General features: G+C 56.1%; 46 protein-coding genes and 5 pseudogenes (1 of these 51 only partly in view). 29 read left to right on the plus strand and 22 right to left on the minus strand.

The annotated features are described in order from the left end of the window. From E8F11_RS11095 to E8F11_RS11120, 5 genes are all read right to left on the minus strand, one after another. A protein-coding gene (locus E8F11_RS11095) for a helicase-related protein (RefSeq protein ID WP_280288887.1) crosses the window boundary here: on the minus strand, window positions 1-2,391 show its 5' portion. The gene continues 741 nt to the left of window position 1, outside the view; the window shows 2,391 of its 3,132 coding nt (coding positions 1-2,391); the start codon lies at window positions 2,389-2,391; its stop codon lies off the left edge, out of view. Next, window positions 2,381-4,240, minus strand: coding sequence for a phospholipase D family protein (locus tag E8F11_RS11100; RefSeq protein WP_280288888.1), 1,860 nt, complete (start codon window positions 4,238-4,240; stop codon window positions 2,381-2,383). The genes E8F11_RS11095 and E8F11_RS11100 overlap by 11 nt, the downstream gene beginning before the upstream one ends. Next, window positions 4,230-5,408 (minus strand): DUF6361 family protein, encoded by a 1,179-nt coding sequence (locus E8F11_RS11105; RefSeq protein ID WP_280288889.1) that lies wholly within the window; start codon window positions 5,406-5,408, stop codon window positions 4,230-4,232. The genes E8F11_RS11100 and E8F11_RS11105 overlap by 11 nt, the downstream gene beginning before the upstream one ends. Window positions 5,409-5,609: 201 nt before the next feature. Further along, window positions 5,610-6,083 (minus strand): hypothetical protein, encoded by a 474-nt coding sequence (locus tag E8F11_RS11110; RefSeq protein ID WP_280288890.1) that lies wholly within the window; start codon window positions 6,081-6,083, stop codon window positions 5,610-5,612. 1,206 nt (window positions 6,084-7,289) lie between these two features. Further along, entirely contained in the window at window positions 7,290-7,796 is a 507-nt protein-coding gene (locus E8F11_RS11120; protein WP_280288891.1) for a hypothetical protein, read from the minus strand. A gap of 6 nt (window positions 7,797-7,802) precedes the next feature. On the opposite strand from E8F11_RS11120, the gene E8F11_RS30170 reads away from it, so the two are divergent. After that, on the plus strand, window positions 7,803-8,087 hold the full coding sequence (locus E8F11_RS30170; protein ID WP_348529764.1) for a hypothetical protein: 285 nt from the start codon (window positions 7,803-7,805) through the stop codon (window positions 8,085-8,087). A gap of 41 nt (window positions 8,088-8,128) precedes the next feature. Here the strand turns inward: E8F11_RS30170 and E8F11_RS11130 are convergent, their stop codons facing one another. From E8F11_RS11130 to E8F11_RS11145, 4 genes are all read right to left on the minus strand, one after another. Then, window positions 8,129-9,037 (minus strand): hydrolase or metal-binding protein, encoded by a 909-nt coding sequence (locus E8F11_RS11130; RefSeq protein ID WP_280288893.1) that lies wholly within the window; start codon window positions 9,035-9,037, stop codon window positions 8,129-8,131. 80 nt (window positions 9,038-9,117) lie between these two features. Continuing rightward, window positions 9,118-10,122 carry a lambda-exonuclease family protein gene (locus tag E8F11_RS11135; RefSeq protein ID WP_280288959.1) on the minus strand — a complete coding sequence of 335 codons (1,005 nt, stop codon included), beginning with the start codon at window positions 10,120-10,122 and terminating at the stop codon, window positions 9,118-9,120. 75 nt (window positions 10,123-10,197) lie between these two features. Further along, a complete protein-coding gene (locus tag E8F11_RS11140; protein ID WP_280288894.1) occupies window positions 10,198-11,166 on the minus strand; it encodes a DUF932 domain-containing protein in 969 nt (322 codons plus the stop codon). Window positions 11,167-11,259: 93 nt separating this feature from the next. After that, window positions 11,260-11,589 carry a hypothetical protein gene (locus tag E8F11_RS11145; RefSeq protein WP_280288895.1) on the minus strand — a complete coding sequence of 110 codons (330 nt, stop codon included), beginning with the start codon at window positions 11,587-11,589 and terminating at the stop codon, window positions 11,260-11,262. 186 nt (window positions 11,590-11,775) lie between these two features. Between E8F11_RS11145 and E8F11_RS11150 the strand changes: the two genes are divergently transcribed. The 7 genes from E8F11_RS11150 to E8F11_RS11180 all read left to right on the plus strand — a co-directional run bounded on the left by E8F11_RS11150 (window position 11,776) and on the right by E8F11_RS11180 (window position 18,569). After that, a complete protein-coding gene (locus E8F11_RS11150) occupies window positions 11,776-12,735 on the plus strand; it encodes a restriction endonuclease (protein ID WP_280288896.1) in 960 nt (319 codons plus the stop codon). A gap of 23 nt (window positions 12,736-12,758) precedes the next feature. After that, window positions 12,759-13,460, plus strand: a complete 702-nt coding sequence (locus E8F11_RS11155; RefSeq protein ID WP_280288897.1) for a TIR domain-containing protein — start codon at window positions 12,759-12,761, stop codon at window positions 13,458-13,460. 234 nt (window positions 13,461-13,694) lie between these two features. After that, the gene (locus E8F11_RS11160) at window positions 13,695-14,732 is read left to right on the plus strand and encodes an AAA family ATPase (RefSeq protein ID WP_280288898.1); all 1,038 of its coding nucleotides are present in this window, start codon (window positions 13,695-13,697) and stop codon (window positions 14,730-14,732) included. A gap of 1 nt (window position 14,733) precedes the next feature. Beyond that, window positions 14,734-15,255 carry a hypothetical protein gene (locus E8F11_RS11165; RefSeq protein ID WP_280288899.1) on the plus strand — a complete coding sequence of 174 codons (522 nt, stop codon included), beginning with the start codon at window positions 14,734-14,736 and terminating at the stop codon, window positions 15,253-15,255. A gap of 390 nt (window positions 15,256-15,645) precedes the next feature. After that, window positions 15,646-16,593 (plus strand): inovirus-type Gp2 protein, encoded by a 948-nt coding sequence (locus E8F11_RS11170; protein WP_280288900.1) that lies wholly within the window; start codon window positions 15,646-15,648, stop codon window positions 16,591-16,593. A gap of 315 nt (window positions 16,594-16,908) precedes the next feature. Further along, the gene (locus E8F11_RS11175) at window positions 16,909-17,142 is read left to right on the plus strand and encodes an AlpA family phage regulatory protein (protein WP_280288960.1); all 234 of its coding nucleotides are present in this window, start codon (window positions 16,909-16,911) and stop codon (window positions 17,140-17,142) included. Continuing rightward, a complete protein-coding gene (locus E8F11_RS11180) occupies window positions 17,139-18,569 on the plus strand; it encodes a DUF3987 domain-containing protein (RefSeq protein ID WP_280288901.1) in 1,431 nt (476 codons plus the stop codon). Before E8F11_RS11175 ends, E8F11_RS11180 begins: the two co-directional genes overlap by 4 nt. On the opposite strand, the gene E8F11_RS11185 is transcribed toward E8F11_RS11180, so the two are convergent. From E8F11_RS11185 to E8F11_RS11230, 9 genes and pseudogenes are all read right to left on the minus strand, one after another. Beyond that, window positions 18,564-19,247 carry a hypothetical protein gene (locus E8F11_RS11185; RefSeq protein ID WP_280288902.1) on the minus strand — a complete coding sequence of 228 codons (684 nt, stop codon included), beginning with the start codon at window positions 19,245-19,247 and terminating at the stop codon, window positions 18,564-18,566. The genes E8F11_RS11180 and E8F11_RS11185 overlap by 6 nt on opposite strands. A 143-nt stretch (window positions 19,248-19,390) precedes the next feature. Further along, window positions 19,391-20,779: a site-specific integrase gene (locus E8F11_RS11190; protein ID WP_280288961.1), complete on the minus strand. Its 1,389-nt coding sequence runs from the start codon at window positions 20,777-20,779 to the stop codon at window positions 19,391-19,393. Between the two features lie 308 nt (window positions 20,780-21,087). Continuing rightward, window positions 21,088-21,729: pseudogene (locus tag E8F11_RS11195) on the minus strand (site-specific integrase); the annotation flags it as partial. Between the two features lie 372 nt (window positions 21,730-22,101). Further along, complete coding sequence (locus E8F11_RS11205; RefSeq protein ID WP_280288903.1) at window positions 22,102-23,340, minus strand: type II toxin-antitoxin system HipA family toxin; 1,239 nt, start codon at window positions 23,338-23,340, stop codon at window positions 22,102-22,104. Next, window positions 23,337-23,633 carry a helix-turn-helix transcriptional regulator gene (locus E8F11_RS11210; protein ID WP_280288904.1) on the minus strand — a complete coding sequence of 99 codons (297 nt, stop codon included), beginning with the start codon at window positions 23,631-23,633 and terminating at the stop codon, window positions 23,337-23,339. The genes E8F11_RS11205 and E8F11_RS11210 overlap by 4 nt, the downstream gene beginning before the upstream one ends. 44 nt (window positions 23,634-23,677) lie before the next feature. Continuing rightward, window positions 23,678-23,944 (minus strand): hypothetical protein, encoded by a 267-nt coding sequence (locus E8F11_RS11215; RefSeq protein WP_280288964.1) that lies wholly within the window; start codon window positions 23,942-23,944, stop codon window positions 23,678-23,680. An 8-nt stretch (window positions 23,945-23,952) separates the two neighbouring features. Next, window positions 23,953-24,339 (minus strand): annotated as a pseudogene (locus E8F11_RS11220) (TrbG/VirB9 family P-type conjugative transfer protein); the annotation flags it as partial. Window positions 24,340-24,435: 96 nt separating this feature from the next. Beyond that, window positions 24,436-25,620, minus strand: coding sequence for a 4-hydroxybenzoate 3-monooxygenase (gene pobA, locus E8F11_RS11225; RefSeq protein WP_280288905.1), 1,185 nt, complete (start codon window positions 25,618-25,620; stop codon window positions 24,436-24,438). 133 nt (window positions 25,621-25,753) lie between these two features. Continuing rightward, window positions 25,754-26,680: a helix-turn-helix domain-containing protein gene (locus tag E8F11_RS11230; RefSeq protein WP_280288906.1), complete on the minus strand. Its 927-nt coding sequence runs from the start codon at window positions 26,678-26,680 to the stop codon at window positions 25,754-25,756. A 353-nt stretch (window positions 26,681-27,033) separates the two neighbouring features. Here E8F11_RS11230 and E8F11_RS11235 point away from each other — a divergent pair, with 353 nt between their 5' ends. The 4 genes from E8F11_RS11235 (at window position 27,034) to E8F11_RS11250 (ending at window position 31,581) form a co-directional block, all read left to right on the plus strand. Next, complete coding sequence (locus tag E8F11_RS11235; protein ID WP_280288907.1) at window positions 27,034-27,867, plus strand: SDR family oxidoreductase; 834 nt, start codon at window positions 27,034-27,036, stop codon at window positions 27,865-27,867. A gap of 84 nt (window positions 27,868-27,951) precedes the next feature. Beyond that, window positions 27,952-29,685: an FAD-dependent oxidoreductase gene (locus tag E8F11_RS11240; protein ID WP_280288908.1), complete on the plus strand. Its 1,734-nt coding sequence runs from the start codon at window positions 27,952-27,954 to the stop codon at window positions 29,683-29,685. A 1-nt stretch (window position 29,686) separates the two neighbouring features. Continuing rightward, complete coding sequence (locus E8F11_RS11245; RefSeq protein WP_280288909.1) at window positions 29,687-30,019, plus strand: NIPSNAP family protein; 333 nt, start codon at window positions 29,687-29,689, stop codon at window positions 30,017-30,019. Between the two features lie 203 nt (window positions 30,020-30,222). Continuing rightward, complete coding sequence (locus E8F11_RS11250; protein ID WP_280288910.1) at window positions 30,223-31,581, plus strand: aromatic acid/H+ symport family MFS transporter; 1,359 nt, start codon at window positions 30,223-30,225, stop codon at window positions 31,579-31,581. Between the two features lie 20 nt (window positions 31,582-31,601). Here E8F11_RS11250 and E8F11_RS11255 read toward each other — a convergent pair. Beyond that, window positions 31,602-31,865 (minus strand): annotated as a pseudogene (locus E8F11_RS11255) (branched-chain amino acid transport system II carrier protein); the annotation flags it as partial. 451 nt (window positions 31,866-32,316) lie between these two features. On the opposite strand from E8F11_RS11255, the gene E8F11_RS11260 reads away from it, so the two are divergent. Then, on the plus strand, window positions 32,317-33,603 hold the full coding sequence (locus E8F11_RS11260) for an OprD family porin (protein WP_280288911.1): 1,287 nt from the start codon (window positions 32,317-32,319) through the stop codon (window positions 33,601-33,603). Window positions 33,604-34,143: 540 nt separating this feature from the next. On the opposite strand, the gene E8F11_RS11265 is transcribed toward E8F11_RS11260, so the two are convergent. Both E8F11_RS11265 and E8F11_RS11270 read right to left on the minus strand, forming a co-directional pair. Further along, window positions 34,144-35,895 carry an ATP-binding protein gene (locus E8F11_RS11265; RefSeq protein ID WP_280288912.1) on the minus strand — a complete coding sequence of 584 codons (1,752 nt, stop codon included), beginning with the start codon at window positions 35,893-35,895 and terminating at the stop codon, window positions 34,144-34,146. Between the two features lie 453 nt (window positions 35,896-36,348). Continuing rightward, on the minus strand, window positions 36,349-36,849 hold the full coding sequence (locus E8F11_RS11270; protein ID WP_280288913.1) for a hypothetical protein: 501 nt from the start codon (window positions 36,847-36,849) through the stop codon (window positions 36,349-36,351). A gap of 675 nt (window positions 36,850-37,524) precedes the next feature. Here E8F11_RS11270 and E8F11_RS11275 point away from each other — a divergent pair. The 9 genes and pseudogenes from E8F11_RS11275 to E8F11_RS11315 all read left to right on the plus strand — a co-directional run. Beyond that, the gene (locus E8F11_RS11275) at window positions 37,525-37,731 is read left to right on the plus strand and encodes a hypothetical protein (protein WP_280288914.1); all 207 of its coding nucleotides are present in this window, start codon (window positions 37,525-37,527) and stop codon (window positions 37,729-37,731) included. Next, the gene (locus E8F11_RS11280; protein WP_280288915.1) at window positions 37,728-38,639 is read left to right on the plus strand and encodes a DUF4007 family protein; all 912 of its coding nucleotides are present in this window, start codon (window positions 37,728-37,730) and stop codon (window positions 38,637-38,639) included. Before E8F11_RS11275 ends, E8F11_RS11280 begins: the two co-directional genes overlap by 4 nt. Then, entirely contained in the window at window positions 38,632-42,093 is a 3,462-nt protein-coding gene (locus E8F11_RS11285) for a hypothetical protein (RefSeq protein ID WP_280288916.1), read from the plus strand. The genes E8F11_RS11280 and E8F11_RS11285 overlap by 8 nt, the downstream gene beginning before the upstream one ends. After that, window positions 42,071-42,898 carry a phosphoadenosine phosphosulfate reductase family protein gene (locus E8F11_RS11290; protein WP_280288917.1) on the plus strand — a complete coding sequence of 276 codons (828 nt, stop codon included), beginning with the start codon at window positions 42,071-42,073 and terminating at the stop codon, window positions 42,896-42,898. The genes E8F11_RS11285 and E8F11_RS11290 overlap by 23 nt, the downstream gene beginning before the upstream one ends. A gap of 15 nt (window positions 42,899-42,913) precedes the next feature. Further along, the gene (locus E8F11_RS11295; RefSeq protein WP_280288918.1) at window positions 42,914-45,280 is read left to right on the plus strand and encodes an ATP-binding protein; all 2,367 of its coding nucleotides are present in this window, start codon (window positions 42,914-42,916) and stop codon (window positions 45,278-45,280) included. After that, complete coding sequence (locus E8F11_RS11300; protein WP_280288919.1) at window positions 45,277-47,244, plus strand: hypothetical protein; 1,968 nt, start codon at window positions 45,277-45,279, stop codon at window positions 47,242-47,244. Before E8F11_RS11295 ends, E8F11_RS11300 begins: the two co-directional genes overlap by 4 nt. Before the next feature lie 374 nt (window positions 47,245-47,618). After that, window positions 47,619-48,566: a hypothetical protein gene (locus tag E8F11_RS11305; RefSeq protein WP_280288920.1), complete on the plus strand. Its 948-nt coding sequence runs from the start codon at window positions 47,619-47,621 to the stop codon at window positions 48,564-48,566. A 268-nt stretch (window positions 48,567-48,834) separates the two neighbouring features. Beyond that, the gene (locus E8F11_RS11310; protein WP_280288921.1) at window positions 48,835-49,776 is read left to right on the plus strand and encodes an SMEK domain-containing protein; all 942 of its coding nucleotides are present in this window, start codon (window positions 48,835-48,837) and stop codon (window positions 49,774-49,776) included. A gap of 490 nt (window positions 49,777-50,266) precedes the next feature. Further along, window positions 50,267-50,555 (plus strand): annotated as a pseudogene (locus E8F11_RS11315) (DUF736 domain-containing protein); the annotation flags it as partial. Window positions 50,556-50,614: 59 nt separating this feature from the next. Here the strand turns inward: E8F11_RS11315 and E8F11_RS11320 are convergent. Next, window positions 50,615-50,905, minus strand: coding sequence for a helix-turn-helix transcriptional regulator (locus E8F11_RS11320; protein ID WP_280288922.1), 291 nt, complete (start codon window positions 50,903-50,905; stop codon window positions 50,615-50,617). 253 nt (window positions 50,906-51,158) lie between these two features. On the opposite strand from E8F11_RS11320, the gene E8F11_RS11325 reads away from it, so the two are divergent. The 7 genes and pseudogenes from E8F11_RS11325 to E8F11_RS11355 form a co-directional block, all read left to right on the plus strand. After that, window positions 51,159-51,947, plus strand: coding sequence for a LuxR family transcriptional regulator (locus E8F11_RS11325; protein ID WP_280288923.1), 789 nt, complete (start codon window positions 51,159-51,161; stop codon window positions 51,945-51,947). A gap of 1,023 nt (window positions 51,948-52,970) precedes the next feature. Then, the gene (locus E8F11_RS11330; protein WP_280288924.1) at window positions 52,971-53,597 is read left to right on the plus strand and encodes a DUF2971 domain-containing protein; all 627 of its coding nucleotides are present in this window, start codon (window positions 52,971-52,973) and stop codon (window positions 53,595-53,597) included. A 39-nt stretch (window positions 53,598-53,636) separates the two neighbouring features. Then, the gene (locus tag E8F11_RS11335; RefSeq protein WP_280288925.1) at window positions 53,637-54,446 is read left to right on the plus strand and encodes a GIY-YIG nuclease family protein; all 810 of its coding nucleotides are present in this window, start codon (window positions 53,637-53,639) and stop codon (window positions 54,444-54,446) included. 33 nt (window positions 54,447-54,479) lie between these two features. Then, window positions 54,480-55,070 (plus strand): hypothetical protein, encoded by a 591-nt coding sequence (locus E8F11_RS11340; RefSeq protein WP_280288926.1) that lies wholly within the window; start codon window positions 54,480-54,482, stop codon window positions 55,068-55,070. Between the two features lie 69 nt (window positions 55,071-55,139). Then, a complete protein-coding gene (locus tag E8F11_RS11345) occupies window positions 55,140-55,541 on the plus strand; it encodes a hypothetical protein (protein ID WP_280288927.1) in 402 nt (133 codons plus the stop codon). 49 nt (window positions 55,542-55,590) lie between these two features. Next, a complete protein-coding gene (locus E8F11_RS11350) occupies window positions 55,591-56,133 on the plus strand; it encodes a HEPN domain-containing protein (protein WP_280288928.1) in 543 nt (180 codons plus the stop codon). 989 nt (window positions 56,134-57,122) lie between these two features. Then, window positions 57,123-57,266 (plus strand): annotated as a pseudogene (locus tag E8F11_RS11355) (LuxR C-terminal-related transcriptional regulator); the annotation flags it as partial. Window positions 57,267-57,671 lie beyond the last annotated feature (405 nt).

Consider the following 57,671-nt stretch of genomic DNA (forward strand, 5'->3'; position numbering starts at 1 on the left):
GCCCTGAGCATCTACGAGGTAGTGCGCATACTCGTCGAGAACCGCTTGGAGGTTCTGCTCTGCCGAGAAGGTGAGTACCCGGTGCCAATAGCGATCTTCCTCGCCGCGTCGCAACAAGGCGACTGCTTCATGCTGATTGAACAGGGTCCGGAAGCCCCAGGCGACGTTGGCCGCCGCGCTCAGGAGGCTCGGATCGTCCCATGCCAAATCGGGCGCTATGCGCCGCAGCGCGCGAAGCGCGCAGATCGCAGGGCTTCCCAAGGCCACATCAACCAGTAGGTCCAGTGCGTCGGTACTCACTGGGCCAAGATCGCCGACTGCTGCCACCTTCATGGCTGCGACGTGATCCTTAAAGGCGTCCTCGCTGGCCAAATTACCCATCCCGTCCGACGCGCCAATCCACCGCAGGGCACCATTCCCCGCCATGGCGTCGATGGCCGCCGGCAGCGCCCATTCGGCAAAACTACCTTCTGACCCGGCCGATCCGCGTGCGACCATATCGATCAATTTCCCCCTCAGCTGTTCGGCAACGTGCGATCGCATGTCGGCGTAGGACAGGCGCTCGGAATGGCCAGCGATCACCGCTAGGGGGTCGCCGAGTTCGGCCAAAACAGGTGACGGATAGATCAATAGCAGGGCACGCAGACCTGCCAGGCGGCCGTCCGCCAATCGGAACTGAAGGGGCCGTGGCCGCTTTGAGTCAAAATATCCACGGCCGGCTTGCCCAGCGCCCATACGCCGCTCGGCCTCGTAGGAAAGTATCGCGGCAATGGCGTCCGGTACCATTGTCCAAGACGAAAAAATCAGCGCCTTGGTCGGCCGGGTGTCTGGAGTCGTATTACCGTAGTAGGGGAGCGCCGGCGGGATCCAGAGGTTTTGCTCGAGGCCGTCCCTGAAGACGTCGTCCATCACCGCGCGCATCCGCCCGTTGGCCGGTTCTATCGGTGCGTAAGCGTTGAGCTGATCGTGGTCGAGGCAGGCGCTCTTGGCCGTCGCCAAGGCGTTGATCAGGGCAGCGGAAGGCTTGGTTCCCTCCTTTTCCTTCAAGATCCGCTTCAGCGCGTAGTCGCGCATGAAGTTGAGCAGGTAGGGCGCCGACTTCCAGTATTCGATGACGTCAGGTGCTTCGAGGGCGCGAGCTACGCTGGAGACCGCCATCGCTTGGCGCAGGTCGTCGACGTGGACGGTAAGGGCCATCCTCGGCTCACAGACCATGGAATCGCGGTCGATGGTGCTGGAGACTCGTTCGGTACGGCACATGACCTGCTTCAGAGAAGTTTCCACCTTGACCTTCTGGGCCAAGGCATTGCCCTTGGCGGCGGGAAGCCCATGAAGGGCGGTCCGGAAGGCGCGCATTTCTTGGTCCAATGCGCTCACCATTTCCCGACCTCGGGTCTGCCCAAAGAGGAAGGTCAATGTCTCCAGGAAGTCGCCATAATGGTCGCCGTCTTCGGTTTGGTCTCCTTGAAGAGTGAGCATTCGGTACGGCGTGGCCGAGAGCAGCAGGGTGCGCACGGCGTTGCCTTTATGATCTCGGTAGTTGAACAGCTCTCGCGCTAAATAGGCGGCGTCGCTTTCACCGTGCAGCAGATCCGGGAAACGCTGAAACTCGTCCATGATGATGAGGTCAGGCTGCAGCGCATCCACGCAGGAGTGGCTGAGTTTGCTCCGCAGGCGGGCGATCACCGCGTTCCGAGAGCCGGTCATGGCGGAGGGGTATCGAGCCCGCCGCCGACGGAAGAGCTCGATAGCTTTCTCCAAGTCGCCGGCCAGAGCCACGTCCTGGCTGACATCCTTTCGGAAGCGGTCGATCAGGGCAGTATCGACCCCTTTGAGCGAAACGTAGTGCTTGATCCAAGATTCCCAACGCTCGGCGCCGACGTCGCACTGCAACAGGTTCTGTAGCCCGCGCGGCGAACTGACCTCGGGGCGCAGCAAATGGAACAGCAGGGCGCGCTCCTCGGCTACGCCAGTCGACGATCGAAGGTCGAACGTCGTGCCTGGGGTCAGGCTGATGAAGTTGACCTTGTTGGCGCTGAGCGAACTTTCGCCCCGCATCTGCAGTGGGACCAGCGTCATACGGGTCGGCAGAGCTAGAGCTTGGTGGCCAAGGACGTTCAGCCGGTTGAGGTTCTGAGCGGCGATAGCCTGGTTCGAGCAGATGTAGAGGATGTCGATCCGGTCGGTTTTATCCCACAGATGCTCGATGGCACGGGCGATAACGCCGCGCGCGACCAGCGTCTTGCCAAGGCCCACCTCGTCGGCTACGAGGAATTGGAAGGCGGGATTTTCGGCGTTGTAGAAGCGGTCGAAGACGTAGTCGACCGTGCGACGCTGGAAGGCTTTCAATAACTGAAGTGCCGATCCAGCCTTGAACGGATCAGCGGACATGGCTTGCCTCCTCGGGCATCGCCAACCGGAAGGCCTCCCAAAGTGCGCGAAACTCCGTCGGGACCGGATCGGCAGTGGAGTCTCCGGTGGCCAGCCGTTTGATCAAGCGCTCGACTGCGGTTAGGCGGCCATCGCCGGCGCAGAGCGCACGTACTAGGTCTTCGAGTAGGGGCACTTCGTCTGCCCCCCCGCGACCCCATGCGCCTTCTCTGCCGCCCGACTGCGCGGCTAAGGCCGCGGCGAATGGGTCGCCAAGCTCAGAAAGCAGTAGCCGCAGATAGCGGAAGAAGGCGTCACGGTTGGTGATGATCGAGCGGAAGATCGCAGAATGGCGCTCAGCCGGAAGGCCGTCCATCGGTAAGCCAATACTGAACAGCAGGCGGGCGTCACTGCCTGAGTCAGCCAGTTGAAAGGCGATGAACCGGGTGAGGTCCGCCAGCGGCATGACGCCAAGATCGACGTCCTTCCCCGCGACCAGCGCAGCCAGGACATCGCGCTGATGCCCGCCGCCGCGGGTGATCGGCCAAACGAAGGCGCTGGCCAGACTGGTGAAGGCCAGCGGTTGCGAGCAGATCAGCCAGACCCGCCACCCAGCGGCGTCCTCACCTTCAGCAAGGGCGTGCTCGCAGCGCAGCGCCAAACCAGCCTTGCAGATTACACGACGTACTTCCTCCAGACGCCGTTCTGCCGCCTTATCCGCAGCGGCGTCCGCCGAGACATCGCCGCCAACGAAGGGGCACAGCAGCCGCCCGAAGCCCTGAGCGCCCAGGATGTTCTCAACGCTGCCTACTTTGGAGGCCTTGCCTGTGATGGTCGCAAACACTTCGACGTTGTTGGCCAACTTGCGGTTGGCAAGCGCCGCTTGGGTGGCGTTGCCAGAGCCAACTGTCAGGACGGTGTCCCAGCCGACCTCCTGTATAAATGCCTTAGCATGGAGGCCTTGCAGGCTTTCCGGCGCCGCCTCTTCACCGTCCTCGCTGGCGGCCATGTCATCGAGTACGCTGACGTGCTCGTAAAGAGCTAGGGTATCGGCCGAGCAAGAGGCCAGTTCGTCGCTCCGCCCCACCAGCACCGGCTTCTCGCGGCTTAGCCTCGCCAGTTGAATAAGGGTAGTGTCGTCACAGAACGGGGAAATGACGCCCATTCGAGTGCAAGCCGACGGTGACCAAACCTCTGACCCGATGCCGTTGACTGCCAGGCTCAGGGTATCAAAATGCTCGGGCAGCACCCACGCAGCTCGATTCAGATCGCCGGCGACATCGAGGGTCAGTGCCCTGATGTCCTCGGATACTGGCTGCACGGTAATCCGCGGCAGGCGTTTTAGAAGGTCGACGATCGGCTTATTGCCCGGCACCACTCGACGGGTAACGTCGCCATCCAGACAAAGGGAAATGTCCCACGAGCGGTCCTGGGTCAGATTCCGCGACAGCACCAAGAGTCGCATTTTTGCCATCCCGCTTCCCGACTGTGGTTTGAAGCGCAGGACCCAGATTTTCGGGTGGAACGCACCGCCCTGCGGAGCTGTGACTTCTATGATCATCTTCTCCAACAGACTGCAGAGCCGGGACTGCGGCTGGATCTGCGCTTGGATATGGCCTGCGTCGTAATAGACGGCGAGCCGATCGGTGATACGTTCAGCGCCCTCAAGCAGGGCCAAGGGCTGACTGAGAATCTCATCGCGATTCTCGGCGGCGAACAGCGCTAGGCTCACCGGTGCGGCCAGGGCCGTCTCGAAGTCGAGGGAGTAGGTAGTGGCGACCGCAGCGTCGAACACATAGCCGGACGGCGCAGACAGGCTTTCGCCGTAGAGGACGCGTGCTTCGGGATCCAGGCTGGCTCTATTGGGCATTTAGCAGATCCTCCAGATGAGACTGGGCCTGCCCCCATCGGAACGATAACTGGTATGCCCCAGAGGCCCCACCCCAGCGATCCAGAGCGGTGTGATTAGCGAAGCGCGACTGCGAAGTCTTCAGTCGCCGCTCCCTCTCGCGGACCAGTACTCTGGCCGCCTCGGAGTCCGGCAGGCCGGCGGCCCCCATTCTAGCTAACGCTACCCAGTCTTGGATGAAGCGAGTTAGCGCTGGACGGATGGTGTGGGTGGGGTGCGCAACCACACGCCAAAAGTCCTCTAGCGACCAGGCTGCAAAGCGTTGGTCGTCCAACCCGACCGCCCATTGGGCCAGTCGGCTGCGATAGAGTTCGATCCAGTCTTCGCGGGCCCGCAGCTCCGCAAGCTGAAGGTTGTAGAGCAGCGCCGCACCATGGATGACGCCGGAAAAGATCTCCGCATGCTGGACTAGACGTCGCGCCTCTGCCGGGAAGTCGCCGAGCGCGGGGTGTTGCCAGATGTAGGCGCATTGACCGTTGTGCGACTGGCCGGCGAGCCAGGTCAGGAGTGAGTTTCGCGCCGAGGCAACTAAGCGGTCGCGAATGAACTGGGCTTCGTCGCCAGTGAGCCTGAAAGAGGTGGTCTCAAGAAGATCAGCAGGGGCGGGCGGCAGGCCCGGATGCCAGTTGCTGCTCTGAAGATCTTCGGAGCCTTCTGCCTCGACGTCAGAACGCTGTCGGCGGCGACGGACTGTTGGTAGCGCCGCGTAATAAGTCTCGCGAGATCCGGGGAACTGGCGGATGCCCCAGGCACCTAGGCCTGCCCAATAGACTGAACTGGGAAGTCGCTGAAGTCGCGCTCCGGCGTCTCGACCTATGACACCGCTCGTCTCACCGCCGGCCTTCAGCGCGTTAGAGAGGCGGATCTCTATGTTTCGGCCCTCTGCGCTGAGTTGGCTGGCTGTGCCGTCGCGCCCTTCAAGCCGACTCAGGATCCAAGGAATGAACAGCATGTAGCGGAGCCGGGTTTGGATTGTGCTGGTGCCCGGGAACAGGTGATCGGCGATGGAATCGCGGATCGCGCCCAAGCCCAGTTCGTCACGGCTCTCGCGCTCCTGGAAAAGAGCCATGATGCGTTGCGCGCGTTGACGCTCCGCCTCATCAAAATCAATCCACGCCAAGGACGACATCAGCACTCCCAATGGCCAACGCGCAAATTTCTCACGCGCGGCGAAAAATTACCCCGAGGACCGCACCAACTCACCACGTGGAAATTGGGAAACCGTTTGCTACGGCGACGGAAATCCACGGATAGGCCTGGCTTTCGACTTTAGTCAGCCCGTAACCACCCGCAAGACTGGCGGCAAAACGCAAGGACGTAGTCCAAGGTTTCAGGTTGGCTCGGAAACCTTGTTGGTCTGATCTTGGGGCACGTTTGGATTGAGGGTCTTCAGGGCTTTCTTATCCAGTCGCGCCTGGCGTCTGCTTTCTGCGGTCATGTGACGCCACTGGCAATCATTTCTGGCAACCCAAGCACCTGCTATCGCGCGAACCGAGACGGCCATCAAGATCGAATACATGGTCAGATCATCTGAATCTTCAACAAGAAGACTAGGAATAAGCACTACAGAGGCCAAGCAGCCAATGAGTATCCAGAATGTCCTTTTGAAGCCGTAGCGGTACCAGCCGATAAAGAGGTATGCGTAGAAGAGATAAGCAAAAAGAGCCCCCCAAAGAAAGCTCAACGTGTTTTTCGTCTCATCGCTGGGCAGGTATGACGCCGTAGGCGTCACTAGCCACGCAAAGCAGTAAAGAATCAGGCTGGCAATTGAGATATAGGTGAAGAACTGAAAAACCTCGGCCATCTGTTTTCCTTAGCCTGCATAATTCCGAAGGGTGCTTACCCTAGCTTGAGCCACTGTAGGGTAAGGAGCCATAGGCTGACTGTCCATGTTCCAATTACACCAATGGACAGCTCCTGGAACAGAGCGCTTGCCAGGCACAGCGTGGAGAAAGGGGCACCAGTGGAATGATGCAGGATCGTAGCGAGGGCCTCACTGCAGCTACCTAGCTCACGATTGCAACGAACCTCTACCGCATTGGTGCCTGGAGTTGCTTTCTAAGTAATGTGCGCGTCACAAATAACTTTTCGGGCCAAACCCGACACGCCGTTCGCTCCGTCGGTTATGCTCGGCATTGGCATCAGTTCCTGCGTTCAGATTGGGCAATCTAACAATTGGCTCCAGTCGTTCGCTTTGCTCACTCGGGACGTCTAATAGCTGCGCTCTTGGTCGCCCCTTAGCCAAACGTTAGACCTCACGAAAGAGCATATGGGTAACCTAAGACAGAAAATCCGGAGGGAGCTTGAGCACAGGCGTCTAGCACAGTCGACGACCGCTCTCGCGGGTCTCACTGGGGCGGTGTCGGCGATCACTGGTACGGCTGCTGCGGCGGCGGCTCCAACCGGCTTGTCCGCCCTATCCGTTGCAATAGGCCTGTCGACTGCGCCCCTTGTAGTCACTGCTGCCCCAGTGGTTGCAGCTGTTGCGGTGGGTTTCGGCACAGCGGCTGGATTTGCCAAGTTCTACTCCTGGTGCAGGGACTATTCCAAGGACGGGGCCGCGGAGGATGGAGCTCCGGACGGTGAGCTCTAACTGAACAAGCCCAGGCATCATGGACAGGCCCGAGCGTCAGAAATGGGACGATTCTGTTGAAAAAGGCAGTTCTGCGGCAGCCACTCAGCCAGGTGCGCCTGCTTTCGAAGTGGCTGCAAGCCACTTCAAGTTGCCTTTCGGCGTTTCACTGAGCGTCCCGGCTCAGGTTTGAAGGTTAATTCGAGGGTTTCTGCTCGCCGCAGGCGTACCTATCCCGTGAGCGGTGGCCCTTGGGGCAAAAGCTTGGCCATGCGACGCAGGTTCTGCACCGTCGCTGCCAAAGTGAATTCGTCAGTGGCATGCGTAGTTTCCGACAAAAAATAAACCAAGTCAGGAGGCCGGGTGGCCTCCTATCTTCGCGTTCTATTTAGACGGGTTGCGTGACGTCCCGCATCAGATCGAAGGAACCGATCCCGGTCATTCGTTCTCCTCATCCCAGGCTTCACCACCGGGAGCCACCGGCGCACCACCTTTTTCCGAGGCCCAAGGATTGCCCACCGGGTCTTCATTGTATTTCGGACCACGACCGATGGCGTAAGCCACCACATTGCCGTTGTAGTCCTCGTCGAGGTAGAAGCGATAGGTCAGCATGTACTTACCCTTGTCACCGTTACCGGCGAAGAAGCCGCGCTGGTAGGTCGGAGAGCCGACCGAGGAACAGACACGCGAGTTGCTGCATTCGACCAGGAACTTACCTTCAACTTCTCGCACCATTTGGCTGCCGTTTTGGGCGGTGTAGACCTCGCTGTAGCTGAGTTTGGTGCCGGGGGTGGTGCAGTTGCGGTATTTGATCGGCGGGAAGATGATCTCGCTTAGCTTCTCTTCGCAGGGCTGGTAGTCAACGCCGAGCACGTACTCGGCCGCCATGGCCGGAAGAGCTGCAGCAGCGAGACTGGTCAGAATAGTCAGTTTGATGATTTTCAAGTTGGTATGCCTCTTGAGGATGAATCACTTCTTGAATTTGACGACGATCCTGTTATCGATCGGGTATTTCTCGATTTCGAAGTCCGGTTGAACGTCATGATGTTGTGGCGGGCAGTGTCGGTATTCGCATTACCAGCCGTCGTCGTGCGGGGCTATGGCGGAGCTCCGGTTTCCGGGCCTTCTCAGCACGCCGACGAAAAGTCCACACGCCAGCAGTACCGCGATCAGGACAAGCGGAAAGCGCAGCAGCAGCGCGCAGGCCAAGACGAACGCTCCCGCGGCGGCCATTGACCCAATGAAGACGAATACGCAGAGGATGAATCGAAGCAGTGTCATCGTGAGACTCCAGCCAAGGAGGCTTCGGTAGCCAGCGATTCCAGCTTGTCCGCTAGCGTAGGTTTGCTCGGTGTTGCGGAATCCGCCTCGGTTTTGTTCGGATCAGGGAGCGGGAAGAACTCTTCGACAAGGGCGCCACTGTCTTCCTCGTTATCCTCGAAGGCCCCTTTGCCAAGTCCCTGCCGCGCAGCATTATCCAAAGCGGCCTGATCGAAACCGGCCGCCCGGCGCACCTCATCCATTTCTTTGGCCGCCTGCAGTGCCGCGGTCATGTCCATCCCGCTGCGCACGGTGATGTCGACGTAGAAAATGGGCGTGCCATGGCTTTGTCGGGTCGACTTGCCGCGCAGGCGAAGTTCCAGCGACAAGCAGGCCAGTCGATTGCCGGAGATGGCCTGGAAGTACTGCAGGCGTGCAGCCAGGGTGCGGATGCTATTGAAGCCTGTCGTACGGAACACGAAGGTGCCCAGCGGATCCTCATCGCCAATGACCACGTTCAGCCGGCCATAGGGCTTGCAGGCACCCCCCTTGGCCAGCGGACAGGCATCCGGCGAAGGGCAGGGCAGGGACTGCATGCCATCCTGGGTGACACGCTTGCAGGTCTCGCCGTTGCCGACACAGAGAGGGCGTCCGGATTGCCGGTCGAAGAGGGTGTAGTCAGCGCGGAAATTCAGCTCCGGCTCGTTGAACAGCAGGCGAATCGGGAGGCTGCGCAGCTTGCCGTCCTGACCCTGGCGCAGCTCGTCGTTGAGCGGGTGCAGTAGCCAGCCATCCCGGCCCTGCACCTGGGAGGTGATGGTGAACTGATCATCCTTCTCCGGCAGACGCTTGCCGTTTTTCTCGACGACCTTGCCGATGGAAATGCGCCCGAGCACGGGTGGGGTAATCGCCAGGCCTTTTAGCATGGTGTTCTCCTGGAAATGAAAAAGGCCATCCGGGCAACAGGTGTCGCCGAGATGGCCAAGGGGGAAGTGATTGAGGGGGATCAGTTGATCAGGAAGCGCCGACTGCCTTCCTTGAGCTTGGCGTAACGCACTTGCAGGTAGGGCTTGTCTTTGAGCAGTCGTTCCACGTCGAGCACGCTGCTGGTCTTGGCTTTTTTCCAGCTGACGGATCCGTGGCTGAACGCCGCTCGGCTTGCTTCGCCCATGGCCTGCTGCAGAATCTGCTTAAGTTCGGCTTCGCGTTTTTCCTTGTCGGCAATCGACTGCCTCACCGCCTTGAGTTCGATGTAGACAGCGGTTAGCCCAGCATGGCTGCTGAAGTCGACAGTCTGGCCGTTGTCCTCCGGATAGAGGCAGCGCAGAGCCGACTCAGCGGAATCCGTACCATCCGCCGGCGGTGGCGTGTCGGTCTCCACGTAGTGCCAGAACTTGCGCTCCAGTTCGATCAGGCGGGCGATCATCTGCTCGTCTCGCTGGATGCGGTGGATCTCCAGCGTCTGACCACCGAGCAGCACTGCCACATCCGCCGCCTGCTTGCCGGTGACGGCGAGTTGGTGCATTACCTGCAACTGCACATACTCAGGCACGCCTTCTTTCCAGAGGCGTGCCCCGTTTATGCCAGCGGTCTTGCATTCGAGGATCTGCACTTCGTCCGCACCGATCACCTCGCGGTCGATATTGGCCAGCATCCAGGACAGCGCGGGATCCGGATGTTGCAGCACGGCATTTATGCGCCGCACCTTTTTGTGGGTACGCTTGCTGTAATGCCAGGCCACGATGGGCTCCAGCACATTGCCCCAATACAGCGGGCTTTCCTCATCCTGAGGGTCGGCCTTCGGTAGCCCGGTATCGCGGCCAGTCTTCTCCAGCCACAGCTCCAGCTGCGACTTGTATGGATTGAGGCCCACGGCGGCGGCCGCATCCGAGCTGCCGATGCCTTGCTTGCGGATCTGCAGCCAGTCCTCGCGCGGCAGCTCCTTGGTGCTGATCAGGCGTAGGGCAGGGCGCGCTTTACGAGTGCTGCCATTCAATGACGTTGCTTTCATGCGGTTCACCTTGCGGACAAAAAACGCCCGATCAGCACAAGGTTGACCGGGCGCGAGGGTGGTTGTAACTGAGGGTTAAGCGGCGAGACGCAGAGCGGCACCCAGGGCGCGCTGCTTGATCTGCGCACCCTGACCGAACCAGGCCGAGTCCATGCGGTATTCATTGCTGCGTGCGCGCCGTTCGTGATCGACGTACTCGGTCACGGCGTTGAGCAGGCCCCAGGCGGTACCGCGTGCCGAGTCCAGCTGGCTACCGCGACCACGGCCTTCATACAGCTCCTGCACCTTACGCAGGGCACGCTCGTTGGGCAGTTGCTCTGGCAGCGCGTCGGTCGGGCCGGTCTCGCACAGCACGTTCATGAAGAAGCCCAGCGCCTCATGCCACTGCACCTTGCGTTCGGCCAACGTGCGCATGCGGTACATGAAGTCGTCCCATTGCGAGACGGCGATGCCGAGCTGCTTCTTCACCGCCTTGGGATCGAAGCGCGTGTTGTGCGGCACCTTGATCGCCCGGCTGGTGCCGTCCAAGGCAATGGTCAGGGTGTTGTTGCACACCACGCGCACCGTAGTCGGCGTCGCCGTGGTGGCCAGGGTGCCGTCGCAGGAGGTGGCCAGTAGGAGATACCCATTCACTTGGTCGTTACCCTTCAGCGTGGAGCCTTGCCCCGTACGCGCCAGCGCCCAGAACTTACGACCGCCCTTGAGCACGCCGGCGGTTTCCAGCTCGTAGCCGGAAACCTCGGTCAGGTCGCGGTAGAACTCCAGCACTTCGCGGGGCTGCACGGTGTGGTAGCGCTGGGAGACCACCGACAACGGTGCCTTGGTGTCCGAGCGGTAAAGCACCTTCTGTTCGGGGAAGGAGTGGATAGCGCCCAGGTGGCCGACGGCATCCGACTTGAAGTGCACGGGGCTTTCGAGTATCTGCCAATCCATGCCGGCTTCGCGCTGCCAGACCTCGATGGGCTGTTTCTGAGTGAGCTGATTGCCCAGGCCATGCCAGGGGGTAGCGCCAGCGTAAGCCATGGTTTCTACGAAATGTGCCATCTGAAGACTCCTTTGGATGCAAGTCGGCATAAAGCGCTGCGCGAGGCGCAGCACCGACCGGATGAATGAAATGAGAGGAGAGGGAGGGCCAGATCAGGCCGGCAGATTGAAGCGATGCCCGCAGAGCAAGCACAGGTTGTGGGCCAGGACGTGGCGGTCCAGCGACTCACCCAACTGAGCGCCAAGTGCGCAGCCACCTACACCACCGGCCAGCCCGCCGAGGATGGCGCCCGACACGGATCCGAGGGTAATGCCGACAGGCCCGCCGATAGCGCCGAGCATCCCGCCAGCGTTTCCGCCAGCGAGAGCAGCGCTGACGCCGCGGACCACACCGCCCACGGTGCCGATGGCCGCGCCGACTTTCATGGCGTGATGGAAGGAAGCGACGTTGGGGGAGTGACAGCGAGGGCACTGCAATGACATGGGGCGAACCTCCTTGGTAGTGATGTCATTGCGGTTATGTAGGACTGAGTTTTTTTCGAATCGAATCAACCAATTGCCGGGGCAGTGATTTCGTTTCTACGGCAGTGACCTTAACTGCGGGGAAATCCCATACCTTGCAAGCGCTCCATAGATTAGACTCGGCCTTTAGCCACAGGGAACGAAAGCATGGCAAGTGAGTTTCATTATCCGCCTGAAGTGTTCAATCTGCTGGTGGATACGATCCCGCTGCTGTGCCGGAGTAAGCAAGACGTGGTTCTCTTCCTCCAAGGCGCAGGAATCTCTCAAGAGGATCTTGCAGAGGTCGCACACATCGTCCGGGCCAACCGTGGCGCCATCAACAAGTTTGAAATCGTTCGCAACGTACTCACCAAGTTGAATGCACGTGGTGATAGCGGCCTCCGTGCGCGCCGTGAAATCATTAAGCGAGTCACTGAATTCGACAACTTCGATACCTGCTGGGACAGTGACCGACTCAAGGCTAAGGGCCTGGTTTCCGAGCTGAGCAAGACAGTAAATGTCAAGGATTCCTTCACTCGCATGAAGCAAGAGCGCGATGCTGAGCGGGAGCAGGTGGTTGCTCGCCAGCGTAAAGAGCAAGCGGCCGCTGCCGAAAAACGCGCCAGGATCGATGACGTGAGCAAGCGACTTTTTGCTTTGTTCGGCATGGACGACAGGCCGCAGGAACGGGGCAAGCTACTCGAATCTGTATTGAACGACCTCTTCACGGCTTACGGCATCACTGTTCGAGAGGATTTCCGCCGAAAGGACCCGGACAGCGCGGTCGTACTTGAGCAGATTGATGGTGTGATCGAGCTGAATGGCTCAATTCACCTTGTTGAAATGAAGTGGCTAAAAGACCCTGTCGGAGTCGCAGAATTTGGCCCACACCTCGTACGCGTCTTTGGTAGGGCGAACGCGAGCGGAATTTTTATTTCAACAAGCGGCTTCACTGAGCCGGTCATCAAGCAGTGTGCGGAGTTCCTTAATCAACGCACCACTTTTCTCTGCTCGTTGCAAGAGATCGTGATGCTCCTGCAGCGTCAAGAAGACCTATTGGCACTGCTCAAGCGGAAGTCTCAGGCTGCGATTGTCGACAAGAACCCTTACCTCGAAATTATTGGCTAGAAATTTAACGGGAAGGACACCCCATGACACTTGATGAGATTAAGGCCTGCCTCCATGCGAGTGGTTTACATATCGCAGCTGAGTCTGGGCTAACAAATGGTACGGGCACGCAGCTTCGGTTGCAAAATGGTGCCATCGTCAACAGCTACCATACCGGCAATTTCAATGTTCAAGGTAAGAACCAAAACGCCGTCAAAGAGTGTCTTGGAGTTCAGCCAACTCTGCCCGTCGCGGCAGTGCCCCAGGGGGTGGCGGCAGCCAAGCCAGTTCTGAGTAAGGTGTTTGTCGTGTATGGACACGATGCGGCTGCGCGCAACGAGCTTGAGGCGATGCTTCGTCGTTGGAAGCTAGAGCCTTTGATTCTGGATCAACTGCCGTCAGAAGGACAGACCATAATCGAGAAGCTCGAAAAGTACACCGCTGAAGTGAGATTCGCTGTGGTGCTTGCGACTCCCGATGACGAGGGCTATCGGGCCAGGCATGAAGATGAGAAGGCATTTAGGGCGCGGCAGAACGTAGTTATGGAGCTCGGCATGATGCTGGCGCTGCTTGGCCGTAAGAATGTTGCCATCCTGATGAAGCAGCAAGACAACATGGAGCGCCCGTCAGATATTCAGGGGCTACTATACATCCCTTTCAAGGACAATCTTCAGAAGGATGCAGGCCTGCTGCTAGCCAAGGAAATGAAGACGCAGGGCTATCCGATTGCCTTGGAGAATGTCTGAGCGCGCGTCCCGGCACTGTGTACGTACTCAGTGCATGGCGGCTGTCCGACATGAAGTTGGATTGGTAAGTGTGACATACAAGGCCAAACAACAACGCTTAAGCGAGTAAATGGCTTATCGCGGATAGTATCGCCTGACCCCAGGTACGGGGAGGCCGTACTTGAAATTTTAATGCTTCTGTAGAAGGCTTCAGGTGCTGCGTCAGAGCTCCCTGGATATTTGAGGAATAGCACTATGTTGAAAAGCGCCAGCATCCAGAGCTTTGGCCCGCTTCCCAATGCGGAATTTCGTTTCGCGCCAGGCCTGAATGTGGTAGTGGGCGAGAATGGCTGTGGCAAGAGCCAACTACTCAAACTGCTCTACTCACTGCTGAAAGTGCAGGCTGATTCTAGGGAGCTGAGCAAAACGGCATTGCAGAAAAGTTGTGCCGATAAACTAGTGGGTGTCTTTCGTCCTGAGTCACTCGGACGCTTGGTGCAGCGGCTGCAGGGGCAGAGCAAATGCGAGATTGCATTGCGTATGGAGACCTCTGCTCACAACCTTTCCATTAGTTTTGCAACGCGCGCGACCACAGCGGTCCAAGTAGAAAAGTCACCTAAGATTGGCTTGGATAAATCTCCGGTATATCTGCCGACCCGCGAGTTGGTGACTCTATGTCCTTGGTTTGTCCCTCTCTACGATAATTATCACTTGGAATTTGAAGAAAGCTGGCGCGATACAGTTTCTTTGTTGGGAAACCCTACAATTAAGGGCAAACGAGAAGCGACTGTAGCTAGGCTCGTCAAGCCACTAGAAGAGGCCATGGGCGGCAAAGTTGTAGTCGACTCGGCGACTGGTCGCTTTTACTTACAGGTGCCGGGCGAGGGCAAGATGGAGATGCCGCTCGTGGCCGAAGGCCTGCGCAAGATGGCTATGCTAGCCCGCCTCATCAGCACTGGAACGTTGTTGGAGCAAGGTTATTTGTTCTGGGATGAGCCGGAGACCAATCTTAATCCCAAGCTGATAAAAATAATTGCTCTCAGCATTATGAGTCTATGTTCGCAAGGTATTCAGGTGTTCGTCGCTAGTCATTCGCTTTTCCTGCTGCGAGAGTTAGAGATTTTGGCGGAAAAACCCGAGTTCAAAGCGGTTAAGCAGCGCTACTTCTCATTGAAGGCAACGGCGCAAGGGATCGAGCTTGAGCAAGGTGATAGTCCAGATGAAATTCAAACTCTAGTTCTGCTAGATGAAGAGCTGAAGCAGTCCGACCGCTTTATTGGGTTGGAGGGCTAAAATGCCTGTGATTGAACAAGTGATTCAGGAAGGTCGATTGACTTTCCAGTTCCCAAATGGGGCTTTAGCCAGCAAATACGATGAGTGGGCGCATTATCGTAGGCAATTCAACAAAGCTTTCGGGGGTACCAAGGCAGTCGATATCCTTTACTCAGAGGGTAGGATGGCTTGGTTGATTGAGGTTAAGGATTACCGAGAGCATCGCCGTACAAAGACTATTGACTTGGCAGATGAGGTTGCGATCAAGGTGAGAGATACCTTGTCAGGTTTGGTTTCCGCCAAGATTAATGCTAATGATCCTGACGAGCTAAAAGTTGCTAAAGAAATTCTCAAAAGTACTCGGCTGCGTGTCGTTCTACACTTGGAGCAGCCCCAAAAACACTCTAAGTTACGGCCTCGTGCTATTGATCCGGCCGCGGTTTCGCAAAAACTTAGAGGCTTATTAAAGGCTATAGACCCACACCCTTCTGTGGTAGACCAAGACACCCTAAATGCTGAAATGACGTGGACCGTACAAGGGTAGACTGGCCAACTTGTCGTGGCGGGGCCGACCCTTCAGCTCTCCTTCAATCGGCTGAACATTCGCACGATGATGCTCCGCAGTTGGTGCTTAAACAAGCTGGAGGCAGTAGGTGCGCTCAGATAACTCTCTCAGAAGCTTGTTCGGCAATTCTCTCGGCAGACGTGGCAATGTTGCTCCCCATTGCCCTGTCTGGATGGGAGAGTTCGTCTAGGCATATGTTGGTTTTATTTATATAGCCAATAGACAGTATTCAACTATCAATCAATAACCATTCAGTAGGGACTTAACTAGTGCCTACACAGCCCAGGCTACCCAAGCCTGGGGATAGGTCATCGGTTAAAAAGTACACAACCCGTATCTGGTATGTCGTAAACAACCAGGTACACCACCATGACCAAGCGCAACACCTACGAGCACCTGTCCCAGTCCGATCGCGCCATCCAGATCGAACGACTTGTCCAATCCATCGAACGTCACGACACACCCGCATTCAGATTCAGGCAAACACGCTCGGGATTTGAGCGGATCGAGGAGACCAGGCTTTCTCGGTACTTCGACCACATCCTGCAGATGGTCGACCTATTCGATGACCGCTACGAATACCGCTACAGCGAACACCTGCAAGCCTTCTATGAAGCTTGTCAGGACATCGGGTTGGAGCGGAACACTGCCGGTCCTGTCTGTCTGAATGAAGAGAGCACGGCCTACCTTGATCACCATCGCAGCATGAACGTCCTGGTGGCTCGGATTCGGCAGTTGACCCGTGCACCATGGTATCGCCGCAAGAAGAATGATCGCCGTTATCAGGCTCGGCAGCAGGAGGGGAGGGTCACTGATTACGCTGACGCTGTGCTTGATCGTTACTCGCGTACCGTCGTGGTCAGGGTCAATCTTTACTACTACTCGGATGCTCAGGTCAGGCTGCGTGTCGAGCACGTATTCGACGATCTGGACAGGCTAATTGATGAGCGTGAGCGTAACCCGATCTTCGACCACGAGACCGGGTACATCTGCAGCGTCGAGCAGGGCGACGACAGGGGCTACCACATCCATGCCGCCTTCTTCTTCAATGGTGCTGAAGTGCGGGGTGACGTCTATAAGGCCATTCAAATTGGCGAATTGTGGGAGCGTATCACTCGGGGGCAGGGCCACTTCAACAGCTGCAATCACGACAAGGAAAAGTACAAGGATAGGCGGGGTATCGGTGTCATCCTGCGGAACGACCGAAAGATCCGCCCCTATGTTCACGAGGCGATGCGCTACCTGGTCAAGGATGCTCAACAGCTTCGGTTGAAGCCCGAGGGGGCTCGAGGCGTACGAATGGGGATGCTCCCGTAAGGGGCTGTAAGCGTCAGAAGGCAGTTTTACATAGTTGGTGACTGCTACTTCTGCTACTCGTAGCAGAAGTAGCAGCGATCAGCCGGTACCTACCGTGAGCAGATGTGGCTGTTAATTCTTTTGGTTCATGTTTTTAGTTGAAAGTCAATGGGTGTGCTTGGGGGCCTAAGCGTCACCCAAGCACAGCTCCTGCCAAGGGGGAGTCGGTTGCATAGCATTGAAACCGTCAATTGCGATGGATGCCATGCTATGAAAAAGATTGGTGCTGAGTGTACTGAAGGTTCTGTATCCACCTGCGCGGATGGCGAAAGGGTCATGCGCTTAAGGTCGCTGCTTAAGTGCTTAGGAGTGGGGCGGTCCACGGTATATGACCGAATTAACCCGAATTCACCGCGCTATGACGCTTCTTTCCCCAAGCCCATACGGTTGTCTGGTGCTGGCGGGAAAGGAGGCGCTGTCGGTTGGTTAGAGTCGGCTGTGTATCAATGGCTCGCAGCAAGGGTGAATGAAAAGGCTTCGCTCATTGATCGACAGAGGGCCGATCAATGAGCGAAAAATATCATTTTGGTCATCTGCCAAGGACAAATGCTTCGTATCCTCAGCGGATTCCAGGAGAGCTCTTGCGGCGAGCTGTCGATGAGGTGGAGAACAATATTCAGGCGCCAAAATCCCTGATTCTTTTTGGGGCCCTGACTGCTATTAGTGTGGCGACTCAGGGTGTTTTTGATGTGCAAAAGCCAAATGGACAGGTCGTTCCAGTTTCTCTGATGTTGTTGTCAATCGCCGACTCAGGTGAGCGCAAGTCTACAGTAGAGAACGTATTCTTAAATGCTATTCGAGAGTTTCAGTCGGCGCGAGATGCAGAATACCAGGAGGCCTGTGCGAAGTGGGTTGTCGATATGAAGTTGTGGTCGGCTACTGAGCGGAAATTGCTCAAGAGTATAGGGAGGGTCTCGCTAAGTGATTCAGAGCTGGATGGACTTCGTGCCTCTTTGCTAGATCATGAAAAATATAAGCCGGTAAAGCCGCGGCAAATGAAACTGATTTATGGAGATGCCACGCCTGAGTCACTTTTTTATGGTCTTTATAAGGACTTTCCGTCGGCCGGGCTGATTTCGGGGGAAGGGGGGAGTATTCTGAATGGCCCTGCCATGCGGGACATCTATAAGATGAACTCAATATGGGGTGGTGAGGCTATCGATGTTTCTCGAAAGTCTGTCGAGAGTTTTTCGCTTGAGGGGGCAAGACTAACAACCGCGATAATGGTTCAGGATGCTGTTTTTAGAAAATACCTTGATCGATCTGGGTGTGTTTCGAGAGGGTCGGGGTTGTGGGCTAGGTTTTTGGTTTGTCGGCCAAATACAACGCAGGGTAAGCGGTTCATTAAAAATGGGACCCTTTCATGGGTTCACCGAGAGAGCTTTAATGAGCGGTTAAGGCAGTTGCTGCTTCTAAATCTAGATGCGCTCCCCGAGCGTGGGTATGAGCGAAGTGTTATTGAATTCTCGCCAGAAGCTTGTGAACGGTGGCTCGGGGTATTTAATGCCATTGAGGAGGAAATTGCCGAGGGCGGACGCTTCTGTGAGATGCGGGATCACGCCTCTAAGTTGGCTGAAAATATCGCCAGGGTGGCTGCTCTGATTCATATTTTTGAAGGGGAGGGTGAGAAAATTTCGGTGAAAGCCTTGAATTTTGCCATTGATTTATGCCATTGGTGTTCAGATGAGTTTTATTTAATCTTTGTGCCTCCAAATCCGTTGCCAGAAGAGGTGCAGGACGCAATTGAGTTGGATAATTGGTTGGGGCGATTGCGTCGCGAGGGAGCAGAGTGGGTTCCGAAAAATTATATTAGAAAGTATGGGCCTAATAAGCTGCGCCAGAAAATTAGATTGGATCGTGCGCTGGAAGAGCTGTTTCTGGAGCGTAGGATCAGGTTTTTTGAAGTGAATAAAGAGACGCGTATTGAATTCCTATAGGGTCTTTTTGTGCTTGTGAAATGTCTCCTGCGGGATTCCTGATCTTTCGATTTCGTTGATAATGAACGCTGCGGCATCCTCTATTACCTTCCCAAATTCATTGGAGAAAATGAATTCTTCCAAAATAGGTGCGAGGATGCGTGCGGCGCTTGGAATGTCTTTCCATTCGCCGGGTGGAGGGGTTTCTAAAAGCATTGCCAAACGCGTACGAGCTTTTGTTCGGATTCCAGATTTTCCTTGTCCACCGGCTTTCCCTCTCGTCTTGTTCCTTTTCTTTTCTTCAATGGATTTTATGTGAATGTCTAGGGCGCCAATGTGATACGCAGCGTAAGTGGCGAAGTTTGCTGCTTTTTGCTCATCGCCGGAGTTAATTTTTACTAAGGCGTTGTGATAGTAGATTGAAGCGTATGCAAAGTGTATTTTTGTAATTTTTGAATCTCGGGTCTCTGATAGTTTTTGCTCGGTTGTTGGATTTTTCCAGCAGGGCGAAATGTCAGTCCACTTTATTGACTTTTTGCTGCTAAGCTTCTTGAGTTCTTGATTTAGTTTGTAGTTTAGTTCTTTGCTCCAGAGTTTATTTGCTTTTTCGCTAAGGTAATCTCTTATTTCGGTTACTAGCTCGCGGGTGCTGCGGGCTGCAATCTCAATAGGGAGGAGGTAGGGTATTTTTTTTGTCATAATTAGGGTTCTATGGGCTTCTGCTAATACAAGCGAAGGAAATTGGCCTGTTATGTCGTCAGCGGGTGTCGTTTATCTAAAAGGCGCGAACGTAAGTATGTGCCTCCATTGTGTTAATTGGGTGAGGTGATTAATTAAGGGGGCTAAAACCATGCAGGTTGCTGTATTGTTGTTAAGTTACTTGCGGTGCTGCTAGTTGTGAGTGATTGTAGGTAGTCCCCGAGATTATGCCATGCCCCCGCCATTTCCTTCACGTAGCTATGGCGCTGGTAGGTGCGTTTTACTTTATTCTCTTCTGTGTGATTTAGGCAGCGTTCTGCTACTTCGGGGAGCACTCCTAACGCCGTCATGACTGTTGCACCCGTGCGCCTCAGGTCGTGTGGAGTCCATTTTCCGCCAGCAAGGAGGAGGGCCTGTGCTTTGGCGCTACGGTTACTCATTACGTTTTGGCCAGGCAGGCGCTGCCTATCGCCGAGTTGCTTGGTCACGGTCTTCGAGCTGACAGGTCCATTCGCGTCGGTGTTGGGATAGCACCAAGCGGAGTGGCCATTCAGAGCCCTGACTTTTTCGAACTGGCGGATGGCAAACGAAGAAAGCGTCACACTGTGGGACTTTCCATTTTTGCTGTTCTCTGCCGGTATGAGCCAGATACCTTTGGTGAGATCAACGTGCTCCCAGCGAGCGTTGAGCAGTTCGCCTATACGGCAACAGGTAGAGAGGGCAATCCAAATCGCTGCTTCAGTGGACGGTAGCAGACCGGCATGCGGAGAGAGTTCCGCCAGGGAGCGGATCTCGTCATCGCTCAACACCCGGTCGCGCTCGACATCCTTCCCTCCGATCTTGGCTTTGCGGATACTGGCGGTTGGATCGTGCTCTATCAGGTCGCGATCCACTGCAAAGCGGAACATCTGCCGCATCAGGCTGAAGATAAGCTTGGCCATACGGTTGACGCCGCGGGCGAGGAGGGCATCGGTTACTTCAGTGATGTGGCCTTTCTTCACGTCGGCCACGGCCATCTTGCCCAAGAATGGTAGTACGTCCTTTTCAAACATTCGGCGCACCTCAGCGCCTCCATCCTTGCGGTTGATCAGGTCGACCTTGGCCCAGTGTTCGAACAGCTCGGAGACACTTTTCCTCGCGGCCTGCCGGGCTTGTTCTGCTTCTGCGGCGGCTTTTTCTGCGGCGAGGCGCGCTAGATCGGCATCCCGGGCGGCGATGCGTGCCGCCTCCTCAGCTTCAAAATGCTCCCGAATATCCCGAATCCCAGCCTTGTGCAGGCCCGCGAACTCCTTGGCCCGCTGTCCTGCCTCGGCGAGCGTCATGGTGCCTTCCAGGCCGTCGCGGCTGTATGTTCCGATGGGATAGGTGATACGTTCGCTGCTGCTGTTCGTATAGCGGAAATAGAAGAGACGTTCTCCGCTGGGGGTGATGCGGGCGACCAGGCTGCCATGCCCCCAGATGGCGACCTCGCTCAGCCATTTATCACTACTTCCCGGTTTGGCCGTCATTTGACGGTCGGTGATCTTGGCCATGTGGTCAGCTTTTCCGTTGCCAATTGGTTGCCAATTAAGATTCTCTGGTTGCCAATTCGTTGCCAATTGAGATTGGCTTTGTTCGAATCGCATTAGCCTATTTTGGACAGGGAAACGGCTTAAGGCCAGTAAAATCAAGGGGCTCATGCTTTCCGCTTGGAATCGTTTGGACGCAGTTGGATCGGTTCTTACCTGTATGGGGTGCAAGGGGTCGAGTGTTCGAATCACTCCGTCCCGACCATATTCAGAGAAAGGCCGGTTCAGAAATGAACCGGCCTTTTTCGTTTCAGGGACTTTTGCGGGACTCTTCATCCTGTCTTCCTCCTCAGTATTGTGAGCACCGGCCTGCGGGAGTCGGTAACCGATATCTTGTTGGCTTCATCGATCAGTTTTCCCAGCTCTGCCGCCGAGTAATGACTGGTGATGCTGCCGTTCTTTTGCCCCAGAAGAGCTCTCCGGTCTTCTTCCGTAACCCCAGCCACCCGAAGCCTACGGCCGAACTTGTGCTTCAAGTCGTGGATACGGATCGAAGCGAATCCGGCTGGAGCAGGGCGCAAAAACTGTTCCTGGAATTTCTTTGCCGCCCTCACCCTGGCTTTCTTCCAGGCCGAGCCAGGGACGCTTCTGCTTGTCACGCCATTTCCTGGCGCAGAGATTGAGGATGCGTATGACACGCTCCAGGGCGATGTTCACAGTTCGGTAAGAAACCCCGTGCTTCACCTTACCGTCGCTGGTCTTGCTGGTTTCAGACGATCCTTGATGTACGGGGCCAGCGTTTCATCATCGACGTGAGTGACAGGGGTGTCCCCGATATATGTGTCCAACTGCTCCAGATAGATGGCAGTGAGACCTATCGAGGGTTGGTCCTTGTACTCAATCAGATAACGAGTGGCTGCTTCCCGCCAGGTTCGGATCCTGCGTACGCCTTAGATCTTCTGCTCGCGCAGGCGTCCAGTTCCTCTCGATCAAAGCCGATGCCCTGCACCCCAATACGAAACTCCCGGACGTAGGGGCGCACAGTCTTGTTGAACTCGGTGCGGCACATGCCGAGGTAGGCTGGTGCTGCATTGGCTCGGAGTATCCGGGATATGCAAGAGGTCAAGCGGGCAGGGCGTTGCTCGGTTGTTGCGGACATTGCTGTCTTTCTCCTCGTTGCCCTGTTCCTCGTGCAGATGCTGGCTGCTGCCAATTGGACAATCAACGCAAGTGGAGAGGGCCGGGGATGCTCATGGCCTAATTAATACATATCAACTAGTGCAATGAATCGCTCCGGCTTTCCTAGCTCCCCTCCAAGCTATGTCAGCCGCAAATAATCCCCAGCGTTAGCCGAGGCGTTTGCGGATCTCGTCGAAGGCCCGCTGAATCACTTTCTGTTGCTCGGGGTCGATCTCAAGTTCACTGCATAAGGGGGGCCACCCGGAAAGGGCATCGAGGGTCTGCTCGATGTAGAGATCCGGGGTTAGGTAGCGGAAAGGAGCGCAAACCTGTTTCAGCTTCTTGCGAGTGGCCAAGCCGGAACCATTGAACGAGGTTGTGTGCTCATCTGCATATCCTCGAACAGAGGCATAGGTCAGGTCATAAGCTGGGGCCAGCACCCATCGCCCCTGATCGTGCAAGAACGCGAAGTTCTTAGCGTGGTCGTCATGGTTGTGGGTCAAGGCGTTGAACACCATGAGCTTCGCCATGCGCTCGACCTCTGCCGCATGGTTAGTGAAAGCGTTGGTCGCTTTCAATAGATCTGAATAATCCAGCGATGGAGCTTGGTAATCGGCATAGAGAATGCCGCTAGCAGTCATCATGTGGACTTTGCTATTTCCGATCCGATCGAAACGCTCGGCAGAAAAGAAACGCTCGATTCCGGTTGAGGACTTGACTGTGAGCAGATTGCTTGCGGCCATCTTCACCCCGGCACGTTCTGCCAACACCGAGTAGGCATACTCAATGGCTCCGGTGTCACGATGCTCGGTTGGTGCCCGGAATTTTACTAGCCAGTGCTGGTAGCCAGCCGGAAGCCGCTTGAAAGACGTACTGCACTGCGTTCCATCTAGTGATAGGGCAACGACGACCTTGGGGCGGGCACCGGCAGGGGAGCCACCAGCCAGGCGCAGAGCATCAAGGGTGGACGAGGTTTCTCCTTCGTAAACAGCCTGGGACTCCTGATAGAGCTGGACCAGGTCAATATCATCCTCGTCGGTGGTGCGCTCGAGGACTGGGCGATACTCCAATGCACCCATGCCCCTGTCGGCCATGTAAGCCAGCCGGTCGAGCGGGGAAATGTCTCTCCGGTCTTTTCCATGCTTGGCAAGGAAATAACGGTCCATGAGCAGCAAGCCCCAGCCGTCCGGGAGGGAGTCAGCAAACGCCCCTGGTAGGCCAGAGAAAAGGACTGGATCTGCTGCTTTCTGTGGTTGGGTAGTGAAGTCCATGTTTAGGGGCGACAGGTTGAAGCCTTGCGTCACCCACTGCGGGTGATAGGCAAAGTAGATGCCCTGTCGGCTAGCGACCAGCTCCCCGACAGGTATGCCCGCTAGCAGTACTTCTACGGTGTTGATCGATTTCATTGGCGTCCCCGGGTACGTCCTGCCTGCTTGATTTCTTCAAGCGATACGGGGCGCTCATGCTTGAACAGTTCAGCGAGTTGGCGTGTGGCGCCAAGTGCCGTGGCGATGAGCACCAGGGCATCGAGAGTGATCTGCCCATTCGATTCGAACCGCTTGATTGTCGACTCGGAAACACCCGCCATCTGTGCCAAGGACTTGCGGGAGAGGTTCTGTGCGAGTCGCGCGTCCCGGGCGTTGGCACCGATCTTCTGGGCTAGTTCGCCGGGGGCGAGCAGGGCATGGGTAAGGGCCAAGGTAAACCCTCTTATAACGGTTCATTTTTGAGCCATTGTACGCCTTAAAGCAGTATAGTGGTCCATATATGATCCGCTAAATCTATGGTGAGGATTTGAGCCACGCCAGGGTCAGAATAGTGCGAGCAGGCCTCGATAGGGGCTGATTTCGAGCCAGGTGGCGTGGCTGAGTCGTCCTGGAAAGCCCGTAGCGTCCAGACCACCCACAAGTCCTTTTCCAGCAGGTGAGCAGGGCGGCCCGTCTGGGCAGCGGCAAACTGAAGTGCTTCACGCTGATCCTGTTCCGATAACTCGAAGAACTGCTCAGGCATGCCGCCTCCTTCGCGGCCGTAGCACGGCGTTGCAGGGCGAGCATGCGATCCTTGGGGGAGTCCCAGGACACCGAGGCCATCCAGGCTTGCTCGGTGGAGGTGAGTTCGATCAGGTAGGTGCGCCGCGTGGTGGTGATGACCAGATTGGTCTTGAGGTCGACCCGTGTTGGCTAGATCAGCACGCTGACACGCAGTTCGTCTCCACTACCGCTGGAGGTGTCGCCCACAATCCAGCGCACGGTATCGCCGGCGGCCACCGTGACCAGCTCCTCGCCAGCCTGCAGGTTGATTGCCGTCACCCGCCCCGGGCTGGTGTACACCTGGTACAAGGCTCCGTCGGAGTAGGGCCACACCTGTATGGCATTGATGTAGCCCTGGCACGCGCTAATTGGCGCGAACGGCGAAGCGGGCATCGGGAAATTTTGGCATCGCGACGCGCGCCTCGCCCGACGATAGAACAGGGGTTCGCTCCACCGCAAATACCCGCTCGGTCAGTCGATCGCCTCGTAGGGCAGACCGACATAGTTCTCGGCAATCGTCTTGCGCCCGGCCAGCGAGCCGACGTAGTAGTCCAGCTCGGTGCGCTGCATGCGCTGGCTGAACGCATCGGTATCGGGGAAGCGGTGCAGCAGCGAGGTCATCCACCAGGAGAAGCGCTCGGCCTTCCAGATCCGCCGCAGGCAGATTTCCGAGTATTTCTCCAGCAGCTCGCTGCGGCCTTCGGCATAGACCTTGACCAGGATGCGGTACAGCGTGTTGACGTCGCTGGCCGCCAGGTTCAGGCCCTTGGCGCCGGTCGGCGGGACGATATGCGCGGCGTCGCCGACCAGAAACAGGCGGCCGTAATGCATCGGCTCGACCACGAAGCTGCGCAGCGGAGCGATGCTCTTTTCGATCGACGGGCCAGTGACCAGCTTGGCCGCGGTCTGCTCCGGCAGGCGGCTTTTCAGCTCGTTCCAGAAGCGCTCGTCGGACCAGTCCTCGACCTTTTCCTCGGCCGCCACCTGCACGTAGTAACGGGTGCGGGTCGGCGAGCGCATGCTGCACAGGGCGAAGCCGCGTTCGTGGTTGGCGTAGATCAGTTCGTCGCTCACCGGCGGCGTATCGGCTAGGATGCCAAGCCAACCGAACGGGTAGACCCGCTCATACTCCTTGAGCACCTCACGGGGAATGGATTGGCGCGACACGCCGTGGAAGCCGTCGCAGCCGGCGATGTAGTCGCAATCCAGGCGGAACTGCTCGCCGTCCTGCTCGAAAGTGACGTAGGGCGCATCGCCCTTCAGGTCGTGCGGCTGCACTTCGCCGGCCGCGTAGAAGGTCCGCGCGCCGCTGGCTTCACGGGCTGCCATCAGGTCGCGGGTGACCTCGGTCTGGCCGTAGATCATTACCGTCTTGCCGTCGGTGAGTTCCTTCAGGTCGATATATTCCTGGCGGCCGTCGAAGGCCAGCTCGAAGCCGTCATGCACCAGGCCTTCGCGGTCCATGCGCTCGCTGACGCCGGCCTCGCGCAGCAGTTCGACCATGCCCTGTTCGAGCACGCCGGCGCGGATCCGGCCGAGCACGTAGTCGGCGCTCTGGCGCTCGACGATGACGTTGTCGATTCCGGCCTTGTGCAGCAGCTGGCCGAGCAGCAGACCGGCAGGGCCGGCCCCGATAATGGCGACTTGGGTCTTCATTGTTGTTGTCCTCGTGCATCGGGCCTAGGGAAAGCTCAAGGCCCTGTGAGCCTGAATTCTCGGCCGGAACGGTGCACGGGATAAATGCAGAAAACCTTCAAAGCGTTGGACGATTTGCTCATCCAGGCCTTGTCTAACCTTCGCTCGCCACGTTTCCAACAGCCTGGCCGGCGGCAGGCTGTTCGCGCCGCGATGCCTCGCGAAACTCGCTCGGACTCAGCTCGCTGTTCTTGCGGAAGAAACGGCTGAAGTAGCCAACATCGGAGAAGCCGAGGTCATGGGCGACCTCCTTGATGCTCAGGCTCGAGTAGGCCAGTTCGCGCTTGGCTTCCAGCATCAGGCGGGCGTTGATTACCGCCATTGGCGTCATGCCCAACTGCTCCTGGCACAGGCGGCCGAGGGTGGCGACGGTGACGCCGAGGTCGCTGGCGTAGTCCTTGACCGGGCGGTGTTGGCGGTAGTCGCTGTCGACCAACTCGCGGAACGCCTTGACCTGCTGGCTGCGCCGGCTGATCGCGGCCACCGGCTGCTCGGCGTCCGGCCCGGCGAAGCGGAAGATGTGGATCAGCAATGCCATCAACAGTCCTATGCTGCAGGCCTGATGGTCGCGCTCGCGGCTGAAATACTCCTCGCGCAATTGCTGGCACAGCGGCAGCAACGGGTCGTCGGCGCCGCTCCAGCGCGGCAGAGGGATCACTTGGGGCCTCTGCAGTAACGGCAGCAGGTTCGGCGCTAGGGTGCGGGCGATGCTTTCCAGCGGCGGTTGCACGGCGGTGATCACCAGGCCCTCGACCCGCCCGGCCCAGTTGAAGCCATGCACGATCTGCGCGGGAATGACGATCGCGCAGGGCGCCTGCGCCTGCACCCGCGCGCTGTCCATCAGCACCTCGCCGGCGCCCTGTTGGACATAGAGGATCTGCAGCAGGCCGTCGTGGCGGTGCGCGGAAATCTCCCAGTTGTAGGCGCCGGAACGCGCCGAGATCGACTCGACGTGCAGCGCTTCGTGCCACACCGGCTGCGGGGTTTCGCCATAGAGATCGTAGTTGGGGATCTTGCTCATTATTGTGCTGGTCTGCAGGCGAGATGGTTTTTTACCATAGCGAAGATTTCCACCTCCCGGAAACCCGCCCGCCGGATGCATAAGTTGGGTTGCGCACAGCGCTACCCAACGACGCCGGAAGGCTGGGTATCGCTGCGCTCAAGCCATCCTCCAAAGCCTCGCGTTCACGCGCTCGTGCGAGCCTTTATCGGCTTGCGCAAGGGTTTGGACATTTTGTTGAAAATGTCTGGCTGCTTGCGGTTTTTGTCCATTCTGCGCCCGAGGCTACCGGCCATAAGCTGGATTCCAGGCGCGGGGCTGCCGAATCTCCCCGCCGCCACTCGCTTTTCGTGCCTGGCTTGCTGGAGATAACAATGACCAATTCCCAAGCGCAAAACCCCTGGCTCGGTCTCCACGACGCCGTGTGCGTCGTTACCGGCGCTGCTGGCGGCATCGGTGCCGAGATCGCCACTTCCCTGGTGCAGCAAGGGGCTCGCGTGGTGTTGCTGGACCGTGAGCTGGACAAATGCCGTGACCTGGCTGGCGTCCTTTCCCAACTGGCCGGCCACGAGGTGCCCGCCATCGGCTGTGATATCGCCGACCCGGTCAGCGTTCAGGACGCCGCCGCGCAGGTCGAGGCGCGGTATGGCCGCTGCGATGTGCTGGTGAACAATGCCAGCGTGCTGCGCCCTGCCGCCTTGGAGGAGGTCACCCTGGAGCAGTGGAATCAGGTGCTCTCGGTCAACCTCAACGGCTACCTGCTCTGCGCCCAGGCCTTCGGTCGCTCGATGCTGGCGCGTGGTGCCGGGCGCATCGTGCATGTCGCGTCCATCGCTGCCCACTATCCGCAGACCTGGAGCGGTGCCTACAGCGCGGCCAAGTCAGCGGTGAGCATGCTCTCGCGGCAGCTGGCGGCGGAGTGGGGCGCCCGGGGCGTGCGCAGCAATGCCATCTGCCCCGGCCTGATCCGCACGCCACTGTCGGCGGCCTTTTATGCCGATGCCCGTGTCGAGCAGGCGCGCAAGGCGATGACCGCCAACCGTCGCATCGGCGAGCCGGCGGACATCGCCAACGCCGTGCTCTTTCTCGCCAGCCCGCGCTCGGACTACGTCAACGGCGCCGAGATCACGGTCGATGGCGGCCTGGAGTCCATGCTGATGGCACTGATCCCGCGGCCCGGCTACGAATCGCCCGTCAGCCAGGGCTGATCCGCCCCCCATTCACCGCCCGAGAGCCTATGCCTGCCTGATGCCGGGCGGGCGGCTTTCGGCCCGAATTTCGAGAGTCAGCCCATGAACCAACAGACAGCCAACCGAATACAGTGCGATGTGCTGGTGATAGGCGCCGGCGCCGGCGGCCTGTCCACCGCTATCACGGCCAGGAAACAGGGCCTGGAAGTGGTGGTCATCGAGAAGGACACCGTCTTCGGCGGCACCACGGCCTTTTCCGGCGGCGTGCTGTGGATTCCCGGTAATCGCCACGCCCGTGCCAACGGCATTGCGGACAGTCGCGAAGCCGCGCGCGCCTACCTGGAGAACGAGACCGGCAGTTTCTTCGACGCCGAGGCGGTGGACGCCTTCCTCGACGCCGGCCCGGAGATGGTGGACTTCTTCGAGCGCGAGACCGAGGTGAAATTCGTTCCAACCCTCTACCCGGACTACCACCCGCATATCGCCGGGGGCGTCGACACCGGACGCTCCATCCTCGCCGCCCCTTTCGACATTCGCCGCCTGGGCAAGGACATGGCGCGCCTGCGCCCGCCGCTGAAGACCATCACCTTCATCGGCATGATGTTCAACTCGTCCAACGCCGACCTGAAACACTTCTTCAATGCAACCCGTTCGCTGAAGTCCTTCGTCTACGTGGCCCGGCGCCTGGCTACCCATCTGAAGGAGCTGCTGCTGTACCGTCGTGGCATTCAGGTCACCAGCGGCAACGCCCTGGCGGCCCGCCTGGCGAAATCGGCGCTGGACCTCGGCATCCCGATCCACACCGGCACCGGCGCCCGTGAGCTGCTGCTGGAGAACGGCCGGGTACGCGGGGCCATCGCCGCCGCTGCCGGCGAGGCGCTCCGCATCGAGGCGCGGCGGGGCGTGGTGCTGGCCTGCGGTGGCTTCTCCCATGACCTGAAGCGCATCCGCGAGGCCTATCCCCATCTGCGCCGTGGCGGCGAGCACTTCTCGCCGGTGCCGGCGGGCAATACCGGCGACGGCCTGCGCATGGCCGAGGCGGCGGGTGGCCAGGTGGATATCCGCTATCCCGAGGCAGCGGCCTGGATGCCGGTGTCCAGGGTGCCCATTGGCGGCGGCCACACCGCCTTCCCGCACCTGCTGGACCGCTATAAACCGGGAGTGATCGGCGTGTTGCGCAATGGCCGTCGCTTCACCAACGAGTCCAACTCCTACCACGATGTCGGCGCGGCCATGATCCAGGCCTGTGCGGGCGAGCAGGAAACCGCCATGTGGCTGATCTGTGACAGCCGCACCATCGCCAAGTACGGCCTGGGATATGCCAAGCCGGCGCCGATACCGCTGGCGCCCCTGGTACGCAACGGCTACCTCGTCAAAGGCCGGACTCTGGCGGAACTGGCGCAGCGCGCCGGCCTGGATGCCGCCGAACTGGAGCGCACCGTGCGCGAGTACAACCAGGGTGCGGGGCAGGGCGAGGATCGTCAGTTCGGTCGCGGCAGTACCTCATTCAACCGCTACCTGGCCGATCCGGAGCACCGCCCCAATCCCTGTGTGGCACCGGTCAGTGAAGGCCCCTTCTACGCCCTGAAGGTGGTGATGGGGGATCTCGGTACCTTCGACGGCATTCGCACCAGTGTCCAGGGCGAAGTGCTGGATGCCAGCGGCCAGGCCATTCCCGGCCTCTATTCGGTGGGCAACGACCGCGCCAGCGTGATGGGCGGCAATTACCCCGGCGCCGGCATCACCCTGGGGCCGATCATGACCTTCGGTTACCTCACCGGCCGCCACCTGGCCGGCGTCACCACCGCCAGGGCCAAGCGCCAGGAGGTGGCCTGAGATGAACCACAAGCCGATCGTCGACCATCGCATCTACACCATCAAGCCACGCGGCATGGCCGAGTTCCTCGAGGTGTTCGACCGCCTGGCGATGCCGCTGCTGCTCAAGCACCTGGGCGCGCCGCTGGCGTTCTACACCAGCAGCATCGGGCCGCTGAACCAGGTGGTGCATCTATGGGGCTACGACAGCCTGGATGACTTCGAGAAACGCAGCTCCGCGCGCGACAGCGACCCCGATTTCAACGAGTACCTGCAGGCCTCCAAGCACCTGATCGTTGCCCAGGAGACGCGGATCATCAAACCGGTGCGGTTCAGGGCGCTGGAGGGGCGCTGAGGCCTTCGTTATCCCCGCTCGTTCCTTGTTAAAGAGTGGGAGAGGGGACTGATCCGTGTGACAGCTCTTCGTACAAGGAGACATCACATTCCCCCGCCTGCCTTCGGGGAGGCATGTAAGGCAACACCTGGCCATCAGGCCATCGCTTCGAAAACAAGAAAGCGGCCGCCCACGTTGGCGACCCACATTGAGAGGTGACTGCTGTGAACAAAACGCAAATGCTGGACGTGCGTGAACTGATCGATAGCCGGCCGCTCGGCGGCTATCAGAAGTGGATCATCTTCCTCGGCTTCCTGATCATCGCCCTCGACGGTTTCGATGTGGCGATCATGGGCTTCATCGCCCCGCAGCTGAAGATGGACTGGGGCCTCAGCCCGCAGGCGCTGGGCCCGGTGCTGAGTGCCGCGCTGATCGGTTTGGCGGTCGGCGCATTGGTCGCCGGCCCCTTGGCCGACCGCTACGGGCGCAAGATAGTGCTGGTCTGCAGCGTGTTCTTCTTCGGCCTGTGGACGCTGGCCACGGCATTTTCCACCGATGTCAGCATGCTGGTCGCCTTGCGTTTCCTCACCGGCCTCGGCCTCGGTGCGGCGATGCCCAACGCCAGCACCCTGGTGTCGGAGTACGCGCCAGAGCGCAGCCGTTCGTTCCTGATCACCGTGGCCTTCTGCGGCTTCTCCCTGGGCGCCGCCGGCGGCGGCTTTCTCTCGGCGTGGATGATCCCCAACCTCGGCTGGCACAGCGTGCTGGTGCTCGGTGGCGTGCTGCCGCTGATCGTCGCGCCGATCCTGTTGTTCAAGTTGCCAGAGTCGGTGAGGTTCCTAGTGGCGAAGAACGCGCCGGCCGAACGGGTGTGGAGCATCATCGAGCGCCTGGCGCCCGGCAGCACCAACGCCAACACCACCTTCATGCTGCCCGAAGCGCCGGCGGTCAACCGCAGTCCCGCGCAGATCGTGCTGTCGCCGCGCTATCGCTTCGGCACCCTGATGCTGTGGACCGGCTATTTCCTCTCGCTGTTCCTGGTCTACCTGTTCAGCAGCTGGCTGCCGACCTTGGTCAAGGAGGGCGGCGGCTACAGCGTCGCCGACGCCGCCATCGTCACCTCGATGTTCCAGATCGGCGGGCCGGTCGGTGCGCTGAGCGTGGGCTGGGCGATGGACCGCTGGAGCCGCTATCGGGTGATCATGCTGACCTTCCTGCTCGGCGGCGCGGTGATCTTCGCCATCGGCCACGTCACCCACGAGTTCGTCCTGCTCTGCGCCGTCGCCTGGGCGGTGGGCTTCTGTCTCAACGGCTCCAGCGTCGGCATGAACGCGCTGGCCGCCTGCTTCTACCCGACCGAGGCGCGCGCCACCGGCGCCAGCTGGATGAGTGGAGTGGGCCGCTTCGGCGCCATCCTCAGCGCCTTCGCCGGTGCGCAGATGATGACGCTGGGCTGGTCGTTCGAGCAGATCTTCGCCGCCCTGGTGATCCCAGCCGGCCTGGCCGCGCTGGCGATCTACACCCAGGGTCGCCAGCACGCGCGCAGATCCCAACTGCAGGCGCTGCAGGTGTCGGCGCTCTGATTGACGTGGCGGCGTCTTTAAATGGCATTGAGCACTGGGACGGAGATCTGAACCTGCTGCGTAAGTCCGAGATTGGAGGACAGAAAAGAGAATCCGGCCAGTAGTACAACCAGCCCTTTGTAGCTAAAGGGTAGGAATTTGCTGAAGGACTCGGCACAGGAACAGGTGAGGTCAACGGCGGTTACTAAACAGGCCAACGTGATCAGGAAGGCGAGAAGCTGGTTACCTAATGCACCAAAAGCGTACTGAACGTAGGAGTAGAGGACTTCCGCCCCATTCGTAGCGTGCTCGCCATTGGCAATCGAGGCGACCCAGGCCGTGGTCAATTCGACTCTTCGTACGCCTGATCTCAGTAGTGCGGTCCTCTGGAAGCATCCGGCAATCCAACGCCTTTGGAAAAGCGAGGATGCGCGTGAGGGACTTGCTGCTTTTGCTGAGAAGCGGTCGCCCCGCTGGACTGGACGCTAAATCGAACTCCGCTACCCCATCTGTCGTTTTAGCGGCAGATGGGGCTGAGCCTGGCCGGTGAGTTGCCTCGCTCCGGAGAAAAAGCCCCAAAGACCAACCCAGGCCCGACGACGCGCTCAGGTTTGCACCGCTGACTAGCGATGCGCGGTGGCACGGGCTGGCGTTTGCTTGAACCTGGATTCATTCGCAGTTTCCCCAACGTCCGACGAACTTCAAATCATCGGAGGGGGACGCTTCACGCCTAAATTTGCTAGAGGGATAACAACAATGAAGCTCTCAAATCATTCAAATCGTCAGCCGGTATCCTCGGTTCGGTCGGCGATTGCGCTCTCCATCGTTTGTGTAGCCGGAGCCTCCTCTGTGGTAGCAGCCGCGCAAGAAAGCGGTTTCATCGAGGATGCGACGGGCACCCTGACTCTTCGGAACTACTATCTCAATCGCAATTTTGTGGACACCGCCACCCAGGGCAAGGCTGAAGAGTGGACACAGAGCTTCATACTCGATGCCAAGTCGGGCTTCACTCAGGGTACCGTGGGCTTCGGCGCCGACATGCTCGGCTTGCTTTCGGTCAAGCTTGACGGTGGCAAGGGCACCAAGGGCACCCAGCTACTGCCGGTCCATGGCGATGGTCGTCCCGCCGACGACTTCGGCCGTCTGGCCTTGGCAGGCAAGATGCGAGTTTCGAATACAGAACTGAAGGTCGGCGAGTGGATGCCGGTGTTGCCGATCCTACGCTCCGATGACGGTCGCTCGCTGCCGCAGACCTTCCAGGGTGGCCAGGTGACTTCCAAGGAAATCGAGGGCCTGACCCTTTATGGAGGCCAGTTCCGGGGCAACAGTCCGCGCAATGATGCGAGCATGGAAGACATGTTCATGAACGGCCGGCCCGACGCTACATCCGACCGCTTCAACTTTGTTGGCGGCGAGTACGCCTTCAATGAAAACCGCACGCTGGTTGGTCTGTGGAATGCCGAATTGAAGGACATCTACGAGCAGCAGTTCGTCCAGCTGGTGCACAGCCAACCCATCGGCGACTGGACGCTCGGCGCCACCCTCGGCTACTTCACCGGCAAAGAAGACGGTAGCGCCAAGGCTGGTAACCTGGACAACCACACCTGGTCCGGTCTGTTCTCCGCGAAGTATGGCGGCAATACCTTCTATGTCGGACTGCAGAAGGTTGGTGGTGACGATGCCTGGATGCGGGTCAACGGCACCGCTGGCGGCAGTCTCGCCAACGATAGCTTCAGCTCCAGTTATGACAATGCCAACGAAAGCTCTTGGCAGGTACGCCATGACTACAACTTCGCTGCAGTCGGAATACCCGGATTGACCCTGATGAATCGCTATATCAGTGGAGACGACATCCACGTTGGTGCCGATCGCGATGCCAAGGAGTGGGGGAGGGAAAGCGAGCTCGCCTACGTGGTCCAGTCCGGCACTTTCAAGGCTCTCGGGGTGAAATGGCGCAATTCGACCATGCGCCGGAGTTGGGGCAGCAACACCAGCTTCGACGAGAATCGCTTGATCGTCTCCTACCCGATTTCATTGTTCTGAGGATGAGTATCTGGCAGCAGGAGGCGTCGTGCTGGTCAGGGACTTTTGCGGGAAATCGTTGAAAACCGTCAGGTAGCGTAGGACATCGGTTGCAGCGAGCGCCCTAAATGATGCTAGAAAAATCTGTGAGTTATGAGGTCGACCACTGGCATGGGGTGCAAGGGGACGAGTGTTCGAATCACTCCGTCCCGACCATATCCAGAAAAAGGCCGGTTCAGAAATGAACCGGCCTTTTTCGTTTCTGGGACTTTTGCGGAATTTCTCCCCAGCGTCCTCTTCAATATTGTCAGCGTTGGTCCCCGCGAATTCGTTGCCGATACCTTGTTGGCTGCACACCAGCTAATTGCCCCGCTTCGTCAACCGAGTTGTGGCTGGTGATGTCGCTGCACTGGTGATTCGGCAGGGCCTTGGCGTAGTGCATATCTCCTTGGTTACTCCTCAGATGTCACTATCGGTGTCCAAAATTAGTAGTTCACTGAGAGAAGAGGAAAGGCTCGCGTGGGGAGTCTTACCTTTTGGGCGCGCTCACATGAAGAACCTCTAGATTACGCCCTTTACTTTCTTAAGCATCGTCGAAAGGAATTGACCCCAGTACTGCGTAAGGTCACTGTACTGATCGGTTGGGTTCTTATGCATTGACTCCGCCTTACCGTACGCGATCAAAAGAAGCGTCAGCGCTTCAATCGTGCGGCGCGCAGCCTTCACCGCTTCATCTCCCGAGACGGCCCCTGGATCTCGCTCCGAGATTTCTTTGAGGGGCTCCCACATTTCACGATAGAACGGGTGGCGGGTATTGAGGCGGATAATAACTTGGTTGGCCAAGTGTTGCGTGCTAATGAACATATTTCCAGGAAAGTCCACCGATTCGATCACGAATGGTAGTTCCCTGACCTTTTCGACGTAGGCATTTTTATCCTCTTCGGACTTGTGGCCAACATCACGTGCAAGCTCCTTAAGTACCCGATCAACCTCATTAGAATCGGATGGCCCCTCGGCGCGGCCCTTGGGCATTGTGACATCAACATCCTTTACCGCCGAGAGGACAGCAGAATGCTCACCTTCCTTGTCGTGGTCCTCTTTGGCTGCATTTCCCCAAATCTCATCGATTTCCTTGCGTGCCGTTGGGATGTGGCGCTCAAGGCAGCCCCGGATCTTGTCTCGTAGCTCGCCATGAGGCTCAACCCCGCGTTTCACATTGCGTATGCCGAAGTAATCATCCAGGTCTGGGCTGAAGGACACCTCAATCCCGATAAAACGATCAGGATCTTGGACTCCGGCCGGAAGGATACGAGGCACGTTTGTGTATGACACCTCGCGGCTCATCCGAATGAAGCTCATTGCGCCCAAATTGTCTGGCACGCGAAGCTCCTTCGCGAGTTTGTCGCCACCCAAATAACGTTTCCGAATCACTTCTTTGGGGTATAGGGTTACCTTCAGGCGTGCTTTTCCTCCAGAAACGCGAATTTCATCGTCGCCGATAACCTTTGCTGGGAAGTGATCGAGAGCACGATTAGTGCCACGAGCCCGTTTTTCACCTGCTGTCTCGCGTGTGAGAATGTGATCAGCCCAAGTGCCCTCCATGCTCATCAAGGGGTCATGCGCGATAAGTTCTTTATCATTGACCTTGATTTTTATTCCGCCATTGATGAAATAACGGAAAATCCTAGCAAGCTCTTGCTCTAGCTCCGCGCGGAGCTCGTCGAAGTTGGCTGCCATTCGGCCTTCCTCAAGTCGGTCGACTTCAGACCAGACGACCAAGGAGCCCGTACCGGAAGGCAAAAGATTTTCCAGATCGTCTGGAATTGGTTCCTGATTAGGAGCTTCGAGGCCGACCATTTCGCCTGCCTCTTCTTCTTTGAGTGCCTTATCGAGGTCGAAATAGGTGTGCAGCCACGGCGAGTGTGCATGGCCACGACTCCAGACGTTGATGCGGCGCCCAAAATTGAGTGCAGCGAGCTTTGCTCCAACCCCGTACTTACCAATCGTGTCGGTTCTCATGTAACGCGTCGAGAAACCAATGACCAAGTAGTGATGCAGCGTGTCTTGATCCATACCACTTCCATCATCTGCAATGGCAATCCGGTGGACATGCTTTTTGCCTTGCCGATTCTGCGCTTGGTCGAGCTGGATACGTATCTCGTTGGCCTTTGCTTCGATACTGTTATCGATCACCTCGCCCAGGGCCGTAGATAGGCTGTGGCCCGAATCTCGCAAGGATTCGAGGGCGTGCCCCGCCATGATCATGGGTATCCGTTCATTGACGGGCTTCTTTACTTCGCGATCAGCGTTCATACAGACCCTCCATCAAGTTTGCTTTCGAGCTCAAAGCCAAACTGGGCACCAGTTGTAGGCTGCTACCTCAAATGGGTAAGCGCGTACATAAGAGCTTCCACGTCTTTCTTGTTGCAAAAGGGGCATCCCTGGAGGTTTCCCATCGGGCGAGCAGGGTGAATTACGTTTTCGATGCGTCCGTCTGCCGACAGAATGTGAAACCACGCGGACTCGAGCCGAAATGCGTGTTCTGCGGATGCGCACGGCTCCCAAACAATGTGGCTGGTCTCGATTAATCGTTCGTGGCCGCAAAGTCGGTTCACGATGCAGCTGTCGGAGCGGCCGACGTAGAAAGGCATGTTGTTCCGCAGCAGCATGTACACGCCGACGGCGCCTGCTGGAATTACGGTTCTAAGCTGGTGCGGCACGGCGATATAGCCGAAGCGCCGCGGCGCACCTAGCAAAAGGACATGGTTAGTCACGGAGGCTCGCCTCGAACTTGGTGGTCGCAACACGAATCGCCCTGCGCAGTTGGGTTATACGGGCAGCAGAGATACCCGTTGCGCGGGCGGTCTCACCAAGTGTTTCTCCGGTGATCAGCCCCTCCATCACGCGTACTGCGTGGCTGCTGGACCTGCCGACCTCGACAGCGACCGCCTCGGCGAGCTGATTCGCTTCAAGCAATGCTTCTGGGTTCGTAGGGTCGCCAAAGCGTCCCTCCTCAAAGCAGCTCGACTCGCCTTCAGCGGGGAGGTCTACATAGCGACGAGCCGCGGACTGCCGAGACAAGACTCGCTTAGAGTCGCGGAGAAGATTGCGTAGGAGAAACCTGTCAATGGTCCGTGTTTCACTCAGCGCCAGGTCGAGCGCGTGCTCCGCCTGCTCAAAGCGCCGTGATCCTGGGGTGTACTTGGCCTGAATGGCCTGGATTCTTGCATAGGCGCAGAAACGCGCCTCAATTGAGGGGCTGGCCATGTTCGCTATCCTTTCTGTGCCTTACCGCCCCACTGGGTGCAGCAAAGCCTTACTAAGAAACGACGATTCGTTCTGTTTTTGCCTCCATGCCATATGGTGGTCATGGCTGCCTGAACGAGTTGACGTAAAGCATAGGCCCGACTGGCAATCAGCTCGATTTGCGGACCTACATCTCTAATGGGACCCGATCAGGCGAAAATGCGTATTCGCACCTTCGACAGTGTCAGGTTAACCACGCCCCGAGTGCAGATTAGTATCGGTGAGCGCTGGATATCGAGCGAGCAGCGCCGTGCTCCAAGCTACCTACTACTAAGCCCGGCGGGAGCGGCCCGCTAGACAATCGCAGGCCCTTGAGCAGGATGCCCAATAGGTCATCGGCGCCCAGCCAGGCGAATTCGGTTACCAACAATCCAAGCGCTATGCCAGTCGCGATGTCTATCCATTCAGTGGAGTCCCTAGAGAGATTACGTTTCCTGCTTGGTGGACCGGGCCCAGCCCCAAGCGATTTCGATCGCGGTCAAGGTTTCTCAGTCCGTGAGTGCTCGATTAGCTTAATCGATTGAATTTCCGAGAAAAAATTGACTGGGCTGAAGCCAGAAACGCTGCTAAATGGGAACTCAATCAAGTATTCTCCGAGTATTGGTAGAGCCTAAACCCAGGCTTGGAGAATGTCGGATGAAGGTCTTGTTTGATACTCGCAGAATTCAGAAGCTCGGGAGGGTGGCCCTCAGCGAGCAATTGCTAAGGAATGCAGGCCTTGGCGAGGGTGATCAGGTCGATATCTACTTCGATGCCGCAACAAAACGTATCATCATCGAGCCAGCTGTCCAGAGGGGGGATTCCTCTACCCCAGACAAGCTCGCATCAGGGAGGAGCGCATGATGGCGGGAGCACCGCGACGAGAGGAGCGTTATTCGGGACACGAGTCTTTCGTGTGCCGTTACGGTTGGCTACCCAAGCTGCACAATGCCATTTCCAGTGATCCGTTGGCGCTAAAGGATGAGGCTCAAGCAACCATCATCTTGGGCATCGGCCGTAACATGGTTAAGTCGGTGCAATTTTGGGGTGAGGCTTTCGGGATCGTCGAGGCTCGGGAGGCAGGAGGTGCTCAATCCGGTCCGTTGGGGCGGCTCCTGCTTTCCAACGACGATGGATGGGACCGCTTTCTTGAGCAGCCCGATTCGCTTTGGTTGCTGCATTGGTGGATCTCGACCCATGCTGACGTTGCCGTCTGGAATCTCGTCTTCGGTAACAGTGCTTACTCGCGCTTTGACCGTAAAGCTCTTATCGCAGGTTTGCTTGAGCGTTCCGTAAAGATCGGCAAAAAGCTCGCCGTCACGACGCTGGAACAACATGCCAGCATTTTTCTGCATTCCTATAAGCGTGAAGAGTCCGCTGCAGATGACACCTCCTGGTGCCCATTGCAAGACCTAGGGCTTTTTGAAGAAGCGACTGCTGACGATGGGAAGACCGTCTATCTCGTTGGTAGGAATGCTCCCTTGGGCCTATCGCCGCGGATTTTCCTGTTCGCAGTTGTGGATTTCTTTGCGCGTCGTCGCTCTGCCACCCTCGGCCTGACTGATCTCATCTACGGAGACTTCAGTCCAGGTGTCGTCTTCCGCCTCGATGAATTCCAGGTGCGCACCCTCCTCGAAGGAGTAGAGCACGAGTTTCCAAGCGTTTTGCGCTTTGTTGACACTGCTGATACTCAGCAAGTGATTCTTGAGCCTGCACTGGTGCCCGAGTGGGCTGCATGCTTGTGGGTAGCAGGGGAAGAATTGAATGTCTGAGCTTTTAATAAATCAAATCGAGTTGGACTCTAAGTTCCTTCGTTCCATATCCCTTACCCGAGACCTGCGCTCCCCGGAGTCCCTAGACAGCTATCTCATCACTCCGGCCGTGCTGACAGTGCTGCGGCAGATTGGTGGCGCATTAAAGGCAGGGAGCGCCCAGCGTGCCTGGAAGGTCATGGGTCCGTACGGCAGCGGTAAGTCGGCATTGGGCTTGCTGTTGGCTCGTTTGCTGGAGGGTAAGGACAGCTCGCGGGCAATCTATAAGCAACTCAAAGCGGCTTCCCTTGAAGCTGCAGGGCTGTTCCCACAAGAGCAGAATCGTTTCGCACTGGCCATTACCGGCTCACGTTCTTCGCTTGGCGACGCCCTGGCGCAATCGGTGATTGAGGCGCTGGAATATCTACCAAGCAGTCGACTCGCGAAAGATCTGAAGCGTCAACTGGATCTGAAAAGCCAGACCTACCGTGATCTCCCGCTCAATGCTGCAACAGGCAGCCTATTGAGTGACTTTATTGCTGTTACGAGATCTGCTGGCCACGGCGGTGTACTGCTGCTGATCGACGAACTCGGCAAGTTCGTCGAGCATGCAGCGCTTCACCCGGAGGCGGGGGATTTGATGTCGCTTCAGCAAATTGCAGAAGCCGCCTCACATCCCACGGATGATGGTCTGCTCGTCCTTACCATGCTGCATCAGCATTTCGATGCTTATGCAAAAGGCGTTGGTAGAAGTCTTTCTGACGAGTGGCATAAGGTATCGGCTCGCTTCGACGATGTACCGTTCGACGAGCCAGTTGAACGCTACGCACATTTTGCTATGCATGCGCTGGGGGCTGGTCCAACCATTACCCAGTCCATTGCTATTCAGCAAAAGGCGCGAGAGATTTATCAACTCAGCATTGGCTTTAAGTTTTTCCGTCAATCGGTAGAGAGTGATTTGTTCGCTCGCGCTGAGGCTCTTTATCCCCTACATCCGGCGGCGTTGGCCGCTCTAGCGGTCATCTCCAAGCGCTTTGGTCAGAGCGAGCGCTCCTTCCATGCATTTATGCGTGGGCATGAAACAGGTGCACTGCGTGATTACGCTGGGCGCTCGTGGGTTCATCCTGGTGCTTGGTATGGGCTTCAGGAGCTATTCGACTACCTCACTACAGGTATCGGATTACGCTTCCGGGATCTGGAGGCAGAACGCTGCTGGGAATATGCACGCTCAGTGATCGAGCGTAGTGATGCAGAACTGACGGACCTTCAGACCGCATTGCTCAAGTCGATTGCAGTAATCGAACTGGTTGCACCGTCTCTCCATGTCGCCGCATCGCCTGAATCGCTGGGTTTTGCGCTGATGAGGACTGGCGGTGAAATCGACCAGATAGCCGCCGCTCTGGCAGATCTTGAACGCAGAACAATTTTGCAAAGCAGGCAGGCCAGCGGGGACTATGTCTTCGCTGTGAGCCAAGCGGTCAACATCGAAGCGCTTTACCAAGAGACTCAGAAGCGCTCCGACGATGAGCTGATGTTCAACGGGATCGCATTCGCTTTGGCTGAGCGGAGTGTAATCGCAAGCCGCCATTACCAGCAGACAGGTACGCTCCGCTCGGTGAGAGTGATTGCTGGCACCCCAGATACGATCAAACAGGCCATCGGCAACTATGGTCAGCACGATGGCTGCATCGGGCTTATGTTTGTGGATTCAGCATCTTCTGAGCAGATTGCTTCGGCAACTACCGTTGCTGGTACTGCGAAGGATGCTTTAACACTTACCGCTATCGTGCAGGTTGGAGCTCAAGAGCGGAGTGCTCTTGTAAATTATTCGCGCTGGGTCATGGTGCATGACCAGGTGAAGAGCCGTTTTCTTGATCCATGGACTGAGCGTCATGTGGAAACTCAGTTAGCCAAATCGAGAGAAGAGGTTTCTCGTCTTGTACTTGCTCTGCTGAACCGCCAAGCGAAGGGGGCTTCGGCGTTGACCTACTGGTACCGAGGTAAAGAAGTCCAGGGGAGTGAGTCGATGAACCTCAGCCAAGCTGCGTCTTGGCTTTTCGATAGCGTGTTCAAGTCAGCTCCCACGATCCACAACGAGCTGATCAACAAGGACAAACCCTCGTCAGCGATCACGGCCGCCCGGCAGCGTCTATTCGAATTGCTTGAAAAGCATGGCGGCGAGGAGCTGCTTGGAATCACCGACTTCCCACCTGAGCGCCTGCTGTATGTCTCACTCTTGCAGTCGACAAGGTTGCATCGGAAGAACGGCTCTCGTTGGTCGCTAACTGCTCCGGACAATGATTCTGATGCTGGCGTTAGGAAGGTTTGGCTAGAGCTTGATGCTTTGCTCATGACCGACAAGCCGGTCAGCTTTGCTGACGTAACCCGCAAGCTTGCTCAGCCTCCCCTTGGTGTGCGGAATGGCCCTGCATCGATATGGTGTGTGGTTTATCTGCTCCTAAATAAAGAGTTCTGTGCGATTTTTGAACGTGGCAGCCTGGTTTTGGAGCTCACTTCAGACCATATGCAACGGATGTTCCGAAGCCCACAGATATTCACTTTCCGCCGCTTTGCTGCGGTTGAGCGCAAGGCACTGATTCAGGACTATGCAACAGCGTTAGGGGCTGTGGGTGTACAGGTCAGCTTGGATGCGTCGTACCTCGATGTAACGAGGGGGCTGATTCGCTGGTACATGCAAATACCACAGTATTCGCAGGAGACAATGCGTCTCTCGAATCAGACCAAGGCATTCAGAGATGTCGTTAAGCGGGCTACAGATCCTGTCGCTCTACTGGCCCAAGATATTCCGCGTGTGCTGACCGGAATGAAAGGCAAAGAGGGGGCGGATTTTGTCACCCTACTTACGGACTCGTTGACTGAGTTGGGCTTGGCATTCAGGCGTCTCCAAGATGAGGTTAGCCTTTCGATGGCCCAGGCATTTGCCATTACTGGGTCTTTCAAAACCCTGCGTACACAGTTGCAGGAAGAGTGCGCCGATGCGGCTCGCTCTCTGGTAGATGCCGATCTGAAATCCTTCATCATGCGCTGTGCTGATATCACGCTCACCGATGACAAGTGGCTGGATTCGATCGCGAGTGTGGTCGCGCACCGTCCATTGGATATCTGGACCGACGCACAGGCACCCCAGTTTGCGAGTAGGGTCCAGGATCTCTGTGGCCGCTACAAACGCTGGTTGCGTGTAGCAATGTCTCGTGGGGATTTCGAACGCCAGGCGCAGCGTTTTGTGGGGGTCACCCTGACGCTGCCTAGTGGCGAAGAGGCTGCGATGCTGCTGGCTTCTGATCAAGAAACCAAGCGTGTGGCTGATGATCTGCTCAATGACCTCACCAAACAGGTAGGCGGCGATCTGGACAGAGTTGCATCCGCCCTTGCCCAGGCACTGCTGCAATTGCAGCAAGGCTCTAATGCGATTAACGAGAAAGAGCTGACCAATGAGCAACGAACCGCAGGTTAGGCACATCCTTAGTCTCTCGGGGGGCAAGGATAGCGCTGCATTGGCCATTTACATGCGCGACCGCGTGCCTGAAATGGAGTACATCTTCAGCGACACGGGTAAAGAGTTGCCAGAAACCTATGACTACCTGCAGCGGCTGGAAAACTATCTAGGAAAGCCTTTGCATCGCCTCAACGCAGATCTGGGCTTTGATCATTGGTACACCATGTACGGCGGGATGATTCCATCGAACCACCGCCGCTGGTGTACCAAGATGCTGAAGCTGAAGCCATTTGAAGACTACTGCGGTGATACCCCAGTAGTTAACTATGTGGGGCTAAGGGCCGATGAAAATCGGTCGGGTTATATCAGCCACAAGACCAATATTAAGGCTGTCTACCCTTTCCAAGAGGATGGCCTGATTCTTCGAGACATCGAAGAAATTCTTCGGACATCCGGCGTCGGGATGCCCCCTTATACCAAGTGGGGGCGTACGCGTTCCGGCTGCTTCTTTTGCTTCTATCAGCAGAAGATCGAGTGGGTGCGTTTGAAAGAGACTCATCCGGATCTCTATGAGAAAGCCAAGGAGTACGAAGTACCGTTCGAGAAGACCGGTAACTTCTTTACATGGAGTCAGGGGGAAAGCCTGGCAGAGCTCGAACGCCCGGAGCGGATGGCGCAAATTAAACGCGATCATGCATTGCGAGTCGAGCGTTTGGCGCAAAGAAAAGATAACTCAACCTTGATAGCGGTTTTCTCGGAGCACGACTCTACCGAGATGCCAGATGATGACGATGATCAAGGATGCCTGGTCTGTCAGCTATGACGAAAGGGAGTTCAGATGTCATTTAGAATAACAGCCCGAACAATCTTACAGCTCGGAGCCGAGTTGATCTCATCCGATGCGGTGGCGCTCTATGAGTTAATCAAGAACTCGATCGATGCGAAGTCGACAACTGGAATTGATATAAGGTTCTCGATTGTCATGTTGTTATCCAAGTACGAAGAGTGCTTGGCCTACATCGATGACGATCACTCGTTGAGTGCTTGCCGGCGGCTCATTTTTGACAGCCTGCAAGCGGATGCCGAGCAGGACGACCTAGAGGAGTTCAGGGCGCTTATCAACGAGTCAGAAACCCGAACTGAGCTGCGCGACGCGCTGATCGACGCCTATCGTCGGATAAACCGGATCGAGGTCAGTGACACCGGACATGGGATGTCCAAGTACGATCTGGAGGAAATCTACCTGACCATTGGTACTTCCAGTCGGGCCAGGGAGATATCCAGGCAATTGAAGCAGGGTGCTAGCGATGGTGATTCTGTTTACTTAGGCGAAAAGGGTGTGGGCCGTTTATCGGTGATGCGGCTTGGACGGCGCGTTTGTGTAACTACGGCCCGTGCCGAAGACAGCCATTTCAACATTCTCGATATCGACTGGCGTGAGTTCGAGGAAGCTTACGACCAATCCCATGACTCGGTCGTGCTTAAGGTTAAGCGCGGCCGCAGCAAGCCCAAGGACATGTCTGGTACTACCATCGTCATCTCTGATCTTACCAGCGTATGGACGACCAGCGTGTTGGAGGAGAATATCCGCGGGCAGATCGCGCGATTGACGGACCCGTTCGTGGCCGGAAAAAAGCGGCGATTTCCGATTCGCTTCCAATACAACGGGAGCGACGTCACCTACGCCGCAAAGATCAACAAGCTCCTGTTGGACAGCGCACATGCTCGGTGTACGGGCACGTATCGCGTGATCGACGGTAAGGCGCAGCTCAAGGTTGAGATTGTCGAGAACCTGTATGGCGGCAATACGTATTCCGACATCTTCGACGAGTTGGACCTCAAAGCTATGACTGGGCTGGATGCGTTGGGATATCCACTTTCGACCTTGCGCAACATCGGTGATTTCGAGTTCCAGTTGTATTGGTATAACCGTCAGAGGATCAAAGCCATTCCGGATCTGGGAGCACGTGCCGATGTTCTCAAAATGATTGAGGCCTGGGTGGGGGTCATGCTGTTCCGCGATGGCTATCGGGTTCTTCCGTACGGTGACGAAGGGGACGACTGGCTCGGACTCAACCGCAAAGCGCTAGCGTCCAGCGGTTACAAGCTGAACACCAAACAGTTCATTGGCCGTGTTGCCATAGGGCGTCTCAGCAATCCACGACTTCTGGATCAAACCAACCGCCAAGGGCTGCAGGATTGCCCAGAAAAAATGCTGCTGGTCAGGTGCTTGCAGAGCGTCATTACTAACCGAATTGCCTGGGTGCTTGATGAAGGCAAGGCCAGCGAAAAAACCGAGCGCCTGGCCGGTTTCGATGTCACACGCACCAACAACGCGGTTAAAGATCTGGAGAAGCGAGCCAATCAGGCCGTGCGCAAGATTTCCCTAAGTTACAGCGGGCCGGAACAGGTGTTGCAGCAAGTCAGGGATTCATTTGCCGAACTCAAAGACGCCTACAGTCGGGCCGTGGACAAACTGGAGGTTGTGGAGAACGAGCGCGAGCGGATGACTCATCTGGCCGGTATTGGCTTGACGGTGGAGTTGGTAGCTCATGAACTGGCAAGGGTGACTGAATTTACCCAGAAGACACTCAAGGATGTGCCGAAAAAGCAAATTAGCCAAGAGCTGAAAAGCGTGTTCAACGTGCTCGAAACGCAACTGAAGAGCATCCAAAAGCGCTTAGCCATTCTCGAACCGCTAAGTGTTTCGGCCCGGCAGCGAAGATCAATGAGAAGCCTGGGTGATATTGTGGATTTTGTACTCACGGCCCACGATTCACAATTCAGGCGGCACGCCATCTCCGTGAAGCTCATCCAGGAGTTGGATGATGTTCAGGCCTTTGTCGTCGAAGGGCTGGTAGTTCAGATCATCGAGAACCTCATTTCGAATTCTGTGTATTGGCTGAAGGCCTATGCGCAGGAGCATGAGAGTTTCGCACCTGAGATTGAGGTCACTGTTTCGGACAATCCACCGAGCATTACCTATTTCGACAATGGTCCGGGCATACCGCTTGCCCGAAGAGAAGTAGTATTCGAACCATTTTTCTCAACGAAGGGCACGACCGAACGGCATGGCCTGGGTTTGTATATCGCACGGGATTGCGCGGAGATGATGGGCGGAAGTTTTACTTTGGTGGATGAGCCGCAACTAAGAGCCGGTCGCCTGAACACATTTTTGCTGGAATTGGCAGGGGAAGCCAAATGACATTCATGTTGAACGAGCTCTTCAAGGCTACCAATATAGAAAACATCGAGATCATCGATGACGCTTTTGATGAGCAACCTAATGTTGCACTGAGCACTGAACAAGTTACCGCGTTTTTGGATGACCTCTCCGCGGGTGACTATAGGTTGGTTCAAGGCATTTTCGACATTGAGGGGTACGACGACTTAGCTGATGCGCTGGCCACGATAGAGGGAACTACAACGCTCTTTGATCGAATCGAGGAGTTGGAGAATAAGGCCCATCGCGCCAAGGTGTTTAGCGATTTTATCAATGACGTCGTGACCTCCCGGGAGATGTTAGAGCCGTTGCTGGAGGTGCTTGGCGAGTCAGAGGCTACCGTGCGTACCTCGGGTTCTGATTACCAAGTTCATGACGTCGCCCCGGATATCATATTTATCGATCTGAAGATATCGCATGGCACTGACGTCAACGTGAACGTGGCAGTGTCGATTGTCAAACGAATCATGCAGCGTCATCCGCGATCTACTCCGATTATCTTTCTGATGTCGTCAATGCCTTTGGCGCTCGAGGAAAAGCGAGACCTCTTCAGGGTGTCGTGCGCGTTGTACGCCAGCCAATTTGAAAAGCTAAATAAGGAAATGTTTGCCCGCAAGCGTGAACTCCAGCGGATGATTTCTGACTATGCGTCGGCCTATCCGGCTATTCGATCAGTGCGTGGCTATCATGCTGCCTGGGGAACAGCCATAAAAGAGGCGGCTGATCGGTTCGAGACCAAGCTTAGGGATCTGGATGTCGCGGACTACATGGCCCTCAAGGACATCTCTCTAGCTCATGAGGAAAGCGGTGTCGGAGCGTATCTGACTGAGGTGTTGATGGAGTATTACCTGTACGAGCTGCAGGGCTCTTCACAGGTTCATCAGTTGGCTTCGGAAATCGATGGGTGGGCCAAGAACAATATACGTTCCAGCTTTAACATCAACAAAGCCGCTGAGACAGTCTATCTGTCCAATATCGTCTTCAACCCAGCCTTGCTGAAGGCTGAGGAGGCAGTCGGGCTCGATTACAAAAACGGTAAGTTCAACCTGGGTGACGTTTTCCTGTTCAAGGACGAGAAGAGCGGCAATTTGACCAAGGCTGTAGCCGTGATGAGTCCGGCCTGCGATTTGGCTCGCTACGACTTCGACGAGGCTGACTGTGTGCACATTCTGTTGTGTGAGGGCCAACTGAATAAATTCACTGATGATGTCCCCATTCGCAATATCAAGACCGATTCTTCGGTGGCCCCATTGATTATCGAGTACGGGGAAGAAGGCAATGAGGCCACTTACTTGGTCAGCTGGAACGTCAAGCGTCCCTTGTCCTGGTCCGCGTCAGAAGCCAAGCAGGTTGCAACTGGCGCCACCCCGTGGTGCTTTGCGACGCGGATGCGCATGCTATACGCAATCCAACTCCAACGTGCCATGACCAATGACCTGAGCCGTGTCGGGGTTCAGGTAGCACCGTCCATTTACCAGCCGCACGGCTTAACTATTTATTGCCGTGTGAAGGAAAACTGGGTCCTTCTGTGCAGAGAATGGGCCGATAGCAACACCGCTGCTGCGATCACCGACGATCAGCCGGCGAAAACGATATTGTTCAAGCTACGAGGTGGAGTACTTGCGCAGTTGATGAACAAACTCGACACCTGGGTAGACGCCAATGAAGGTGAATATGGTGTCGCTGACCTCAAGCAACTGCTATCAGACGAGAATGTTTACCTAGGATTGCAGCACCTCTATATGAGGAGGGCACCAGAGCCGGAGAAAGGAAAGACCTTCCGTCACCCACTGAAGCAGCTTCAACTGAAAGGGGCATCTGCCAAGGCCGCAAAGGAGGTACTCGCTTTTGTGAGGGAGAAGGACACCTTCGATCCAAGCAAGCCGGTGCTCGAAGGCGAGTTGGCGGCAGTGGTGGTTTGCTTCAAGTCGCTCAAGAGTGCGTAGCAGTTCATGCCTGGCTGAAGGGGAGTGATCGATGCGGCTGCCCTCCTTCAGTCATCCAAGCGACCGCTTTCGAGACATGACTATCGATTTAAGGCGATCAAAATTTAAGGATCGCTTTCAATGTAAGCAACAACTATCACATATCCCTGTCGATTGGTTTGTGGGTTTTGTGGGTTTTGTGGCTTAGTTGGTAGAATCTATTTAAGATGGTTACTCGGTTGCTCTTCGGGTTTCACGCGAGCCCCATATGGTTGTCGCAAGTGGTTGCGTAATATCAGGAAGAGATGTCGTGTAAGTAAACATTTAGTTTTCGTATCTAGTAAGGTGTGTCTTCAGCTAAGCCACCACTATCAAATAAGCCAATAGGGATATTTATGCTTCCACTCACCAGTTTTTTCTGTGACGTTTTGCCGGCAAGGCCAAGGGATCCTGACTATTACAAGGCTTTTCTAACCCAATACACGCTAATTACAGTTCCAGCTATATTTTCCCAAGGAATTTTGACGCCTGGCTCCGGTAAGGTTGGAGAGAAGGCCGAATTAGATTCGGACGTAGATGCGTTTGTTAATGAACTGCCGGACAATGCCCAAGCGAGACGTCAGCTTTTCGGAAAGCTCTGCTTTGCAAGCCAACTGGATCCGGGTGAGATGATCCAAGAGAGCGAGAAACGAACATTTGTCAGCCAGTCTTTTATAGATAGATCTAAGGAAGTCGGCATCTCTAATCGTGAGTTGATCTTGTCGGCGCTCAATGCTTCGGCATTCTTGAACTATTTTTGCCTCTTTGAGGATACGATCAAGCAGATTTATCATCGGCGATTTGGCTATCCTAAGGATGGAACGATGGTGGCCGGAGGGGAAATAGTATCCGTCTGCCTAAAGAAAATTTTGGATGGTAATAATATCACGGAAAGCTTTAGTAAGGAACTTGCGCGTCGTAGTAAGTTCTTTGTAAGTTTTGAAACGCTGTCTGCAACCTGGGATCTAATGAATCTCATCAGGAATCGCCTTATTCATCACGGTGGTTATTACGGCAAGGCATCTAAGATTACTTTCAAGAAGCGTCTTGATGCCATTGTTGAGGAACTTAAAGGTGATGAGTGCCCTGTTACAGCTAGTCTGTTCCTCGATAGCCTTGAGCCAATCGAGAAAGAATTAACCAAAACTGGCCGCCTGACATTTTGCAATGCTCTGGAGAACTGCATCAGAAACCTTTCTCTATTTGTTGTGGAGTCTCTGTTGTTAAGCGAAAGGGCCTCGCGACGGAATAAACATGGAAAGCCTCATGCCAACGAACGAAAGCCAGAACGTGAAACGGTGTGAGGAGTGCGAGGAAAGTCTCCCAAAAGACTTCAGGAAGGTCCAAGGAACCCTGACTAAAGGAGTTGATGCAAAGCATCCTCTCATCACCTTGGTTTATAGCGTGAGGTGTGAGTGTACCGCTTCGGAGGTTCATTGGCAGGAGTGCTTCAGATCGGTTGATGTCGCCCCAGATGATGGGTTTTCAAGCTGTTTTCAGTAGCTATGTTCTATTTATAAAGAAAGCGTTGATCTCAGGATTTCAATTGTTTCCCAACGCTCAAGGAATACTATGCTTATTCGTGAGAGGCTTATAAAGCAAATCGCCCTTCATATTACTAATCTCAGCGCATTGGCAGAGGTGTTGGGGAAGCTTCACTTCTTCGACCTTAATATAGCTGCCGAACATTTTTATCAGAAATTGCTCAATCAGGTCTACGGATACGATCTTTCCAATCTTAATCATAGTCAGATAAATGCTGCCGCGATCGACTTGGCAGACCAAAGCCGCAGCCTGGCGGTTCAGGTTACATCGCAGCGTAGTGCTTTGAAGATACAGAGGACATTGAATAAGTTCGCACAGCATGGGCTTGGAACAAATTATGTCTCCCTTAAAGTTGTGATAATTGGTAAACGAACAGGCGATTATAAAACAGTGTCTGTCCCTCAGGGCGTGGTCTTCGATGGGAAGGCGGACGTTATCGATGACCACTCTCTTATTCGCGAAATTTCAGGTAAGACAACTCCGGAACTCCAATCCATACTTGCGCTAATAGAGGGTGAGGTCAACCATGGTCATACTGCCCTGTCAGTTCTGGATAAGGGCGATGCGGACGCTCTTTTGGACATTCGGAACTTGATGGACCGGCCCGCTCTGCAGGATCCGTGGCACTTGGAGAACGATTATCGGGCATTTGAGGAGGCAATCACGGGGCTCATTGAGACCATCAACACTGGTCGTTCGGTCGGGCAGTTCGTGACAAAACCAAGGTTTAAGTACCATGACTGTATACTTGTCAGTCGTCTAAAGGTGATTTACGACCAGCTACGCGCATTACGGCAGTTGTTTCGTGCTCATGTTCAGAGTGGAGAGATCAGGTTGAAAGAAAATACCTGCAATTTTAATCTTCCGCAGACCGCCGCTGCCTTCGATAAACTTCGAGGCGCGATTAATGCCGAATTCAACTCCCTTGCTGCGCCATACAATTTGGCCCCGCTCCCGAACGTCAGCTAGCCTGTAACTATCTGTTCCCGCGGTTGCCGCACGTGTCTAAAGCGCCATAACCATACGGGCAGGTTTGATGTAAGCGCATGCTGGATTCCACTTTTGCAGATGAAGCAGAGCGGCATTTGCCGCTAAGGCTTCCAGGAAGAGTCTTAACCAATGGTCGGGCGAGGTGTTCGTACGTTCAGCACATGCTTGATAGCTGCGGTTGACTATTGGAACTCCAATATCGTGAGCGGAGGCGGCTACTGCAGGTCAGATGCCCGATGTAGGCATTTTTGAGTATCGAGTTTCGTTCCGGCTGACCGTGAAAGCTCAGGGGCTTTTGTGGGAAATCGTTGAAAACCGTCAGGTAGCGTAGGACATCGGTTGCAGCGAGCGCCCTAGATGATGCCAGAAAAATCAGTGAGTTATGAGGTCGACTACTGGCATGGTGTGCAAGGGGGAGAGTGTTGGAATCACTCCGGCTCGACTATCTACCTCAACGATTTAGGTCAACATCGGCGCCTTCACCGCTCGGAACGACGGCTTCACCAGCACCGTCCGCACCTTGATGCTCAACATCAAGGTCAAGTTCGTTCCCAACGACCGGAGCAGCGAGAACGTCCCGACTACTGCATCGAGGCAGCCGGCGGCTTCGACATCGGCGCGGCCTGGAAGAAAGCCAACCAAGCCGGGCAGCCCTACCTGTCCGTGATCCGCAATCATCCTTTGTTCCCGGCGACGATCTACGCCTGGCTGATCTAGAGCAGGACCGTCTGCAAAATCTGATTTGGTCTCGCAAAAAGTCTGTGGCATGCCTGCTACCTCACCGCCCCGCTTGTTGCGGCGGGGCACTGTCGCGGGACTACGCCCTGGATGCGGCGAGCTGGTTCTCCGTCGCTGCCATTAGCGCCGCCGTACTGCAGTCGAGCGCGCCGGCGATCTTGAAGATGATCGCCAGGGTGGGCATGTGCTCGCCGCGTTCGACCTTACCCATGTGCGAGCGTTCGATACTGGCCAGGTTCGCCAACGACTCTTGCGCGATGCCTCGCTCCAAGCGCAGGGCGCGAACCGCGGCGCCGAAGGCTTGCGCCAGCTCGGCATCGAAGGTGGTGGAGCCGGCCGGTCGGCCGGGTTGGACGGATCGCTTCTGCATGGACGGAAGCGTCCGGTAGAGGGGAGATCAAAACCACGTTATATTTAACTCATTAGCGGGATTTTCGACGCTTTCGTGCTTTTGCGGAAACCCGTACCGGCGTATTTCATCAGAACCGCGGAGGCGCCTTTGTGTCTTTCCTGACTGCACAATGCCGCCTCCACACCTTGGTGCCTTTATGGATTTGTCGGCATGCACATTCTTTCATCTGTGCAAATGCACAAATCCGCATCGGCAGATTGAGGTCTCGACAATGTACGGACAGCTCACCGAATGGACCCGAGACGTTGCCGATGTACTGACGCAACCTCCCGGCCACTCGCAACTACAGGCGTTAACCACCTGGCTGCAGCGCTTGGGCTTCGTCGATCACTTCGTGCTGTTCATCTACGAGGGGCGCTATCTGCCGCTGTCGCTGTTCGACACCTTCCCGGTGCACCTACGGCAATTCTTCGTGCACGAGTACCAGACGGGGCCCTATCGACTGGACCCGTTCTACCTCGCCAGCCAGGGCGGCCAGGCGGAGGGGTTGCACAGCATGCGGAACCTGGCGCCCCAGCGCTTCTATGCCAGCGAGTATTTCCGCAGCTATTACCGCCGCCTGGGCCTGTGCGAGGAGCTGGGCTTTTTCACCAATCTGGAGGGCCAGGGCAGGGCGGTACTGTCGCTGATGCGACGGCGGGGGAGGCTCGCGTTCAGCGAAAAGGAGCTGCGGCTATTTCGCAGTGCGGTACCGGTGGTGGATGAGGTGGTGCGTTCGGCTTGGCAGGTGCATCGGCCGAAGGAGCAGCGGGTTGCCTATGACCTGGATGAGAGGGTTCGCAACGCGTTCGACCAGTTTGGGCGGGAAGTGTTGAGCCCGCGTGAACGTCAGGTCGCACGCTTGGTATTGCAGGGGTACGCCAATAGCTCGATTGCAGAGTTGCTGGGCATCCAGCGAGGGACGGTGAAGGTCCACCGCAAGAACCTCTACGACAAGCTGGAGATAGGCAGTCAGGCGGAGTTGCTGGCGGTGTTTATCAGGGAGCTCAAGGGAGGGTGATCACCCCGACCCCTTTGGTGGCCAAGGTGCGTCGCGCGTACGTCAACGCCAAGCGCCCAATGTCGAATCCCGGCCCCGTCGAGGGCGCTGATGCAGGAAGAGCCGAGCTTGATTCCGCTGATGGGCAGCGTCTTGCAGATATCCGAGCCGGCATCCAGCGAAAGGAAGCCGTGATCGAGGGGGGGGCAGCAGTACGTGAGGGAGGTATGTAAGGAAAAGGGGACAGATTTATTTTTGGTACTCTAATTCGCAGAACTGCGTTTCACATTTAGAGAACGGGAAAAGAGGGCGGATTTAATTTTCTGCTCTAGAAATGGCTTGCGCATATGAGATGCACGGCCAGTGAGGCGATATTAGAGTACCGAACATAAATCTGTCCTTTTTTTGCAGGGCGTGAGACTTCCCAGGGGCGGATCGCCTTGAGTGTCCGGACATCTAACGTCGGAAGTGCGTGTCTGAGGTTGAAATCTGAGTCATTTAGGGGGCCGAACCTACCCCAGATTTCACGTGGCAATGCCTAAATCGGTCGTTTTGCAATTCTGTGCAGGTGAATCGGAGCGGCATAGACTTTTTCAACAGAATCGGCCGAAAGCGAACGTCGGAAAAGTCAATCGTCCCCTCTGCCTGTGTTGGGGAGGGAAATGATGGCAAACGTGCGTCTGGCCCTGACTTCATTGACAATTTTGCTGTCGGACATCGTTCAAAAGCTCGAATGTGTACGCCGCTATGTACACAGTTGAAGAGGTGCCTTTGGCCGCTTGAACTGGCCAGCGCAGGAAACCGCACATTCTAACAAACAGGAGCATCAAACGCCCACGGGAAGCGCCTTCAGGCGACGTATGCACGGGGTGGTCCTCCCCACGCGAACCGCTGCTCCCCATGAGGCATTGAGGGCCTTCGTCAAAGATGACCAAGCCAGTCGCCTAAAAGCGTCGCGCAGGGCTTGCAGGGCCTTGGAGAAGGCTGTAGGAAAGGCTTATTGGGTGATGGTGATTTGATATTAATAAAGGACCTCTCTACACCATGGAACAGTCGCTTCGCAGATATACCGAGCTCCCCTACCTGATTGACTACCTTCAAACAAAAGACCTTGTTCTGCTGAATCCTGCTACTTGGGATGACAGGAACGACTCCTACTACATTGAGCAGTATGCCCGCGCAAACGGATACCAGAGCACCTATGCGCTCTGCCTGGCCGACGCGTCCGAAACCTATCACCACTGGAGAGTATTTTCTCATGGCGGCAGTGGAGTCTGTATCGAGTTCGACAGAGACAAACTTCTCTCGGCAGTGCGCGCTATACCTGGCTTGCGCGCAGAGGAGGTGAAGTACAAAACGATAGAGGCGCTCCGCTCATTCGCGCCATTGCAGGATGATTTGCCGTTCTTAAAGCGGCATGCGTTTGTTGATGAGAGAGAGTTCAGGCTTTTTTATGGCTCTCAAAAAAAGGGAGCACCTGTAATGCGTATCCCTGTTCCACTCAGCAGCATACGACGGATCACCTTAAGTCCTTGGCTTTCTGGCTCCGTTGTCGATCACGTAAAGCAGACCCTGAAAGCCATAAAGGGATGTGGTTCTCTTAAAATATATAAGTCCACGCTGGTGGAAAACGAAAACTGGAAAAAATTTGCTGGCAGCGTATCGCTATAGGAAAAGCCGGGGTTGGCGAAATTTATACATGAGGGATTCATGGATATTAAGATTGGAAGTCTGATCGAGCTTGAGTCGATCAAAGATTACAAAATTCATTTCGCGGTGTGGAATGGAAGCCAGGACCCCCTCGATATATTCGTTCGGGATCAAGAGGAATGGAAAGGCTGGAATGGATGGAAAGGCAGGCGCGACGATTTCAGTAGGCGCTACATATTCAGCCTTATTAGATATCGGCATCGGCCAGGTACATGGTTGTTTGGTGGGATATTTGAAGTAATCGAACGCCTGCCCGACAAAAATATTGTCAAGCTTACTGATAAGTACAGCAGTTATATTGGCAGGTTGTTAATTGAGTACCCTGGGCCTGGTTCCCGTGGTAGGGCTTTCTATCTTGAAAAGCACTTCGAAAGCCTGGTGCTCTCGCAAATATTTGAGAAGACATACACAGGCGAAGCATTTTGCGGATATGAAAATATAGAACACAGTTTCTCCGTTCTGGAGTCAATCATTGTGCAGAAGAAACAGGATTGGAAATCTGCTCTGGAGAACGTGAAAGGTGTCTATCTGATTGTCGATAAGAGTAATGGGAAGAAGTACGTAGGCTCAGCGTATGGTGATTCCGGGGTCTGGTCCAGGTGGGCCTGCTATATTGGTACAGGCCATGGCTGGAATGATGAGCTTACGAAGATCATAAAGAAGGAGGGCAAGAACTACGCTAGGAAAAATTTCCAGTTCTCCCTGCTTGAATATCGCTCGATGAAAACTGATGACAAGGTGATCATCGATCGAGAGCAGTACTGGAAGCGTGCATTGCTTTCAGGAGCTTTTGGTTACAATCTCAATTAGCGACCCCGCGGGGTGTTGAGGAGGTATTAGCCAATGACAATTTTCGACTTCTATGTAGGTCTTCGAGAAGAAATACTGAAGCAGATTTCTGGTATTGATAACTCTAATGCGAATTGGGGCTGGAGCTGGGATGACAGTACTCCCAACTGTGTTGTCAAGGAACGCCTGGAGTTGTTACTGGGGAAATATGTGCCCCTGGCTAAGGAATTCGGGGTTTATATCGTTACAAGGTATCCTATGTGCAAAAATCCCAAGCACTGGTTGTACCCGACAACAAATCGCTATGGGATTCCAATTCCGTACAAAGATGCGCGTTTCGTATGGAGTGGAAGGGAGCTTTTTCATGGCTGGAGACTCTCTATCTGCCCCTGTTCGTCAACGAACGAACCTCGGGAAAATATGGTGATAGATGAATTTATTTGCGACAAGGCAGCCAGCATCGGGGAATTCAATAAAATTGCTCTAATTTTTGAGGATATATCGGCAGCCATTATGAATTCGAAGGATAAGAAATCTCGCTCTGGCATCAGGGAGTATTTGCTGAGAGCTGTATTGAGGATTAATGACGCAATATTGCCTCAGTCAGTTGATGAGTATATCGCGCAGCGCCGCGAGAATATGTAAAAATGTTATCGACGCATGATGGATCGGCGATCTATGCGTCATTGTTATGGCTTGGTGCAGAGAACAAAAATGCAATTACTTCGTGAGGTCGGGGACTTTCCCAATAAATCTGTTGTGGAATATGCAACCATCAGAGCTGAAATTCCTCATCGGCTCGTGCCTTCCAATCTCCAAAATCCACACTATAGAGACGACGATATAGTTCAGGGGCTGTATGTAAGCCCAGTCGGTCGACTTTCCTACAAGACTCTCTATCTGAACAGTGGTGAGCTGGCAGAGCAGTTCATTGTTTACTTGTGCTCGGTATTTAAAAATAGGCCGTATGCCAAGGACTATAGGCTAAAGCTTGAAGTGATAACCACCACCCAGAAGGTCACCGCAACGAAGGGTAAGCTCAAACATTCAGCCCAAGTCAAAGAGATTTTGTCAGGTGCTGGATTAGGCACCTATTCGCCCGATTCCTTTGTCTGACAGAGAATTTTCTGTTTCCTGTTTGGTTTCATCGTTTGAGATGATAGAAATGTCGCTTGCCAAAACCTCCTTCGAACATGGAATAAAAGACGCTGAAGAGCTTCTTGCTCACTTTGATTCGATTAATGCCAATCCACCTCCGGCCAATGCTGAAGTGCTAAAGCGAGCGGGCTTGGTGATGGCGCTCACTGCGTGGGAGACATATGTTGAAGACCGCGTGACGGAGGCTGTGAATAAACGCCTTGCAGCGGTCGCAGGGAGCTATGTAGGGGACTTTATTTTTAAGAAGCTCCAGCAGGAGCTTAAGCAGTTCCATAATCCGACTTCAGACAAAACCAAGCGTCTTTTCGTTGATTATCTGGATGTCGATGTAACGCAGGGTTGGAGTTGGCAAAACACTGATCCGGAGAAGGCCAAAAGATCCCTCAATGAGTGGATATCGAAGCGAGGCGACGCCGTGCATCGCTCAAAACCTGTGACTAATGGTTCCCCTGCCGCGCACCTAATCAAGCGAGATGAGCTTGAGAAAGTCATTCGATTTATCAAGGAGCTGGTGAAGGCAACTGATGCATATTTGGAGTGCAGTCTATAATGGGCAATAAGCTATACATTTTTGGTGGTTTCTCAGCGGTCTAACTCACCGTTTAGAGTCTTGGTTCTGATGGTTAATAATGTGCTTGACGGCGCTCACTTTGTTTGGGCTGAAAAGGCGCGTTGTTACGAGGCGGTCTTGTTAATTTTTATAATTTAAGAGGCTTAATGGTTATAGCTCAGTTTGTCGCTAGTGCGGAATCGCATCTTGCTCTGGTACTCGACAGGGCTGGCTGTATTCTTTATAGCGCCGCGCAAACACTTTGCCCAGGTGACATCTACGTACTTGGCCTGAATCCTGGGGGCGAGGGAGGACCTACGATTGGTCAGCACTTGGAAAAACTTCCTTGTCAAAGCGCCAATGCTTACTTGGACGAGAGCTGGGAAAACAGGGCGGGAACCTATAGCCCAGGGAATGCACCGTTGCAACGACGGCTGGCTTGGCTAATTCGAGAGCTCGGATACGACCTGCGCAATGTGTGTGCCAGTAACCTTGTGTTTATGAAGAGTCGAGACGCAAGCGGCATAGTTTACCCTCTAGACGCGGATCTCTGCTGGCCTGTTCACGAGCAGATAATTGGTCATGTCCAACCGAAACTAATTCTGGCGTTCGGGAATTCCCCGGTTTCACCCTATGGCCATATGCGGCAGCTCTTTCAAGGCCACGAGGAAATGGTTCCATCAGGCCACGGTTCTTGGTCCTGCCGTGGGTTCGAAGCCGAGCTGTCAGGTCGCAAGGTCTTCATTGCAGGACTCCCTCATCTGAGCCGGTATTCCCCGATAGGCAGGCGTGAAGTTGTTGACTGGCTGAAGAGTAAGATCAGCCTATAAGAATGCATTTATCTACCTGGATTGACCGACGGTGTCACCGCTCCCGGTCATGTTCGTTGCCTTTGCGGTGACGTGGCGGTGTCACCGGCTTGGGTTTCTCAAGTTCTTCGCGTTCCCTCTGCTCTGTTCTCTCGTTGCGGAATATGGAAGCGGCACGTTTACACCAATTGCTCGATTGCCGAGTTGCTGGGCATCCAGAGAGGAACGGTGAAGGTTCACCGCAAGAACCTTTACGACAAGCTGGAGATAGGCAGTCAGGCGGAGTTGCTGGCGGTGTTTATCAGGGAGCTCAAGGGCGGGTAATCACCCCGGCCACTTTTGGTGGCTAAGGTGCGTCGCGTGTACGTCAATGCCAAGCGCCCAATGTCGAATCCCGGCCCCGTCGACGGCCCTGATGCAGGAAGAGCCGAGCTTGATCCCGCTGATGGGCAGCGTCTTGCAGATATCCGAGCCGGCATACAGCGAAAGGAAGCCGTGATCGAGGGGGTAGCAGCAAGTGGGGGAGGTATGTACTTGTTCGCCTCAATAGGTAGATGGGCTGGCGACCTACAATAGCCCCGTACAAAACGGGGCTTTACTAGGTAGCACTATCACGCACATCTCGTCCTATTGTTCAGCCTCTCGCACTCATCGTGCGCCACGGCTTGTTCTGCATGCCTTCCACCGACGAAGTCGCCAGTTGCTCTGTCGATGATCCGGTACCAGCAG

This window comes from Pseudomonas sp. BN417 (assembly GCF_029871205.1).
Taxonomy (GTDB): domain Bacteria; phylum Pseudomonadota; class Gammaproteobacteria; order Pseudomonadales; family Pseudomonadaceae; genus Metapseudomonas.

What these genes read in the sequence shown, in the direction of transcription:
- E8F11_RS11100 (WP_280288888.1), bottom strand. Translation starts at nt 4,240, where the DNA reads ATGCCCAATAGAGCCAGCCTGGATCCCGAAGCACGCGTCCTCTACGGC.
- E8F11_RS11105 (WP_280288889.1), bottom strand. Translation starts at nt 5,408, where the DNA reads ATGTCGTCCTTGGCGTGGATTGATTTTGATGAGGCGGAGCGTCAACGC.
- E8F11_RS11110 (WP_280288890.1), bottom strand. Translation starts at nt 6,083, where the DNA reads ATGGCCGAGGTTTTTCAGTTCTTCACCTATATCTCAATTGCCAGCCTG.
- E8F11_RS30170 (WP_348529764.1), top strand. Translation starts at nt 7,803, where the DNA reads ATGCCTCTTGAGGATGAATCACTTCTTGAATTTGACGACGATCCTGTT.
- E8F11_RS11130 (WP_280288893.1), bottom strand. Translation starts at nt 9,037, where the DNA reads ATGCTAAAAGGCCTGGCGATTACCCCACCCGTGCTCGGGCGCATTTCC.
- E8F11_RS11135 (WP_280288959.1), bottom strand. Translation starts at nt 10,122, where the DNA reads ATGAAAGCAACGTCATTGAATGGCAGCACTCGTAAAGCGCGCCCTGCC.
- E8F11_RS11140 (WP_280288894.1), bottom strand. Translation starts at nt 11,166, where the DNA reads ATGGCACATTTCGTAGAAACCATGGCTTACGCTGGCGCTACCCCCTGG.
- E8F11_RS11145 (WP_280288895.1), bottom strand. Translation starts at nt 11,589, where the DNA reads ATGTCATTGCAGTGCCCTCGCTGTCACTCCCCCAACGTCGCTTCCTTC.
- E8F11_RS11150 (WP_280288896.1), top strand. Translation starts at nt 11,776, where the DNA reads ATGGCAAGTGAGTTTCATTATCCGCCTGAAGTGTTCAATCTGCTGGTG.
- E8F11_RS11155 (WP_280288897.1), top strand. Translation starts at nt 12,759, where the DNA reads ATGACACTTGATGAGATTAAGGCCTGCCTCCATGCGAGTGGTTTACAT.
- E8F11_RS11160 (WP_280288898.1), top strand. Translation starts at nt 13,695, where the DNA reads ATGTTGAAAAGCGCCAGCATCCAGAGCTTTGGCCCGCTTCCCAATGCG.
- E8F11_RS11165 (WP_280288899.1), top strand. Translation starts at nt 14,734, where the DNA reads ATGCCTGTGATTGAACAAGTGATTCAGGAAGGTCGATTGACTTTCCAG.
- E8F11_RS11170 (WP_280288900.1), top strand. Translation starts at nt 15,646, where the DNA reads ATGACCAAGCGCAACACCTACGAGCACCTGTCCCAGTCCGATCGCGCC.
- E8F11_RS11175 (WP_280288960.1), top strand. Translation starts at nt 16,909, where the DNA reads ATGCGCTTAAGGTCGCTGCTTAAGTGCTTAGGAGTGGGGCGGTCCACG.
- E8F11_RS11180 (WP_280288901.1), top strand. Translation starts at nt 17,139, where the DNA reads ATGAGCGAAAAATATCATTTTGGTCATCTGCCAAGGACAAATGCTTCG.
- E8F11_RS11185 (WP_280288902.1), bottom strand. Translation starts at nt 19,247, where the DNA reads ATGACAAAAAAAATACCCTACCTCCTCCCTATTGAGATTGCAGCCCGC.
- E8F11_RS11190 (WP_280288961.1), bottom strand. Translation starts at nt 20,779, where the DNA reads ATGGCCAAGATCACCGACCGTCAAATGACGGCCAAACCGGGAAGTAGT.
- E8F11_RS11205 (WP_280288903.1), bottom strand. Translation starts at nt 23,340, where the DNA reads ATGAAATCGATCAACACCGTAGAAGTACTGCTAGCGGGCATACCTGTC.
- E8F11_RS11215 (WP_280288964.1), bottom strand. Translation starts at nt 23,944, where the DNA reads ATGCCTGAGCAGTTCTTCGAGTTATCGGAACAGGATCAGCGTGAAGCA.
- pobA (WP_280288905.1), bottom strand. Translation starts at nt 25,620, where the DNA reads ATGAAGACCCAAGTCGCCATTATCGGGGCCGGCCCTGCCGGTCTGCTG.
- E8F11_RS11230 (WP_280288906.1), bottom strand. Translation starts at nt 26,680, where the DNA reads ATGAGCAAGATCCCCAACTACGATCTCTATGGCGAAACCCCGCAGCCG.
- E8F11_RS11235 (WP_280288907.1), top strand. Translation starts at nt 27,034, where the DNA reads ATGACCAATTCCCAAGCGCAAAACCCCTGGCTCGGTCTCCACGACGCC.
- E8F11_RS11240 (WP_280288908.1), top strand. Translation starts at nt 27,952, where the DNA reads ATGAACCAACAGACAGCCAACCGAATACAGTGCGATGTGCTGGTGATA.
- E8F11_RS11245 (WP_280288909.1), top strand. Translation starts at nt 29,687, where the DNA reads ATGAACCACAAGCCGATCGTCGACCATCGCATCTACACCATCAAGCCA.
- E8F11_RS11260 (WP_280288911.1), top strand. Translation starts at nt 32,317, where the DNA reads ATGAAGCTCTCAAATCATTCAAATCGTCAGCCGGTATCCTCGGTTCGG.
- E8F11_RS11265 (WP_280288912.1), bottom strand. Translation starts at nt 35,895, where the DNA reads ATGAACGCTGATCGCGAAGTAAAGAAGCCCGTCAATGAACGGATACCC.
- E8F11_RS11270 (WP_280288913.1), bottom strand. Translation starts at nt 36,849, where the DNA reads ATGGCCAGCCCCTCAATTGAGGCGCGTTTCTGCGCCTATGCAAGAATC.
- E8F11_RS11275 (WP_280288914.1), top strand. Translation starts at nt 37,525, where the DNA reads ATGAAGGTCTTGTTTGATACTCGCAGAATTCAGAAGCTCGGGAGGGTG.
- E8F11_RS11280 (WP_280288915.1), top strand. Translation starts at nt 37,728, where the DNA reads ATGATGGCGGGAGCACCGCGACGAGAGGAGCGTTATTCGGGACACGAG.
- E8F11_RS11285 (WP_280288916.1), top strand. Translation starts at nt 38,632, where the DNA reads ATGTCTGAGCTTTTAATAAATCAAATCGAGTTGGACTCTAAGTTCCTT.
- E8F11_RS11290 (WP_280288917.1), top strand. Translation starts at nt 42,071, where the DNA reads ATGAGCAACGAACCGCAGGTTAGGCACATCCTTAGTCTCTCGGGGGGC.
- E8F11_RS11295 (WP_280288918.1), top strand. Translation starts at nt 42,914, where the DNA reads ATGTCATTTAGAATAACAGCCCGAACAATCTTACAGCTCGGAGCCGAG.
- E8F11_RS11300 (WP_280288919.1), top strand. Translation starts at nt 45,277, where the DNA reads ATGACATTCATGTTGAACGAGCTCTTCAAGGCTACCAATATAGAAAAC.
- E8F11_RS11305 (WP_280288920.1), top strand. Translation starts at nt 47,619, where the DNA reads ATGCTTCCACTCACCAGTTTTTTCTGTGACGTTTTGCCGGCAAGGCCA.
- E8F11_RS11310 (WP_280288921.1), top strand. Translation starts at nt 48,835, where the DNA reads ATGCTTATTCGTGAGAGGCTTATAAAGCAAATCGCCCTTCATATTACT.
- E8F11_RS11320 (WP_280288922.1), bottom strand. Translation starts at nt 50,905, where the DNA reads ATGCAGAAGCGATCCGTCCAACCCGGCCGACCGGCCGGCTCCACCACC.
- E8F11_RS11325 (WP_280288923.1), top strand. Translation starts at nt 51,159, where the DNA reads ATGTACGGACAGCTCACCGAATGGACCCGAGACGTTGCCGATGTACTG.
- E8F11_RS11330 (WP_280288924.1), top strand. Translation starts at nt 52,971, where the DNA reads ATGGAACAGTCGCTTCGCAGATATACCGAGCTCCCCTACCTGATTGAC.
- E8F11_RS11335 (WP_280288925.1), top strand. Translation starts at nt 53,637, where the DNA reads ATGGATATTAAGATTGGAAGTCTGATCGAGCTTGAGTCGATCAAAGAT.
- E8F11_RS11340 (WP_280288926.1), top strand. Translation starts at nt 54,480, where the DNA reads ATGACAATTTTCGACTTCTATGTAGGTCTTCGAGAAGAAATACTGAAG.
- E8F11_RS11345 (WP_280288927.1), top strand. Translation starts at nt 55,140, where the DNA reads ATGCAATTACTTCGTGAGGTCGGGGACTTTCCCAATAAATCTGTTGTG.
- E8F11_RS11350 (WP_280288928.1), top strand. Translation starts at nt 55,591, where the DNA reads ATGTCGCTTGCCAAAACCTCCTTCGAACATGGAATAAAAGACGCTGAA.